Source organism: Photobacterium sp. SP02, from assembly GCF_038519165.1.
Taxonomy (GTDB): domain Bacteria; phylum Pseudomonadota; class Gammaproteobacteria; order Enterobacterales; family Vibrionaceae; genus Photobacterium; species Photobacterium halotolerans.
In genome coordinates this window covers 1-57,671 of record NZ_JASJOJ010000007.1, presented here as the reverse complement: position 1 = coordinate 57,671, position 57,671 = coordinate 1, and the positions used below count along the sequence as shown (strand labels likewise).

48 protein-coding genes, 1 tRNA gene and 2 pseudogenes (1 of these 51 running past the window's edge) are annotated in these 57,671 nt (G+C 52.7%); 26 read left to right on the top strand and 25 right to left on the bottom strand.

Annotated features, from left to right (window positions below):
• On the bottom strand, nt 1–796 hold the 5' end (the start) of the coding sequence (locus P0Y67_RS05020) for a BCCT family transporter (RefSeq protein ID WP_342390981.1). 1,274 nt of this gene lie to the left of the window's left edge; the window shows 796 of its 2,070 coding nt (coding positions 1–796); the start codon lies at nt 794–796; its stop codon lies beyond the left edge, outside the window.
• Between the two features lie 265 nt (nt 797–1,061).
• Between P0Y67_RS05020 and P0Y67_RS05015 the strand changes: the two genes are divergently transcribed.
• Complete coding sequence (locus P0Y67_RS05015; protein WP_342390980.1) at nt 1,062–1,316, top strand: hypothetical protein; 255 nt, start codon at nt 1,062–1,064, stop codon at nt 1,314–1,316.
• 472 nt (nt 1,317–1,788) lie between these two features.
• Nucleotides 1,789–2,814, top strand: coding sequence for a porin (locus tag P0Y67_RS05010; protein WP_342390979.1), 1,026 nt, complete (start codon nt 1,789–1,791; stop codon nt 2,812–2,814).
• Nucleotides 2,815–2,870: 56 nt separating this feature from the next.
• On the opposite strand, the gene P0Y67_RS05005 is transcribed toward P0Y67_RS05010, so the two are convergent.
• The 4 genes from P0Y67_RS05005 to P0Y67_RS04990 form a co-directional block, all read right to left on the bottom strand.
• Nucleotides 2,871–4,007 carry an AI-2E family transporter gene (locus tag P0Y67_RS05005; protein ID WP_342390978.1) on the bottom strand — a complete coding sequence of 379 codons (1,137 nt, stop codon included), beginning with the start codon at nt 4,005–4,007 and terminating at the stop codon, nt 2,871–2,873.
• Between the two features lie 251 nt (nt 4,008–4,258).
• The gene (locus P0Y67_RS05000) at nt 4,259–4,975 is read right to left on the bottom strand and encodes an ArsR/SmtB family transcription factor (RefSeq protein ID WP_446728796.1); all 717 of its coding nucleotides are present in this window, start codon (nt 4,973–4,975) and stop codon (nt 4,259–4,261) included.
• A gap of 2 nt (nt 4,976–4,977) precedes the next feature.
• Nucleotides 4,978–5,361 carry an amino acid-binding protein gene (locus tag P0Y67_RS04995; protein ID WP_342390977.1) on the bottom strand — a complete coding sequence of 128 codons (384 nt, stop codon included), beginning with the start codon at nt 5,359–5,361 and terminating at the stop codon, nt 4,978–4,980.
• A 17-nt stretch (nt 5,362–5,378) separates the two neighbouring features.
• Complete coding sequence (locus tag P0Y67_RS04990) at nt 5,379–5,684, bottom strand: antibiotic biosynthesis monooxygenase family protein (RefSeq protein WP_342390976.1); 306 nt, start codon at nt 5,682–5,684, stop codon at nt 5,379–5,381.
• A 164-nt stretch (nt 5,685–5,848) separates the two neighbouring features.
• Between P0Y67_RS04990 and P0Y67_RS04985 the strand changes: the two are divergent.
• From P0Y67_RS04985 to P0Y67_RS04975, 3 genes and pseudogenes are all read left to right on the top strand, one after another.
• Nucleotides 5,849–6,133 (top strand): annotated as a pseudogene (locus tag P0Y67_RS04985) (tyrosine-type recombinase/integrase); the annotation flags it as partial.
• Nucleotides 6,134–6,285: 152 nt separating this feature from the next.
• A complete protein-coding gene (locus tag P0Y67_RS04980; RefSeq protein ID WP_342390975.1) occupies nt 6,286–7,824 on the top strand; it encodes an anti-phage dCTP deaminase in 1,539 nt (512 codons plus the stop codon).
• A complete protein-coding gene (locus tag P0Y67_RS04975) occupies nt 7,824–7,991 on the top strand; it encodes a hypothetical protein (RefSeq protein WP_342390974.1) in 168 nt (55 codons plus the stop codon). Before P0Y67_RS04980 ends, P0Y67_RS04975 begins: the two co-directional genes overlap by 1 nt.
• Before the next feature lie 295 nt (nt 7,992–8,286).
• Here P0Y67_RS04975 and P0Y67_RS04970 read toward each other — a convergent pair.
• The 5 genes from P0Y67_RS04970 to rpsU form a co-directional block, all read right to left on the bottom strand.
• Nucleotides 8,287–8,362 (bottom strand) — tRNA-Ile (locus P0Y67_RS04970).
• A gap of 188 nt (nt 8,363–8,550) precedes the next feature.
• Nucleotides 8,551–10,392 (bottom strand): RNA polymerase sigma factor RpoD, encoded by a 1,842-nt coding sequence (rpoD, locus tag P0Y67_RS04965; RefSeq protein WP_342390973.1) that lies wholly within the window; start codon nt 10,390–10,392, stop codon nt 8,551–8,553.
• 92 nt (nt 10,393–10,484) lie between these two features.
• Entirely contained in the window at nt 10,485–12,242 is a 1,758-nt protein-coding gene (gene dnaG, locus P0Y67_RS04960) for a DNA primase (protein ID WP_342390972.1), read from the bottom strand.
• 95 nt (nt 12,243–12,337) lie between these two features.
• Nucleotides 12,338–12,781 carry a GatB/YqeY domain-containing protein gene (locus P0Y67_RS04955; RefSeq protein WP_120511756.1) on the bottom strand — a complete coding sequence of 148 codons (444 nt, stop codon included), beginning with the start codon at nt 12,779–12,781 and terminating at the stop codon, nt 12,338–12,340.
• A gap of 24 nt (nt 12,782–12,805) precedes the next feature.
• Complete coding sequence (rpsU, locus tag P0Y67_RS04950; protein ID WP_002537656.1) at nt 12,806–13,021, bottom strand: 30S ribosomal protein S21; 216 nt, start codon at nt 13,019–13,021, stop codon at nt 12,806–12,808.
• Between the two features lie 215 nt (nt 13,022–13,236).
• On the opposite strand from rpsU, the gene tsaD reads away from it, so the two are divergent.
• Complete coding sequence (gene tsaD / locus P0Y67_RS04945) at nt 13,237–14,253, top strand: tRNA (adenosine(37)-N6)-threonylcarbamoyltransferase complex transferase subunit TsaD (protein ID WP_027251932.1); 1,017 nt, start codon at nt 13,237–13,239, stop codon at nt 14,251–14,253.
• Nucleotides 14,254–14,307: 54 nt separating this feature from the next.
• On the opposite strand, the gene plsY is transcribed toward tsaD, so the two are convergent.
• Entirely contained in the window at nt 14,308–14,916 is a 609-nt protein-coding gene (gene plsY / locus P0Y67_RS04940) for a glycerol-3-phosphate 1-O-acyltransferase PlsY (RefSeq protein ID WP_027251931.1), read from the bottom strand.
• A gap of 294 nt (nt 14,917–15,210) precedes the next feature.
• On the opposite strand from plsY, the gene folB reads away from it, so the two are divergent.
• From folB to P0Y67_RS04925, 3 genes are all read left to right on the top strand, one after another.
• A complete protein-coding gene (gene folB / locus P0Y67_RS04935; RefSeq protein ID WP_046222375.1) occupies nt 15,211–15,567 on the top strand; it encodes a dihydroneopterin aldolase in 357 nt (118 codons plus the stop codon).
• Nucleotides 15,560–16,051 carry a 2-amino-4-hydroxy-6-hydroxymethyldihydropteridine diphosphokinase gene (gene folK, locus P0Y67_RS04930; protein ID WP_342390971.1) on the top strand — a complete coding sequence of 164 codons (492 nt, stop codon included), beginning with the start codon at nt 15,560–15,562 and terminating at the stop codon, nt 16,049–16,051. The genes folB and folK overlap by 8 nt, the downstream gene beginning before the upstream one ends.
• Before the next feature lie 92 nt (nt 16,052–16,143).
• Nucleotides 16,144–16,950, top strand: coding sequence for an undecaprenyl-diphosphate phosphatase (locus tag P0Y67_RS04925; RefSeq protein WP_337114384.1), 807 nt, complete (start codon nt 16,144–16,146; stop codon nt 16,948–16,950).
• A gap of 96 nt (nt 16,951–17,046) precedes the next feature.
• Here P0Y67_RS04925 and P0Y67_RS04920 read toward each other — a convergent pair whose 3' ends face one another.
• Nucleotides 17,047–18,267, bottom strand: coding sequence for a multifunctional CCA addition/repair protein (locus P0Y67_RS04920; RefSeq protein ID WP_342390970.1), 1,221 nt, complete (start codon nt 18,265–18,267; stop codon nt 17,047–17,049).
• Nucleotides 18,268–18,369: 102 nt separating this feature from the next.
• Here P0Y67_RS04920 and P0Y67_RS04915 point away from each other — a divergent pair, with 102 nt between their 5' ends.
• Nucleotides 18,370–20,658: an AAA family ATPase gene (locus tag P0Y67_RS04915; RefSeq protein ID WP_342390969.1), complete on the top strand. Its 2,289-nt coding sequence runs from the start codon at nt 18,370–18,372 to the stop codon at nt 20,656–20,658.
• Between the two features lie 98 nt (nt 20,659–20,756).
• On the opposite strand, the gene P0Y67_RS04910 is transcribed toward P0Y67_RS04915, so the two are convergent.
• The 3 genes from P0Y67_RS04910 to P0Y67_RS04900 all read right to left on the bottom strand — a co-directional run bounded on the left by P0Y67_RS04910 (nt 20,757) and on the right by P0Y67_RS04900 (nt 23,504).
• Entirely contained in the window at nt 20,757–21,332 is a 576-nt protein-coding gene (locus P0Y67_RS04910; protein WP_442958704.1) for a TIGR04211 family SH3 domain-containing protein, read from the bottom strand.
• Between the two features lie 192 nt (nt 21,333–21,524).
• On the bottom strand, nt 21,525–22,793 hold the full coding sequence (locus P0Y67_RS04905; protein WP_342390968.1) for an inorganic phosphate transporter: 1,269 nt from the start codon (nt 22,791–22,793) through the stop codon (nt 21,525–21,527).
• A 30-nt stretch (nt 22,794–22,823) separates the two neighbouring features.
• Nucleotides 22,824–23,504, bottom strand: coding sequence for a TIGR00153 family protein (locus P0Y67_RS04900; protein ID WP_027251923.1), 681 nt, complete (start codon nt 23,502–23,504; stop codon nt 22,824–22,826).
• 452 nt (nt 23,505–23,956) lie between these two features.
• On the opposite strand from P0Y67_RS04900, the gene P0Y67_RS04895 reads away from it, so the two are divergent.
• Nucleotides 23,957–25,474, top strand: a complete 1,518-nt coding sequence (locus P0Y67_RS04895) for a CYTH and CHAD domain-containing protein (RefSeq protein ID WP_342390967.1) — start codon at nt 23,957–23,959, stop codon at nt 25,472–25,474.
• A 97-nt stretch (nt 25,475–25,571) separates the two neighbouring features.
• Here the strand turns inward: P0Y67_RS04895 and P0Y67_RS04890 are convergent, their stop codons facing one another.
• Nucleotides 25,572–26,366, bottom strand: a complete 795-nt coding sequence (locus P0Y67_RS04890) for a potassium channel family protein (protein WP_342390966.1) — start codon at nt 26,364–26,366, stop codon at nt 25,572–25,574.
• A gap of 238 nt (nt 26,367–26,604) precedes the next feature.
• Here P0Y67_RS04890 and P0Y67_RS04885 point away from each other — a divergent pair, with 238 nt between their 5' ends.
• The 3 genes from P0Y67_RS04885 (at nt 26,605) to hldE (ending at nt 32,761) form a co-directional block, all read left to right on the top strand.
• Nucleotides 26,605–28,203 carry a methyl-accepting chemotaxis protein gene (locus P0Y67_RS04885; RefSeq protein WP_342390965.1) on the top strand — a complete coding sequence of 533 codons (1,599 nt, stop codon included), beginning with the start codon at nt 26,605–26,607 and terminating at the stop codon, nt 28,201–28,203.
• Nucleotides 28,204–28,374: 171 nt separating this feature from the next.
• Nucleotides 28,375–31,245, top strand: coding sequence for a bifunctional [glutamate--ammonia ligase]-adenylyl-L-tyrosine phosphorylase/[glutamate--ammonia-ligase] adenylyltransferase (gene glnE, locus P0Y67_RS04880; RefSeq protein WP_342390964.1), 2,871 nt, complete (start codon nt 28,375–28,377; stop codon nt 31,243–31,245).
• A gap of 85 nt (nt 31,246–31,330) precedes the next feature.
• Nucleotides 31,331–32,761 carry a bifunctional D-glycero-beta-D-manno-heptose-7-phosphate kinase/D-glycero-beta-D-manno-heptose 1-phosphate adenylyltransferase HldE gene (gene hldE / locus P0Y67_RS04875; RefSeq protein WP_342390963.1) on the top strand — a complete coding sequence of 477 codons (1,431 nt, stop codon included), beginning with the start codon at nt 31,331–31,333 and terminating at the stop codon, nt 32,759–32,761.
• Between the two features lie 77 nt (nt 32,762–32,838).
• On the opposite strand, the gene tolC is transcribed toward hldE, so the two are convergent.
• Complete coding sequence (gene tolC, locus P0Y67_RS04870; RefSeq protein ID WP_342390962.1) at nt 32,839–34,131, bottom strand: outer membrane channel protein TolC; 1,293 nt, start codon at nt 34,129–34,131, stop codon at nt 32,839–32,841.
• Between the two features lie 419 nt (nt 34,132–34,550).
• On the opposite strand from tolC, the gene nudF reads away from it, so the two are divergent.
• From nudF to idi, 8 genes are all read left to right on the top strand, one after another.
• Complete coding sequence (nudF, locus tag P0Y67_RS04865) at nt 34,551–35,195, top strand: ADP-ribose diphosphatase (protein WP_342390961.1); 645 nt, start codon at nt 34,551–34,553, stop codon at nt 35,193–35,195.
• The gene (locus tag P0Y67_RS04860) at nt 35,192–35,620 is read left to right on the top strand and encodes a DUF1249 family protein (RefSeq protein ID WP_337114373.1); all 429 of its coding nucleotides are present in this window, start codon (nt 35,192–35,194) and stop codon (nt 35,618–35,620) included. Before nudF ends, P0Y67_RS04860 begins: the two co-directional genes overlap by 4 nt.
• A 28-nt stretch (nt 35,621–35,648) precedes the next feature.
• Nucleotides 35,649–36,473 (top strand): 3',5'-cyclic-AMP phosphodiesterase, encoded by an 825-nt coding sequence (cpdA, locus tag P0Y67_RS04855; protein WP_342390960.1) that lies wholly within the window; start codon nt 35,649–35,651, stop codon nt 36,471–36,473.
• Complete coding sequence (gene yqiA / locus P0Y67_RS04850; RefSeq protein WP_342390959.1) at nt 36,473–37,051, top strand: esterase YqiA; 579 nt, start codon at nt 36,473–36,475, stop codon at nt 37,049–37,051. The genes cpdA and yqiA overlap by 1 nt, the downstream gene beginning before the upstream one ends.
• Nucleotides 37,052–37,171: 120 nt before the next feature.
• Nucleotides 37,172–39,061 (top strand): DNA topoisomerase IV subunit B, encoded by a 1,890-nt coding sequence (gene parE / locus P0Y67_RS04845; RefSeq protein ID WP_342390958.1) that lies wholly within the window; start codon nt 37,172–37,174, stop codon nt 39,059–39,061.
• A 71-nt stretch (nt 39,062–39,132) separates the two neighbouring features.
• A complete protein-coding gene (gene parC / locus P0Y67_RS04840; protein ID WP_027251912.1) occupies nt 39,133–41,397 on the top strand; it encodes a DNA topoisomerase IV subunit A in 2,265 nt (754 codons plus the stop codon).
• A 172-nt stretch (nt 41,398–41,569) separates the two neighbouring features.
• Nucleotides 41,570–42,295 carry a 1-acylglycerol-3-phosphate O-acyltransferase gene (locus tag P0Y67_RS04835; protein WP_342390957.1) on the top strand — a complete coding sequence of 242 codons (726 nt, stop codon included), beginning with the start codon at nt 41,570–41,572 and terminating at the stop codon, nt 42,293–42,295.
• Between the two features lie 100 nt (nt 42,296–42,395).
• Nucleotides 42,396–42,929, top strand: a complete 534-nt coding sequence (idi, locus tag P0Y67_RS04830; RefSeq protein ID WP_342390956.1) for an isopentenyl-diphosphate Delta-isomerase — start codon at nt 42,396–42,398, stop codon at nt 42,927–42,929.
• 54 nt (nt 42,930–42,983) lie between these two features.
• Here the strand turns inward: idi and P0Y67_RS04825 are convergent, their stop codons facing one another.
• From P0Y67_RS04825 to argF, 5 genes are all read right to left on the bottom strand, one after another.
• Nucleotides 42,984–43,373 carry a Rid family detoxifying hydrolase gene (locus P0Y67_RS04825; RefSeq protein ID WP_027251909.1) on the bottom strand — a complete coding sequence of 130 codons (390 nt, stop codon included), beginning with the start codon at nt 43,371–43,373 and terminating at the stop codon, nt 42,984–42,986.
• 79 nt (nt 43,374–43,452) lie between these two features.
• Entirely contained in the window at nt 43,453–44,436 is a 984-nt protein-coding gene (locus P0Y67_RS04820; protein ID WP_342390955.1) for a trypsin-like peptidase domain-containing protein, read from the bottom strand.
• A gap of 274 nt (nt 44,437–44,710) precedes the next feature.
• Nucleotides 44,711–45,175: an aspartate carbamoyltransferase regulatory subunit gene (gene pyrI / locus P0Y67_RS04815; protein ID WP_337114365.1), complete on the bottom strand. Its 465-nt coding sequence runs from the start codon at nt 45,173–45,175 to the stop codon at nt 44,711–44,713.
• Between the two features lie 15 nt (nt 45,176–45,190).
• Nucleotides 45,191–46,120 carry an aspartate carbamoyltransferase gene (pyrB, locus tag P0Y67_RS04810; RefSeq protein ID WP_342390954.1) on the bottom strand — a complete coding sequence of 310 codons (930 nt, stop codon included), beginning with the start codon at nt 46,118–46,120 and terminating at the stop codon, nt 45,191–45,193.
• Between the two features lie 289 nt (nt 46,121–46,409).
• The gene (argF, locus tag P0Y67_RS04805; RefSeq protein WP_342390953.1) at nt 46,410–47,414 is read right to left on the bottom strand and encodes an ornithine carbamoyltransferase; all 1,005 of its coding nucleotides are present in this window, start codon (nt 47,412–47,414) and stop codon (nt 46,410–46,412) included.
• 303 nt (nt 47,415–47,717) lie between these two features.
• Between argF and rraB the strand changes: the two genes are divergently transcribed.
• Nucleotides 47,718–48,098 carry a ribonuclease E inhibitor RraB gene (rraB, locus tag P0Y67_RS04800; RefSeq protein ID WP_027251905.1) on the top strand — a complete coding sequence of 127 codons (381 nt, stop codon included), beginning with the start codon at nt 47,718–47,720 and terminating at the stop codon, nt 48,096–48,098.
• A gap of 73 nt (nt 48,099–48,171) precedes the next feature.
• Here rraB and P0Y67_RS04795 read toward each other — a convergent pair whose 3' ends face one another.
• A complete protein-coding gene (locus P0Y67_RS04795) occupies nt 48,172–49,077 on the bottom strand; it encodes a bifunctional helix-turn-helix transcriptional regulator/GNAT family N-acetyltransferase (protein WP_342390952.1) in 906 nt (301 codons plus the stop codon).
• Nucleotides 49,078–49,151: 74 nt separating this feature from the next.
• Nucleotides 49,152–49,565: a DUF2061 domain-containing protein gene (locus P0Y67_RS04790; protein WP_342390951.1), complete on the bottom strand. Its 414-nt coding sequence runs from the start codon at nt 49,563–49,565 to the stop codon at nt 49,152–49,154.
• Nucleotides 49,566–49,844: 279 nt separating this feature from the next.
• Between P0Y67_RS04790 and P0Y67_RS04785 the strand changes: the two genes are divergently transcribed.
• From P0Y67_RS04785 to P0Y67_RS04775, 3 genes are all read left to right on the top strand, one after another.
• Nucleotides 49,845–50,996, top strand: a complete 1,152-nt coding sequence (locus P0Y67_RS04785) for a YjgN family protein (RefSeq protein WP_342390950.1) — start codon at nt 49,845–49,847, stop codon at nt 50,994–50,996.
• The gene (locus P0Y67_RS04780; protein WP_342390949.1) at nt 50,993–51,994 is read left to right on the top strand and encodes a M48 family metallopeptidase; all 1,002 of its coding nucleotides are present in this window, start codon (nt 50,993–50,995) and stop codon (nt 51,992–51,994) included. The genes P0Y67_RS04785 and P0Y67_RS04780 overlap by 4 nt, the downstream gene beginning before the upstream one ends.
• 347 nt (nt 51,995–52,341) lie before the next feature.
• Nucleotides 52,342–55,353, top strand: a complete 3,012-nt coding sequence (locus tag P0Y67_RS04775) for a leucine-rich repeat domain-containing protein (RefSeq protein WP_342390948.1) — start codon at nt 52,342–52,344, stop codon at nt 55,351–55,353.
• An 80-nt stretch (nt 55,354–55,433) separates the two neighbouring features.
• On the opposite strand, the pseudogene P0Y67_RS04770 reads toward P0Y67_RS04775, so the two are convergent.
• Nucleotides 55,434–57,626 (bottom strand): annotated as a pseudogene (locus P0Y67_RS04770) (valine--tRNA ligase); the annotation flags it as partial.
• Between the last annotated feature and the right edge of the window lie 45 nt (nt 57,627–57,671).

Genomic DNA, 57,671 nt, shown 5'->3' with positions numbered 1-57,671 from the left:
ACAGGCGTTTGACCCCTTTATCCATCCCGGCGACCACAGAAAAAATGGCCAGTGCGGTGATCACCACAATCGCAATAATTTGCACTGTGGTATTTACCGGTATCGATGGCCAGAGATAATTGAGCCCGGCATTGATCTGTGCCACCGACAAACCCAGCGTGGTCGCAATCCCGAACAGGGTGCCGAGAATGGCAAAGATATCCACGGTATGGCCAATCGGGCCGTGGATTTTTTCGCCGATGAGCGGATACAGTGTCGAGCGCATTGATAACGGCAGGCCGTGCCGAAAGGCGAAATAGGCCAGTGTCAGCCCGACCAGGCCATAAATGGCCCAGATGTGAAATCCCCAGTGAAAAAAGGCAATTTGCATCGCCTGTCTGGCGGCATCGACCGTCATGGCCGGGCCATCAGGTGGCGAGGCATAGTGAAGCACAGGTTCGGCGACGCCAAAGAACAGCAGGGCAATCCCGTAACCGGCTGAAAACAGCATGGCAAACCAGGACGGAAAGCTGTATTCCGGCTCGGCGTGATCCGGGCCGAGCTTGATCTCTCCCCATTTGGTCAGTGCCACTGTGACGATAAAAAACAGAAAGATCGCCACCGACAGCATATAAAACCAGCCAAAACTCTGGGTAACGTAACTGAGGGTTTCTGAAAAGACTTTTCCGGCCAGGGTCGGATTACTGATGGTGCCTATCACCATGAGTAAAATGACCGCCACGGCGGGAATAAAAACCGGGATCAGGATAGTCGAACTGCGCTGCGTTTTTTCTTCTGACGGCTTTTCTGCTGACATAGTTTCGCTCCACGATTCAAACCTTGCTCCCAAGTATGGCATACGCAACGGCATGCTTCAGAGTGAATTGTCCTGTTCAGACAAGACATTACCCGGCGAGTCCGATAATGAGACGCCGGTTGCTGATTTAATCTGGCAGGAAAACATCCGCATTATGAGAGAAGCGCCTGACATTCGGGTGACCTCAAGGTATCAGCACCGGCACGGGCGAGTTTGAGATCATCCGGGTGACCGATTTGGCTTTGGATCTTGAAGAGAGTACCGGATGCAAGAAAACAATATCGCGAATAATGAATTTTTATGGTCTAAGATCAAAAGCTTACTGGGTATGACTATTGCCACCATAGGCTGCTTTTTCTTTTGCCTGCAGGCATACCAGAACTTTTTAGCTTCCTTCCAATATACGTCAACCAGCACCAGTTACACCTATATTGCGATCTCCATCGGCTCGGGCCTGCTGGCGATTCCCTTTTTTCTGGGCGCAGTGAAATCTCTGCTCAATTTTCTGGGTAAGCGATAACAAAGGTTTGTGAAGCGCCGCTAAACGCTGTTCCCAGTCCGTTCAGATCATGGCGGACTGGGATTTTTGCACTCTCGTCTTTTATCCGTCATCCAAGGTGTGACGACAGAGGCTTTTTTTGTCTAACCCTCACATAAGCCACACACTTCTCACTCACCAAGCACAAAAACGTCATCATGATGTGTAATACATCTGCTCACCCTGCCGGTCAGGTTTAAAGCCGGAATTGCCCCCAAATCGCGTTCAACCTCTTGCTGTGGCACCTGTTCAATAATGTGTTCAAAGTATGCTCACCGCGTATACCTTTCACGAATGGGACATAACACAAGTTTTGAACAAATTTGTTGTCGTTATTTTATGTGTTTATGTCATTCCTTAACTACGCTTTCAATGCTCGTTTCAAATGTTCACATTTTTGTCATAACGCTGTGTATCGGCGCATAAGAACACAACAAAAGATGGAAAGATGATTATGGATAAAAAGCACTTGGCAATTGCAGTGGCAGCTGCATTTTATGGATCTCAGGCAGTCGCGGTTGAGTTATACAACGAAGGTGATACTACGTTCTCCGTCGGTGGTCATGTTTCTGTGGGTCTTGGCGGCTCTGAACAGGGCGAAACGGAAGTGAAGCAAGTGTCGCCGCGTATCAATATCAATGCGACACAGGATATAGGTAACGGCTACACCGCCGATGCAAAAGGCGAATGGGCGCTGAATTACCTCGAAGGCGGTGAAGAAACCTTCTCCACCCGTCTGGGTTACATTGGTGTCTCACACAATGCTTATGGCCGCGGCGTGGTGGGCACGCAGTGGTCGCCTTACTATGATGGTGCAGGGATCGCCGATTTACCCATCGCGTTTGCGAACGACTTCCTGTACGACGATCAAGGCCCGCTGGGTACAGCCCGTGCCGAGCGCATGATCTCCTACCGTAACAGTCTCAACTTGAATGATGCCGGCGCAGTGTCTTTCGGCCTGGGCTGGCAGGGCACGACGACGGGTGAAGTTCTGACGTTAGATCCTGATACTTCGGTAGATGCTGAATATGATGACCGCTTTCAGATTGCACTGAACTACTCGATCATGGGCGTTGGTCTGAACTATGCCTTCAATACAGGTGATGTTCAGGCAGGAGCTTTCGATGAAACTGCGCGCTCACACATGTTCAGTGCCAATTACGGTACTTACGGCAGTGGCCTGTACGTGGCTGTGGTGTATGCAATGAACGAATACATGAACCGTGGTCTGGAAGAGTCGGTGGCGATTGAAGGCCTGCTGGCTTACGCACTTCCGAATAGTCTGAACCTGAGTGTGAACTACGAATCTGTCGAAGATGACAAAAACAGCGACACCATCTTCAGCCAGATGGCGCTGCAGGCGGAATATAACTTCACGCCAACTTTCGTCGGCTTCGGTGGTTACCAGTTTGATCTGGGCAACGATATCAACGTTGAAGAAGATGACATGTGGATTATCGGTATGCGTTACTACCTGTAACCGCAATACTGTAATACCCATCAACACAGCGCTGCGGGGCAACCTGCAGCGCTTTTTTATGTGTCAGATTTTTCTGAACTAACGGCATCTTGCGAAGGGGACATATTGGCTTCTGTTTCTTCATGCTTCTCTAACTTTATCCAAAAGACAAACAGTTCATACCAGATTGCCAGAATGACCGCGCCGAGGAACAGGCCGGTAATGCCGTAATACAGCATGCCGCCAATTGCACCGATCAGGATGATGGGCATAGGCACAGCTACCCCGCGGCCCATCAACATAGGTTTAAGCAGGTTGTCAGACAGCGCACCGATAACGACCCAGACGGTAAACAGTGTTGCTGTGGTGGCGTCCCGGGTCAGGTACATGTAAATGATCACTGGCAGAACAACCACCAGAGCAGGCAACTGAGCGATACATAAAATCAGCAGGAACAAGGTCAGCAGACCTGCCGCCGGGATGCCGAAAACAAAGAAGCCGGCACCAATCAATAGCGCCTGAATGGCCGCCACACCGACGACTCCAATTAAGACGCTTTTGATCGTTGCAGCAATCAGTGAGGTCCAATGCGCGGCGTTGGTACCGGCTGCGCGCACTGCAATGGTCTTTAACGAGGCGGTAATTTTTTCTGAGTGGGTCATAAAACCGGCGGCAATCGCCAGCGATAGGATGAATATCAGCATGTCACCCAACGCACCGCCCAGCACACCAATTAAAGAGGACAGTGCAGACTTGATTTCCGGCAGGAAGGTTTGAATGGCTTTTTCCAGATTACTGGCGAACAAACTCCACATGTCGAACAGCTTATCGCCGATAACCGGAATATCCGCAATCCTGCTGTCTGGCCCCGGAAGACTCACCTGACCCTGTTGCAGCGTCTCCAGTACCTGGATTGACGCGTGGTAGACGGAAACCGAGATCATCACTAACGGCGTCACTAATAGCACAATACCCAACAGGGCAACGGTTGTGGCCGCCAATCCGCGGCGATTGCCATACCAGCGCTGGATTCTCAACGTCAGTGGCATCAACGCGACAGCGATAATGGCCCCCCAGATCACAGGAATGATAAATGGCCTGATGATGTCGTACGTGAACATCAGCAGTACCAGCAGCAAGCCAATACGGATCGCGGATTCCACCATATTGCCGATGAAAACTTTGTTTTGATGCTGTTCCGGTTGTTTATCCATTTTGCTTCCTGATTTGCAATGTGAGCGCTGATAGGGCTGGAAACTATGTTGCCTACAGTGGCCGTAATGTTTCATGCTCACGGCTGTGTTATCAGAAACCGATATCAGCACATATCAAATGCAGGCTCAGGCAGATGATAAACGTCAGTACTGTAAACTGTATTAGTTCAGACTAGATCTGATACTTTCATTTGAAAAGAAGAGAGAATTTAAAATGAAGAAAGCTGGAGACTGCACGGCAATCTGGGTGTTTAATTTAGCGCTTTAGCCAAGTCAAAATACTGGCTGAAAGCCGCCTGGCCTTTTGCTGTCACTGTGACTTCCCTGTACCCCGGCACTTTTTCAATCCATCCGCGCTGCTCAAAGCACAGGAAAAGTGCCGCCCCGGCATGGCCGCCAAGGTGAAATTTTCGCTCACTCCAGTCTAAACACGCACAGCACTGTTTACGTTTGGTCTTTGCATCCAGCATGACACCTAATTGACTGAACTGCGCCTTACCTAAAGGAGTTAACGCATTGCCGTCGCTGGTAATCCATGCATTCGCGAGAAGGTAATCGTAAATACCGACGGCGATTTCGCCTGCCAGATGGTCGTAGCAGGTTCGTGCCCGTTGCAACTCGGCCGGCACCCGTGTTTTGGGTGGTTGCATCGCGCCAAACGAAACCCCCATCATATTTTCAAGCAGGGCGGCAATACTGGCACTGTAGAGACGAAAATACCGGTGACGCCCTTGCGATAAACAAGTGACGAGATTGGCTTTCAGCAATCGGGACAGATGCGCGCTGGTGGTTGACGGTGCGATATCAGACACAGCGCTTAATTCAGTGGCTGTCCAGGCGCGGCCATCCATGAGCGCACAAAGAATTTTCATCCGTGACGCATCAGACATAGCAGCCGCAAGGGCTGCCATAGATAACTCCAGCTGAAATTCTTCCTGTTCCTGCTGAACTTGCGGGAGAGGCTTCACAATCAGACCATCCAGTGTCGGGTTACTGTTTCTGCAACCTTATAGTCATCAGTGATGAGGATCAAACGGTTTGCGTGGTCGCTGTATTGGGTGATGATGTTGACGCCACTATCCGCCAGCACTCTGGCAATGGCACCTAATTCGCCCGGCTGTTCCTGCCTGAGTTTCCGAATCAGTGGCCTGCAGATATCGATGACCTCAAAACCCTGTTCGATGAGTACCGCTCTGGCTTTTTCGCCATCTTCCACCAAAAAGTGGGCGTGGCTTTGCTGGTTGACGGAAAAGACGCCACCACCTTCTAAGCCAATGTGATTTGATCCGAGTGTTTCGCCTAACCGCGCAAGCTCTCCCGGCATATTCTTCAAAACGACATGAATGTCATACATAGCGATGGCTTCCTTGCTTACTGGGATGATGAATATTCTCTGCTCAGGCTGAGCACCTGAATGCGATAAAAAGAGAAAATGGACTCCTTTCCTTCCTGCTGAGCCGATCGGTGCAGCATGTTGTGCTTCCATTGCAAAATGGCCTCCTCGTTCTCCCACCATGACAGCGAGAGAAATTTTTCTGGATGGGCCTGGCTTTGAAAGCGCTCAACAGAAATAAACCCCTCAGCATGGCTCAGCAACGGCTTTAACTGTTCAGCCAGCTCGAAGTAGCGTGCCTGCTTTTCAGGCACGGCTGTCGCTTCAAAAAGAACCGCGATCATTGTCTTATCCTTCTGAATGTCAGTGTGTCGGACTCAATATAGCGAGTTGAAAAAAAGATACTTCGGTGCTGGGCGAAATGTGGTGTTCATAGAGAGGTTGGCTGGGGGCTCAACAACTGGAAACCTCTAGTTTTGAATTGTCTCGCTAAAGGGGAAGTGGACACTATATCTTTGCCGGAGATGCACCCGGCAGGCCTATCGCTCATCCGAAGAAGGCATTTGCTCGGTTCAAGAAAGTTGCAGGGATTACTGACAACTTCCGAATTCATGATTTGAGGCGTAGCTTCGCATCGGTCCTGATCAACTCAGGCAATGCGACCCTATACGATGTTCAGCATTTGTTGGGCCACCAATCACCGCAGACCAGCACCAGATATGCTCATTTGGCGTCGTGTAGACTACGTGAGGTAAATGCTAATATGGCTGAGTTAGTTGAAAGGTGTGAATAAAGAACTTTCTTAAGTAGTTTAATATCGACTGCTTAAGTTCATATTTCAACTGAAATAAGATATAGATAACACTTTGAGAAGTTGATATTTGCACAAGTTGTGGTTTTTTTATCATTATGAGATTTGATGATTTTTTTGATTAAATGTCTTTTATGAGTAATAACAACAAAAAACTTGCCAGTGATGGATTGGATACAGAAGAAGGTTTTTCTGAAATAGTTATAGCTTTAGTTTCAGCAGTTGGAACAGATTTAAGTCGATTCATTAATTTAATGTCAGATGAACTAGAGTTATATGACTTTAAACCTGAAGTTATTCGAGTTTCCTCCGGTTTCTTGCATGCACTGCAGCCTGTACCCGAAGGTTTATCAAAACTAAAAACTATCAATTACTTCATGGATCTTGGCAATGAATATCGTCATTTGACTGAAGATAATGCAGCTTTAGCATATGCTGCTATCTCCGAGATATCTCAACGACGAACTGAAATTTTAGGGGGGGTAGATCCTCAGCCATTAAACAAGAAAGCATGGATAATTCGTTCACTCAAACACCCTGATGAGGTTGCAGCTTTGAGGGAAACTTATGGCAATAGTTTATTTGTCATAGGCATACATGCTAGTTACGAAAGCCGCTTTCAAACACTTGATAATAAACGTAGAAGTACTGAAGGTAAGGACATTGTAAAAAATCTTATTTTAAGAGATGCGGATGAAGGGCCAAATAACGGCCATGGACAACATACTAGAGATACTTTCCATTTGGCTGATTTTTTTATCGATGAAGATCAAAACCTTAATAAGAATAGGGCAGATGTAGAACGAGTTTTTAAACTGATATTCGGATACCCATTTCTTACTCCTACTTTTGATGAATACGCCATGTACATGGCTTTTTCTGCATCTAGTCGATCTGCCGACCTATCAAGACAAGTTGGCGCAGTATTAACCAAAGATAATAATATAATTTCTACAGGGGCGAATGATGTCCCTAGAGCTAAAGGTGGTTTGTATTGGCCCTCCTTAGATAGTTCCCAAACACGGATAGTAGATAGCCATGACGGCAGAGATTACATGCGTGGTTATGATGCTAACAAAAAAGCGATTCAAGAGGTCATTGACGATATTATTGATAAACTGGGTCTTGAGGACACTACCGAATTGAATCAGAAGCTAAAAAATACAAAATTAAAAGATATTACAGAATATGGAAGAGTTGTTCATGCGGAAATGGAGGCGATTTTATCTTGTGGTAGGACCAACAATAGTACTTTAGATACAACTCTGTATTGCACAACCTTTCCTTGCCATAACTGTGCTAAACACATAATTGCAGCGGGAGTATTGAGAGTTGTCTATGTTGAACCATATGCAAAAAGTAAGGCGTTTGAGTTTCACGGTGATGCAATTGCAGAAGGTTACAGCGATGTAAAAGTGTCCTTTGAGCCATTTGTTGGAGTTGGGCCGAGAAGTTTCTTGAACTTCTTTTCTATGACGCTAGGTAATGGTCGAGAGATCAAGCGCAAAAAATCATCAGGTGAGACTGTAGACTGGAGCCGAGAATCAGCTAAACTAAGGCTAAATCCCAACGCAATCCAATATATTGCAAGTGAGGAATTCTCCTCAGCTTTAACAAGTAAGCATTTCAAAATTTATAATGATAAAAAATCCTTACTGAATAGGAACTTATGATGAAGAAAGTTGATAACAGAGCTCTGGTGGAACATTTGGAGAAAGCTGAGCAGAAAATTTCAGCTTGGCCTCAATGGCAACAACAAATTTTCAGATCAAAAGTTACCTCTCAATCCTCTCATCTTTCGAAGCCACAAGCTGTTAAAGAACCATCTACCTCTAACTAAAATTCTAGATTGCTGGGTCGGTCACCAGACTGGTCCAGCCCTTACACTGCCTGACTCTCAACCCATACTTTTTCCACTGATTTGCTGTCGTTATCGTCGTTCCTGTCTAGGTCCGGTCTTTTGCTGCGATTCTAGGCGGTTTGCCGTCGTCGTCGACGACACAATCACATCAGAATTTTCGGTAAGTTCATCACTATTAACTCAGCATAATGGAAGTGGACAGCATGACGACCCGGATATAGACCGGCCAAAACGAAAAAAAGCTTATGGATTTCTCCATAAGCTTTCTGAATTCTGGTGGCCCCTCCCAGACTTGAACTGGGGACCAAGCGATTATGAGTCGCCTGCTCTAACCACTGAGCTAAGGGGCCAAATGTGCCACCGATTATATGGGATGGGTGGGGCATTGTCTAGGTGCGAAGGGGCAAGTTTTGTTTGTTTCTTAGGCAGTTAAATGCAGGGCAAGCCCTTGAATGGCAAGGGGTGTGAGCGAGGTCGCATGTGCGGCGGGCAAAGAAAAAGCGGGCTGTTGAGCCCGCTTTGTGGTGTGGTGAGTGGCTTACTCGTCCAGGAAGCTGCGCAGCACGTCGGAACGGCTTGGGTGGCGCAGTTTACGCAGGGCTTTGGCTTCGATCTGACGGATACGCTCACGGGTAACGTCAAACTGTTTGCCCACTTCTTCCAGTGTATGGTCTGTGTTCATGTCGATACCAAAGCGCATACGCAGTACTTTGGCTTCACGTGGCGTCAGGCCAGCCAGTACTTCGTTGGTGGCCGCACGCAGGTTGGTTGCCGTGGCAGAATCCATTGGCAGCTGCAGCGTGGTATCTTCAATGAAATCACCCAGATGTGAATCTTCATCATCACCGATTGGGGTTTCCATCGAGATTGGCTCTTTGGCAATCTTCAGCACTTTGCGGATCTTGTCTTCCGGCATTTGCATGCGTTCAGCCAGTTCTTCCGGCAGTGGTTCACGGCCCATCTCCTGAAGCATCTGGCGAGAGATACGGTTCAGTTTGTTGATGGTTTCGATCATGTGCACAGGGATACGAATCGTACGTGCCTGGTCCGCGATTGAACGTGTGATTGCCTGACGGATCCACCAGGTGGCGTAAGTCGAGAACTTGTAACCACGACGGTATTCAAACTTATCGACCGCTTTCATCAGACCGATGTTACCTTCCTGGATCAGATCCAGGAATTGCAGGCCACGGTTGGTGTATTTCTTGGCGATAGAAATAACCAGACGCAGGTTGGCCTCAACCATTTCTTTCTTGGCGCGGCGTGCTTTGGCTTCACCGATAGACATACGGCGGCTGATGTCTTTGATACGCTCAATCGACAGGCCGGTTTCATCTTCCAGTATGCGCAGCTTCAGCGAAGCACGACGCAGGTCTTCTTCGTAGTTTTTCAGGCGCTCGGCATACGGTTTGCCTGAGTTCAGTGCTTGATCGATCCACGCAGAAGAAGATTCATTACCGCTGAACAGCTGTACGAAGGTCTTCTTCGGCATTTTGCTGTTGTCGACACACATACGCATGATCAGGCGCTCATTGGTACGCACCTTATCCATGGAATCACGCAGTGAACTGACCAGACGGTCAAACTGTTTCGGGATCAGACGGAACTGTTTGAAAATTTCAGACAGCTCGGCAATAGCGACTTCAGTATCCGGGTGATGACGGCCATTGGTATCGATGGCTTTGGCCATATTTTCGTAAGAGACACGCAGTTCTTTGAACTTCTCGCGTGCCACTTCCGGATCGATGCTGCCGTCGTCTTCTTCTTCTGAATCGTCGTCATCGTCTTCAAGATCTTTGTCTTCATCTTCAAGATCAGTTTCGCTTAACTCGGAACCGATGTGCGTGGCTGTCGGAGCGGCTGTCTCTTCTTCGTTAGGATCCACGAAGCCTGAAATGATATCAGTCAGACGCAGCTCTTCTGCTTCAACCTTGTCAAACTGCTCAAGCAGATGCGAGATTGCTGACGGGTACTCAGCAACAGAACACTGAACCTGATTGATACCATCTTCGATGCGTTTAGCGATGTCGATTTCGCCTTCGCGGGTCAACAGCTCAACTGTACCCATTTCGCGCATGTACATACGAACCGGGTCAGTGGTACGGCCGATTTCGCTTTCTACGCTCGATAATGCCTGAGCCGCCGCTTCAATGGCGTCTTCATCGGCGTTATCTTCAGTCATCATGAGTTCATCGGCATCAGGGGCGGTTTCTACCACCTTAATACCCATGTCGTTGATCATCTGAATAATGTCTTCAACCTGATCAGAGTCAACAATGTCTTCTGGCAGGTGGTCATTAACTTCGGCATAGGTCAGATAACCTTGCTCTTTGCCTTTGGCAACAAGCAACTTTAGCTGTGACTGCGGATTTTGCTCCATAGACGATATCCAACTTAGGGTCTGAGTGAGAAAAAAGGATGCAGAAATGCAAACCAGTAATTATAACAAATGTCAGAATTGTTGACTACTTTTTAGACGGGGCGATTTAACAGCAATAGCTGAAGCTCCCGCTTCTCTTCGACTGATAAGCCGACGGTGTTCGATTTAGCCTGCAACTTCTCAATTTGTTGTGTGACGCATTGATCGATAACTTTATCCATCGCGTCAAAAAATACAGTGTGTAAACTGTCTTCATCGCTGCCGAGCGGTATGTCCCAACTGGCCAGACGGGCCATCATTGAGGCTTGCTCGGTCTCACGCCAATCTTCAAGCAACTGTCCAGTTGTGATATTGGGATGAAGTCGACATTTATCAACTATTGTCAGTAATAATTTTAAGCCAGCCAGCTCTGTGCCGGCAAAATCCTGGGTATTCAACCCCAGTTCATTGGCAAAGCCCGGGTTTTGCAACAGCAGCGCAATCGCGATGCGCATCGGCGTACGCTTGATGGCGGGCTGAGCCATTCTTACCGGCTTGTTGTCTCCGTGTTCGCTGATCAGCTGTTTTAACTGCTCTTCATCAGGAAGACCGAGTTTTTGTCCTAAAACTTTCCGTAAGTATAGTCTCAGGGTGCCGCCCGGCACTTTGTCAATCAGTGGCACAGCCAGGGTACTGAGCTTGGCTTTGCCTTCCCGGCTGCTGGTATCCACCTGTTGCAGCAGGGTGGTGAATAGGAAATCGGACAGGGTCATCGCCTGAGTGATAGCCTGTTCGAACGCTTCTTTGCCATACTGACGCACGAAACTGTCCGGGTCTTCGCCGTCGGGCAGGAACATGAATTTCAGCTGGCGGCCGTCATTGAGATACGGCAGTGCTTGTTCCATCGCCCGCCAGGCCGCATCGCGACCGGCGCGGTCACCGTCATAACAGCACACCACAGTACCGGTTTGCCGGAACAGGGTCTGAATGTGCTCCCCTGTGGTCGAGGTGCCCAGCGAGGCGACGGCATAATCGACGCCGTATTGCGCCAGTGCCACTACATCCATATAGCCTTCGACGACCAGAACGCGTTCAGGTTCCCGGTAAGCTTGCATCACCTGATACAAACCGTAGAGCTCGCGGCCTTTGTGGAAAATCGGTGTCTCCGGTGAGTTGAGATACTTGGGCGTCCCTTCGCCCAGTACCCGGCCACCAAACCCGATCACCCGGCCGCGGCGGTCGTGGATCGGAAACATAATCCGGCCACGGAAACGGTCATAGCGACGGCCTTGTTCGTTTTCGATCAGCATGCCGGCGCTGACTAAATCTTGCTGTGCCTGCTCGTTGCGGCCAAAACGGCTGCGCACCAGATCCCATTGATCAGGCACATAACCGATGCCGAACTGTTTGACGATCTCGCCCGACAGGCCACGTCCTTTCAGGTAGTTTATGGCTACCTGCGCATCGCTCTGACGCAACAGCGACTGATAATATTGGGCGACCTGACCCATGAGGTCATAAAGGCTTTGCTTCTCTTGTCGCTTGATGCTGCTCTGGCCGCTGGTGCCTTGTTCGCGCGGAATTTCAAGGCCAAGCTGAGACGCCAGTTCTTCAACGGCATCGACAAAGTCCAGCCGGTCGAACTCCATCACAAAATCGAGCACGTTGCCTTTTGCACCGCACCCAAAGCAATAGTAGAACTGTTTGTCGGGACTGACAGAAAAAGACGGGGTTTTCTCATTGTGGAAAGGGCAGCAGGCGCCGTAGTTCTTGCCTTGCTTTTTGAGTTTCACCCGCGCATCAATTACATCGACTATGTCATGCCGTGAGATGAGGTCATCGATGAATGAACGAGGGATCTTTCCTGCCATACAATGAGTGTTACCTGAAATTAACTGGGAAGAGATACAAACAAGCCGCGCATTCCCGAGAGGATAGCACGGCTTGCTGTAGAGTTGGGGCAGTTTTAGCCGAGTTTGGCTTTGACCAATTGGCTAACTTTCCCCATATCGGCGCGGCCCTGCAGCTGTGGTTTGAGCACAGCCATCAGTTTACCCATGTCCTGCATTGAGCTGGCACCTGTACTGGCGATAGCGTCTTCCAGCAGAGCGGCAACTTCGTCGTCGCTCAGCGGCTGAGGCATAAATTCTTCCAGTACGGCAATTTCAGCATGCTCAACATCGGCCAGATCCTGACGGCCTGCGGCTTCATACTGAGCCACAGAGTCACGACGCTGTTTTACCATTTTCGTCAGTACTGCCACTATGTCGTCGTCGGTCAGAGTGATCTTCTCGTCGACTTCACGTTGTTTGATGGCAGCAAGAACAAGACGGATAGCACCCAGGCGAGCTTTGTCCTTCGCCTTCATGGCTGCTTTTTGTTCGTTCTTTATACTTTCGATTAGGGCCATTACGCTGTCCTTGTTATCTGTAAATTAGTACAGACGAACGCGACGTGCGTTTTCGCGAGCCAATTTTTTCAGGTGACGCTTAACAGCCGCTGCTTTAGCGCGCTTACGTACAGTTGTTGGCTTTTCGAAGTGCTCACGACGGCGAACTTCAGAAAGGATACCTGCTTTTTCGCAAGAGCGCTTAAAACGACGTAGAGCTACGTCGAACGGTTCGTTTTCACGTACTTTGACTACTGGCATGTAATACTCACCTCAGAGTGATTCGATTAACGCTGATGATCAAAATTATCAGCTGATTAAAAATGGTGCGAAATTCTAATCTGATCCGGGGTCATTTGTAAAGCATTCTGCAAGTCAGAACTGGTGAAATTCTGTCAACAGCGGTAACATGCCCCTCCGACGTTCCGCACCGGCTTCGGCTTTCAGTGTGTAAGTATATAAGTATAGAGGTTGATATGCGTATCCTGGGCATCGAAACGTCCTGTGACGAAACAGGCGTGGCGATTTACGATGATGAGAAAGGCCTGCTGGCTCATGAGTTGTACAGCCAAGTGAAGCTGCACGCCGATTATGGTGGCGTCGTACCTGAACTGGCCTCACGGGACCATGTCAAAAAAACCATCCCGCTGATCAAGCAGGCGCTGGCCGATGCCGGTTTAACCCCGGCGGATCTGGATGGCGTTGCTTATACCGCCGGACCCGGCCTGGTCGGTGCTCTGTTAGTAGGCGCGACCATAGGCCGCAGCCTGGCGTATGCCTGGAATCTGCCTGCGGTGGCAGTACACCATATGGAAGGCCATTTGCTGGCGCCCATGCTGGAAGACAATCCCCCTGAGTTTCCGTTTGTGGCGCTGCTGGTCTCTGGCGGTCATACCATGATGGTGGAAGTCAAAGGGATCGGCGAATACCGCATTCTGGGTGAGTCGATTGACGATGCCGCCGGTGAAGCCTTTGATAAAACGGCCAAGCTGATGGGGCTGGATTATCCCGGCGGACCGTTGCTGTCGAAACTGGCCGATAAAGGCACCGCAGGCCGCTTTACCTTCCCGCGTCCGATGACGGACCGTCCGGGCATGGATTTCAGTTTTTCCGGCCTGAAAACCTTTGCCGCCAACACCATTCGTGGTAACGATGATGATGAGCAGACCCGGGCAGACATTGCTTATGCGTTTCAGGAAGCTGTGGTAGACACCCTGGCAATCAAATGTAAGCGTGCCCTGAAAGAAACCGGCTTTAAGCGTCTGGTGATTGCCGGCGGCGTGAGTGCCAACAAGCACCTGCGTGCCGAGCTGGCTGCACTGATGGAAAAACTGGGCGGCGAAGTTTTTTATCCGCGTACTGAGTTCTGTACCGATAACGGCGCCATGATTGCCTATGCGGGAATGCAGCGCCTGAAAAATCAGGAAATCATGGATTTGAGTGTCAAAGCCCATCCGCGCTGGCCGATTGATACGCTCAAGCCATTGCGCTGAGGCGGCTGAAGCCGGGTCAGTGATCCCCAAATAACACTGAACCGCCAGGACGAATCAGGGTTTCGACTGGCGGTTAAATTTATGCCATATCTTGTATTCTTTGCCGTCCAGCAAGCGGCGGACATTCTCGTGATGGCGCAGAATGATCAGGCACGACAGCATAGCCACCGGCATGGTGTACTGAGGTTTGACCCACCAGGTAAACATGGGCGCGATTAGCGCGGTGATCATGGATGCCAGCGAAGAATAGCCGCACAACACGGCCACCACCAACCAGCTTGCAATCAGCATCCCGCTTAAATCCCAGCCAATCGGGGCCAGCGCGCCCAGTGCCGTCGCCACGCCTTTGCCGCCACGGAAGTGGAAAAACAGCGGGTAAATATGCCCCAGACAGGCGGCAATCCCTATAATCCCTAGCAGAAAGGGGTTAATCCCCAGAAAATAGCTGATCCAGACCGGCAGCATGCCTTTAAGGATATCGCATACCAGCACCAGTGCCGCGGCACCCCGGCCGCCGATACGCAGGACATTGGTTGCCCCCGGATTCCCCGAACCGCTGTCTCTTGGATCTGGCAGGCGGAACAGGCGACAAATCAGCACCGCACTGGACACAGAGCCCAGCAGGTAAGCAGCGATAATGATCAGCAGCACCAATGGTGTCATAGCATCTCCAGTAAGCCCCTGACGTTGTTGTCATCCGGGGAGCGGGTGTTGATGAGCCAGTACGCCGTGGCCTTTTGGGTACCCATAAAAGTGGCAAAAATGTGATTACTCAGCGTCCACGTCTGATGACATTAGGTATAACAGCTGTGGTATAGTGCATCCACTTTCAGGAGGCTGGCGTGTTTGAAACGCTGGAAGCCTGTTTTCTGTCATCAATATGATGAACTCGTCCCGATAATACGCACTTTTGCTCACATTGGGTATCCGACCTCTACACAAAATTAGCGATGGAACATGGATTCAGTATTTATCGAACATCTTGATGTTATCGCCTCTATCGGGGTGTATGACTGGGAGCAGGAAATTAAGCAGAAACTGGTGCTGGACCTGGAAATGGCCCATGACAATCAGCCCGCCGCGCTGGCCGATGATGTGTCGCTGGCGCTCGATTACGCCGCCGTCAGCCAGACAGTCACCGAGTTTGTGGAACAGGGCCGCTTTCTGCTGGTCGAGCGGGTGGCAGAGGAAGTTGCCAGCCTGATCATGACACGTTTCAACGTACCCTGGATCAAAGTGACAGTGACCAAGCCGGGCGCAGTGCCGAATGCGCGCGGTGTTGGCGTGGTGATTCAGCGGGGACGCCGTGACTGAGGTTTACATCAGCATCGGCAGTAATATCGACCGTGAGCACTATGTGCGTGCGGCGGTGGCTGAGCTGAAGCAGTTAGGATCCCAGTGTCGCGTTTCCCGTATTTTTGAAGCGGAACCTGTCGGTTTTGACGGTCCCGTTTTTTTCAATGGTGTGGTGGCTTTGGAAACAGATTTGTCGCTGAATGCCCTGCAACACAGACTGAAAGCCCTGGAAGTGCAGTATGGCCGCCAGCCGGATGCGGTGAAGAATCAGAACAGAACGCTGGATTTGGATCTGTTGCTGTTCGGTGATCGGATCAGCCCTGAAGCGCCTGCGCTGCCGCGAGCGGATATCTACAAGTTTGCTTTTGTGTTACTGCCGCTGTATGAGCTGAACCCGCTGCTGGTGATACCGGGAGATGGACGCACTGTGGCGCAAATCTGGCAGGCTTTCGACAAGCAGCAGGTATTAAGGCCGGTGGCGCTGGAATTTGACACAGTTTGACAGCAATGCACTGAACTGTCAGGGAAACCAGGGGTCAACCCACTGGCGATACACTTTCTCGTATTATGTTTTCGAAGAGTTAAAGGTAAACAATGAGTCATTTTGAAGCGTTCATGTTGGCATTGATCCAGGGGCTGACTGAATTTTTGCCGATCTCCAGTTCGGCGCATCTGATCCTGCCATCGCAGGTATTTGGCTGGGCAGATCAGGGTCTGGCTTTTGATGTGGCCGTGCATGTGGGAACGCTGGCGGCGGTTGTGATGTATTTTCGCAAAGAAGTGGTGTCTTTGCTGGCGGCCTGGTTGGCGTCTATCTTCAAAGGCCACCGCTGCCGTGAAGCCAGTCTGGCCTGGATGATAGTGCTGGCGACCATTCCGGCCTGTGTGTTCGGTTTCTTTATGGCCGATATCATAGAAGTGTATCTGCGCTCTGCCTGGGTGATTGCGGTTACCACCATAGTGTTTGGTCTGCTGTTGTGGTGGGTGGATCGCCGTGCGAGCCAAACCCGCGATGAGTATGATGCAAACGCCAAGCGCTCACTGTTTATTGGTCTGGCGCAGGCGGCGGCCATGATTCCCGGTACGTCGCGTTCAGGCGCGACCATGACAGCGGCGCTCTATCTGGGTTTTACCCGCGAAGCCGCTGCCCGTTTTTCGTTTCTGATGTCGATCCCTATTATCCTGCTGGCCGGCACGTATCTGGGGACCAAGCTGGTTGAGAGCAGTGCCCCGATTGATTTTGGCGGTTTAGGAATAGGTCTGGCGGTGTCTTTCATCAGTGCTTATGCCTGTATCCATGTGTTCCTCAAACTGGTCACGCGCGTGGGTATGCTGCCATTTGTGATTTACCGGCTGTTGCTGGGCTTTGGCCTGATCGCGTTACTGCTGAGCCAGCAGTAATTCAGCCAGAGCGAAATGAAAGGAAGCCGGACTTTGCTCCGGCTTTTTTGTGCGCTGAGATTATGCGCAAAGGTTGTGCTGAGATTAAGCGCTTTTTTAACGCCCCAGCACCTGCGCCGCCGCCTCGGCGCGGCGGATAGCCAGTTGTTCCTTGATGGCTGCGCCCTGGTAGCCCGCCTCAATGATGGGTTTTACTTCGACGGTCTGTACGGCCGCGAAGACATCCTGAAGGATATCGGCCTGCGGGTAGGGGTCGTCTTCAAACCCGGTCCGGCCGCGTATATCCGCCCGGCAGCAAATGGCTAGCTGTTCAACACGCTCCGGCTTTCGCCAGGCGTCTATCTGATCAAAGAGTCTGATAAAGGTGGCGGGGCGCATCTCTTGTGCGCGGTGTACTTTGGTGTGCTGCGCGCAGACCATGAGCGCGGTATCGCGATAATGGTTCGGCACTCTCAGGCGCTGGCACAGCTGGCGGATCACATCCATTCCCAGCTGGCAGTGCAGCTTATGGCTCGGCAGCTCGGCTTTGGGCGACAAGGCTTTACCCAGATCATGCACCTGGGCACTAAAGCGGATCACAGGATCGTCACTCAGCAGTGCCGCCTGATAGGACACCATCAGGGTGTGGATACCGGTATCGATTTCCGGGTGCCACTTCTCGGGCTGCGGAACACCAAACAGCGCGTCGATCTCAGGCATCACGATGCCCAGTGCGCCGCACTGGCGCAGCACGGTCAGGAAGATATCCGGGCGCTCGGTATGCAGGGCGCGTTCCCATTCCTGCCACACACGCTCGGGCGTCAGGGCTTCCAGCTCACCGTCTGCCACCATCTCCTGCATCAGGGCCAGGGTTTCCGGTGCAACAGTGAAGCCCTGCGGGGCAAAACGGGCAGCGAAGCGGGCGACCCGCAAGACACGCAGCGGATCTTCAACAAACGCCTGCGACACATGGCGCAGCTGACGTTTCTCGATATCCTGCTGGCCCTGATAAGGGTCGAACAAGGTACCATCCTGCGACTCGGCAATGGCGTTGATGGTCAGATCCCGCCGCATCAGATCCTGCTCCAGCGTTACATCCGGCGCGGCATAGCATTCAAAGCCGGTATAGCCTTTGCCCGCTTTTCGTTCGGTACGGGCCAGGGCATATTCTTCTTTGGTTTTGGGGTGCAGAAAGACAGGAAAATCGCTACCTACCTGGCTGAACCCTTGGTCCAGCATATGCTGAGGCGTGGTGCCGACGACCACCCAGTCTTTGTCTTTGACGGGTAATCCCAGCAGCCGATCCCGTACCGCGCCGCCAACCAGATAAATATCCACGTTTCTCTCCTCGTCTTTGTCAGTCTTGCCCACGAAGGGTATACAATCGGTGTCACGAACGCTAATGTATCTCAGTTATTTTACTTCATCCCGGACGAAGACATGTACAAGGCATTTTTTGGCCTGACCGAAGCCCCGTTTTCAATTGTGCCCAGCGCACGATTTCTTTATCTCAGCGATCGCCACCGTGAAGCGCTTAATCACATGCTTGCCGGACTGGCTGATGGCGGGGGTTTTGGGCTGCTCACCGGCGAAGTCGGTACCGGAAAAACCACAGTGCTGCGCGCCTTGTTAGCCAAGCTGGGCGAGGAGACTCAGGTTGCTGTGGTACTGAATCCGGCGTTATCGGCCCATGAGTTGCTGGAAAGCATCTGCGATGAGTTAGGACTGCCGGCGTCACCGCAAGACAGCTATAAGATCCTGACCGACAGATTGTACGCCCACCTCAAAGCCAATGATCAGGCCGGTCGCCATACGCTGTTGCTGGTCGACGAAGCGCAGCATTTGCTGCCGGATGTGCTGGAGCAGCTGCGTCTGCTGACCAACCTGGAAAATGATCAGCGCAAGCTGCTGAAAGTGGTGCTGGCCGGTCAGCCTGAACTGCAGCAGTTACTGCAGCAGCCGGGATTGCGCCAATTGGCCCAGCGTATTACCTCACGCTATCACCTGCTGCCGTTAACCGAAGTGGAAGTGGCGGCTTATGTTCGTTTTCGTTTGGACCAGGTCGGTTGCGCTCACCAGATCTTCTCGCCTCAGGCGCTGAAAACACTGGCCCGGGTATGCGGCGGCATTCCGCGCCAGATCAACCTGGTGTGTGATAAAGCCCTGCAGCTTGCCTGCCGGGACAGCCGGTATCAGATTAATCCGGAGCACATCAGGCAGGCCAGTGAACTGGCGCTGGGATGGGCGGTCGCACAGCCGACACAGGTCGCTGGCCCCTCGCGCAACCGGCTGGGCTGGGCGATTGCCGCTGTGCTGGCGCCGGCATTAATTGCGGCGGGCTACTGGGGCGGCGGCTGGGTAGCAGAAAATAAGCTGGGCGCGGTCGTGCAGGAAACGGCTGTGGTGTCTGCGCCTGCCGCTGCGGGCTCTTCGCCGGAAACGGATCAAGCCCAGGCGCTGACGGCACTGGAAAAACGCTGGCAAGCCGTGCTGGCCCTGCAGCCGACGGAAAGGCAAGCCATGCAGACTCTGTACCAGCTGTGGGGCTATGAAGTCTCGCCCAGTCAGGCAAACTGCCTCAGCAGTACGCGTATCGGTCTGACCTGCCAGCAAAGCAAAGGCGATCTTGCGCAGCTCAGCCTGATCAATCGTCCCGCCATCCTGCCTCTGACCAATGACGATGGCGAGCGCTTTTATGCGGTACTGTACGCGCTCTGGCCGGGCGAAGCCGAACTGATGCTGGGCGGAGAGCGGCTCAGAGTGAGCCGGGAGTGGCTGCAGTCGCACTGGCAGCAAGACTATACCCTGATGTGGCGTCCGCCGATGGGGGAGAGCACCAGCATCCGTTATGGTCAGCAAGGTGGCCGGGTGGCCTGGCTGGATCAGCAGCTTAACCGTTTGCTGGGCGAGCCGGGTATGGCCAGCAGAGACTTTGATCAAACTGTGCTTGAGAAGCTGCGTCGTTTTCAGCAGGCTCAGGGCTTGTATGCCGACGGGATTGCCGGCCCGATGACGCTGATGGTGCTGGACACCGCCTTGTCGCTACCCGGGCCGACCCTGCATCAGGAGTACCGTACCGATGGCGATACCGTTAACGGCCGCCATCCGATGTCCTTTCTGCCGTTCCCCAAGTTAACTACCGAGGCCTTGCCGGCGCCTGGTTTGCCCTTATACGGCAATGCAGAGCGCAGTGCTTCTGAGGCCAGGCGGCCGTTCTATCAACCTGCCGGTGAACAGCCTTCTGGTACAGCTGCCAGTGAGACAGCAGCCATGGACACAGCAGCAATGGATACCGCAGCCAGTGACAGCCAGATGAATTTCCTGGATTTGGATAAACTGGATTTGTCGGGCCTGTCGCCTGAGCTGGCCAATCGACTGCATCAGGCGATTGCTGCCACCGATCAGGCCGATACACCGGCTTTGGTTGATCCCAGAACGGTCACCGCGGCGGTGGTGAAACAAAAGCCGTATGTCGCAGAAAATGTCATGACGCTGGCAGACTTGCCTCAGGCCGTTCAGGCCCGTTTACCGGCCATCAACCTGCAGACTCATATCTACTCATCCAGTGCGGACAGTCGCTGGGTGAAGGTGAACAACCGTGAAGCTTACGAAGGGGATGAGGTCGCTCCTGGCGTGACGCTGGAGAAGATTGAGCCGCGTAAGGTGATTTTAGATTTTGAGCATATCCGCTTTGAGATGGCGGCATTGTCGCAGTGGCCGTCAGGGTAAGGTTTATCAGCGAAGGAAAGCGTCACTGACGGAAACAAAAAAGGCAGCTCAGCTGCCTTTTTTGTCTTTGGAACGGCTATTGGCGCATGGCCTGGCAATCAGGCCCAGCCATTGTTGCGTTTCTTGCGGCGTGGGATCAGGTGCGGCAGTACCAGACCAAACAGCAGTCCTCCGCCTGCGACCATACCGCCGTAGGTAAACCATCTCATCAGCAGATCGTCTGCCTGGGTATCCAGTTTAGCGCGCAGTTCGCGGATTTCAGACTGGGAAGTCGACAGCTGGTCATTCAGCTTGGTGTTGCGATCTTCCAGGTCGGTGATCTGCTCAGTACGGTTCTCCAGTGATGACTGAAGCGTTGCATTGCGTTCATCGCTGGACTGCTTGGCATTGGCCAGGGCTTTTTTCACTTCGGTCAGTTCTTTTTCTAATTTTGGCAGGCGTTCTTTCAGGCCAACCTGGTTAGAAATGAAATCACTCTTGACCCAGCCTGTGCGGCCGCGGTCGTCAACCACTTTACTGAAACCCGATTCTTTGTTGACTTCCAACAGGGTTACTTTCGTGCCAGCGTCTACGCTGCCCATAATTTTGAATTGCGTACTTGGCCCGCGATGCATGTAAGTAAACAGGTCATCGGAGATGTAACGCACCTGCTGAGCGTGTACCTGAGCTGTCATCAGAACGGTGATAGCGGCAAAAACTAAGCGGATAAGTTGCTTCACTCTGGGATCCTTGAAGGAGCTTGATTAATCGATGGAGCACAGATACTAAGAATTTTGCGGCGATGGCGCAAGAGGAGAGGGAGGCATAGCCTCCCTCTTTTGACCTTGTGCTACTTTTTTGTAAAGTTTACGGAAGACTGACAAAAATCAGCCAAAAGCCGCTTGCATTACATAGAAGAAAATGACTGCTAGCAGGGCGCCTGCTGGCAGGGTAACGATCCAAGACGCCACGATGTTACGAACAACACCCATGTTCAGGGCGGCAATACCGCGGGCAAAGCCTACACCCAGTACCGCACCTACCAGTGTTTGCGTGGTAGAGATAGGTAAACCTGTGCCCGACGCCAGTACCACGGTCGACGCGGTGGCCAGCTGTGCTGCAAAGCCGCGGCTCGGTGTCAGCTCGGTAATACCTGTGCCCACAGTCGCCATGACTTTGTGACCCATGGTCGCCAGACCCACGACTATACCCAAACCACCCAGCGGCAGAATCCACCAGGCAATGGCGGTTTTCTCGGACAGCTCACCCATGTGCTCAACTGTCGATACCACAGCAGACAGAGGACCAATGGCGTTAGCCACATCGTTGGAGCCGTGTGCAAATGCCATCGCGCAGGCGGTAACCACCATCAGCAGGCTGAATACGCGCTCAACGCCCGCATAGCCGTTATGGCCAACAGTCTGCTCGGCATCGGCATAGTTGCGACGGATGTAGAGATAGCCGAATCCCATCACGATCAGTGAAACCGCGATCGAAGCCAGCCAGGCTTCACCGGTCGACAAGTGCAGGCCAACATGTTTCAGACCTTTTTTGATCGTCACCAGTGCGATGACCATAGTGGTCAGGAACATATAGACAGGCACAAAACGCTTGGCGTTGATGAGCGGGGTATCGGTATCAAATATCAGCCTCTGTGCACTGATAAAGATGACATAGGCAAAGATCCCTGAGATCAGCGGGGTGATAATCCAGCTGCCCACTATGCCCTGTACCGAGCCCCAGTCAACCGCTTCCGTACCGACAGATACACAGGCAAAACCTATGATGGCACCGATGATAGAGTGCGTCGTGGAGACCGGCCAGCCCATGTAGGACGCCAGCAATAGCCATGAACCTGCCGCCAGCAACGACGCCATCATGCCGTAAACCAGTACTTCAGGCTGATTGACGTAGTAAGAGGTGTCAATGACCCCTTTACGTATGGTATCTGTGACTTCGCCGCCTGCCAGATAGGCGCCGGCAAATTCAAAGATCATGGCGATAATAATAGCCTGTTTGACGGTCAGCGCCTTGGAACCGACAGAGGTACCCATTGCGTTAGCCACATCATTGGCACCAATACCAATAGCCATTAGAAAGCCAAAGAGGGCCGCCACCACGATGATCATGGTGCCATAATTAGCCAGGATTTCCATTGTAAAACCTTGTTGTATTTACCTTGCTCGTTATGAGCGGGATAGCATGATTTCGAGTCGTGAACCGACACGCTGAGCCTGGTCGGCGATACCGCCAATCCATTCGAAGATCTTATACATAAACATCACATCGATTGGATTGTACTGGTCTTCGACCTTACGGAGTTGCTGACGCAGGATAATCTGCATGCTGTCGGTATCATCTTCGATAACGTCAAGCTGATTGATCATTTCTGCCACCAGAGTCACTTCACGGCCCTTAAAGCCGGTTTCCAGCAGTTCATCCAGTTCATGGATGACACGACTGGCCTGATTGGCAGCATCAAGGCAGCGTTGAACGTAGGCAAGAAAGTCTGGATAAAAGTGCTCAGGGATGTCTAACTGACGTCCGTAGACACGACCTGCAATATCTTTGGCCAGATTTGCGAGTTTGTCCTGCTGAGTGAGGAGATCCAGCATGTCAGTCCGGTCGACTGGCATGAAAAGACCACGAGGAAGCTTGAGACGGATTTCACGTTTGAGCACATCCGCATCTTTTTCAAGCTGCGAAATCTGTTCACGATACTGTCCGGCTTTTTCCCAATCTTTGGCGTGACACGCCTCGAAAAACGGAACAAGCAATTCACAACATTCATTCACACGAGTGACATGGCGTTGCAATGGTTTGATTGGGGATTTAGCAAAGAGCCCCATAATTGTATTTACTGGCATAGCCGATCAACCTAAAGATACCTGTAATAAAGGCGAAATCTTGAGCGATGGATCAGAGCCTGTTGCCTTTGGAGTATCGACCCGAAAAGAGGCGAGTTCTATGCTTTAAACAAGGCAGACATGGTATGGCGGAAAGAGAGCTAGAGAAAGAGGGTAACGTCACGAGCCAGAATTGTCCCCACCGCCCCATCAGGTTGAGGAAAACAAGCGCTTCTCTGCGTTACTCATCATTTATTTAGCGCACTAAACTCCATGATTCGTGCCTTGATTAGCGCTTTTTCAGCACTGGTTAGAGCAAATAGTCCAAAGGTCAACAGGCCCTATGGCGCGCATGTTAACGTATAACTTAGTACAGGGAAACACATTTTGTACGCCTATTTCTGGAGATTTCTTGCTTGCTACAGGCCGGATTAGCCAATATCCTTGGCTGGCTACCGTTTATAGGGACAATTATGGAAACCGAGATAGAACTGAAGTTTTTCGTCTCAGCGGATTTTTCGGGTCAGTTATTGCGGAAGATTGCTCAAGCCAAAATCTTGCAGCAAAGCAGTAAACGACTGGGTAACATTTACTTTGATACCCCTGAGCAAATTCTTCGTCAGCACGACATCGGCTTGCGGGTTCGCCGCATTGATGATGTTTATATTCAGACCCTTAAGACAGCCGGACGTGTTGTTGCAGGACTGCATCAGCGCCCCGAATACAATGCTGAACTCAACGGCCCGCAACCGGATTTAGCCTTACATCCGAGCGATGCCTGGCCTGAGCACTTTGATATTGCGGCTATTTCCAGCCAAATCTCGCCTTTATTCTCTACCGACTTTGAACGCCAGCAGTGGTTGATTGCCATGCCGGATGGCAGCCAGATTGAATTGGCATTCGATCAGGGTGAGGTGCGTGCCAATGACAGCAGTGAGCCGATTTGCGAAGTGGAACTGGAGCTGAAATCCGGCCAGACCGATGCCTTGTTCACCCTGGCTCGCGAACTGTGTGAAGACGGCGGCATGCGTCTGGGGAACCTGAGTAAAGCGGCAAGAGGCTATCGTCTTGCTGCCGGGCATCAGGGCGATGACGTGCTGCCTCTGTCTTATGTGCCCCTTGCCGCGGATGTTTCATCAGAAAATGCGCTAGTGATTGCCATGGAGCATGCGCTGGCGCACTGGCATTACCACGAGCAGATCTATGTTGAGCGTCAGGCATTGCCGGCACTGACAGAGATCAGCCATTCGATTTCCCTGATCCGCCAGACCCTGGTGGTGTATGGCAGCATGATCCCTCGCCGGGCCAGCGCGCAGCTGCGTCAGGAACTGACCTGGCTCGAAGGTGAGCTGAGCTGGCTGCAGGAAGCGGACGCGATACAACGCTGGCTGGCCGAAAAAGGCCATGCGCTGAAAAAACTCAATGCCAGAAAATCCCTGGTCAAACAGCTCAAAGAGCGTCAGGAAGAACTGCCGGAGCCGGAGGATATTCTGCGTCTGTTCAAATCGGCGCGTTACTGTAATTTGCTGCTCAACCTGAGCAGCTGGCTGCTGAGCCGCGGATGGCAACCTTTCCTGGACGAAAAAGCCAGAGAGCGGCTGGCGGCATCGGCGAAATCGTTTGCCGATTCGGCCTTGTCGAAAGCCTGGGAAGAGCTGGCAGAGGCCTTCAGTGAGAAGCGTGCGCTCAGCCGGGCAGATTATCTCGATCAGCAGGCAAGACTGCTGCGTAATCTGGTGGGCGGCCTGTGTTTTGCTTCTTTATATGAAGAAGAGCGCCGCGAAGTGTTCCGCAGCCCGTGGCTGGATATTCTGCAGGGCATGGAAGACTTGCGTCAGCTTGAGCCGATTCGCTCTCTGCAGTCTGACTACGAAGATGAAGAAGATCGCAAGCAGATCGATAAATGGCTGCACCGCAAGGAAGACTCCCTGCTGCATGCGATGGATCAGAGCCGTCAGATAGGTCTGGCACAGCCGCCTTACTGGCCATAATCTTTATCCCATCCGCCATAGCAGCCGTTAACGCCTTCTGATTCAGAAGGCGTTTTTTGTTGTTTCCCCCTCACCACCGCCTTTGGTGGTGGCTGGGCTATTTTTCTTTTTCGTTTTCTTTTCCGCTGTGCTGAGTCGATTCAGCCAGTCGTTGTTCAAGATCATCAAGACGCTTGAGCAACAGATCCTGGTTATCAAGGATTTTGTCCCAGTGCGTTTGATCATGGTGATGGTGGGAAGGCTTGTGTCTGTCGGGATCTGATACAAACGAGCTGATCAAACCGGCCACCATACCGAACAGGCCAACGCCGCAGGTAATAATCACAGTCGCCAGTATTTTACCCAGTGTCGTCACCGGATAGTGATCCCCGTAACCTACTGTGGAGATAGTGACAAAGACCCACCAGATAGCATCATCGGCCGACTGAATATTGGCATTGGGATCGTGACTTTCAATGATAAGGATCAAGGAGGAGCCGACGGTAACCAGTACAGTGAGAAGCAAAACAATAGTGGCTATGGTGGCTTCACGCCGGAAATCCAGAATATGCTGCAAAAGCTGCTGGCCGGATCGGATCAGACGTATTACCCGGAAGATCTGCACCAGGCGCATAAAGCGTAACGGCTCGATGATAGGTATGCTGGCAAGGTAATCGGGCCAGTGTGTTTTCAGGAAGGCTTTCTTGTTTTGGCTTCGCAGCAGATCACCTGTGAGCTGGAGCCAGAATACCAGACAGATCAGCGTATCTATGGTGATAAACAGTGAATAAACCCTGTCGTCACGCGGAATAAAGAACAGGCTGGTGACCAGGGCCAGTGACACGAATGACAATACGAGTGCCACCAGGCTCATGGGATTCAGCTCATGTTTGACACCATCGATCTTTTTCATCATTCAATTTCAGATATTTAATACAGGCATATATGATACTCGGTACCGCTGGCAAGTTGAATTTACTGGTGTTGTTGAGTCAATTGCAAGCCTGTTCTGAGCGCAGACGGCGTTTTTGTCGGTTTGCAGACAACTTATTCAATACTGGCTCCTTGCAGCCAGGCCGATGATTCGAAGCGTTCGAGGACTGAACCGCTTTAGGATCAACAGATCCTAGGACAAAGGAGAGATAATAATTATGGCTGACATGGCTTTCAAACCCTGGGAAAAAGGGCTGAGTAATATCAGGTTAGTGCCCAAACTCATCGTACTGATGGTATTCAGTACCTTCTTACTGGTAGGGAAACAATTATGGGACGCCAGTATTTTCTACCAGTCAGTAATTGATATTCAGAAAGAGCAAGTTCGAGAGCAGGCGCAAAAACAAGCGGCTATGTTCAGCAGCCTCTTGTCTCAGGGCGAGCAGGGACAGGCGATGGCCCTGGCTGCGGTGCAGGCGCAAAAAAGTGCGGACGGTGCCTATTACTATCTGGTCAACACAGAAAACGGCCGGGTGCTGGGTCACCCCGGCGCTGAGCAGGTCAAGGCGCTGAGCCGCTCCGCCGAAGATGGCCAGCCGCTCGGCTCTGTGTTATCGCAGCTCAACAGTGAGCGTGCCCTGACTCTGGACGGCGGCAAACGGTTTGAATATGCGGTGCCACTGGCCGGCAGCGGTCACTGGTTAGTGATCGCTTCACAGTCTGCCGATGATGCGGACAGCTACTACAGTGCCTATATGGTGCAGATAGCCTGGCAGACGGCCTTGATGATCCTGGCTTTCATGATGTTGTTGTTAGGGGCTGCCAGCCTGATGCTGCGTCAGACCGGTTACCTGGCCGATGCCATTAAGCGCCTGGCCAACCGCGATCTTTCTCAGCCGATAGTGATGAACTGTCAGGATGAATACGGGGATTTGGCGCGCGAACTGGAACGTACCCGCATCCAGCTCAAAGCGGTGATTCAGAATCAACGCAGCGTTTCGGGTGAACTGCATGAGCTGGCGGATGTGATGTCAATGAGCATGCAGGAAACCAAAGAGTCGGCGCAGGAAGAGTTTCATGAGATTGACCAGCTGGCTTCTGCCATGAGCGAAATGACCTCTACGGTGCAAACCGTGGCCGAGCATGCGCGTGAAGCCTCCGGCGCGACAGAAGGAACAGCGAAGCAGGCCCATCAGGGGCAGGAATTTGTGGTGAAAACGATCGCCACCATAGATCAGCTGTCCACCGATATCCGCGCCTCTGCCGAAGCCGTGACCCAGGTCGAAAACCGGGTGGAAAAAATTGGCAGCGTGATTGTCACTATTCAGGGCATTTCTGAACAAACTAACCTGCTGGCGCTCAATGCCGCCATTGAAGCGGCGCGGGCCGGTGATGCCGGGCGAGGATTTGCCGTGGTGGCCGATGAAGTGCGTAACCTGGCGCAGCGCACCCAGGTGGCCACCGTCGAAATTCAGGACATGATTGGTCAGTTGCAAGACAGTGCCAAACAGGCTGTCGGCCTGATGGAGCAAAGTGTGGTTGAGGCGGCAGAAGGGGTGGATCTGGTGACCAGCGCAGGCGGCGAGCTGGATAAGATTGTCCAGCAGGTTCAGCGCATCAATGATATGAACTTCCAGATTGCAACGGCCTCTGAACAGCAAAGCGCGGTGGCGGAAGAGATGAACCAAAACCTCAATAATGTAAGGGAGTTAGTGGAAGCTTCTGTGGTGGTCGTCACTGAGCTGACAGAAACGGCGGATACGATGAAAGGTCAGTCAGCCGATTTGGAACAGAAAATTCAGGCCTTCCGCATCTGACCGATCCCGGACTGTTCTTCGCTTCATTATTAGACTCAGACGCCCACCGACAGGTGGGCGTTGTCGTCGTAATCCGTTATCTTATTGCTTATACCTGAGAAACCTGACCAGGCTCGGGTGATTGACTGCGATGCTGGGCGGACAGCCCTGACTGATTGCCAAGGAATTGATATGACACACGCACTCTTGCAACACGCTGCTGAACGGGCTCTGGAAAAGCTGCAGCAGGCTCACCCTGATGCATTGGCCCAGTGGCCATCGGATTTGAACGACGAACTGAGTGCCGTGCTCGGTCTCAGTGAGTTCATACAGACCTCTCTGGTGCAGGATGGTGATTTACTGTCCTGGCTGCCCCAAACCCTGGCTGTCGGGGAGCGCGCCGAGCAATACCGTTCTGAGCTCAGGGAGGCCCTGTCAGCAGTGGTCGGCGAAACCGTGTTGTTAAGGGAGCTGCGCGCCTTTCGTCGTCGTGAAATGGTGTGGATTGCCTGGCGCGATTTTACCGGCCGCGCCACCCTGAGCCAAAGCCTGTCGCACCTGTCCTGCCTGGCCGAGGCGCTGATCATGGAAGCTTATCACTGGCTCTACGCGCAGTGTTGCCAAGAATATGGCACCCCAGTCAATGCGGACGGTGAGCCCCAGCCGATGCTGATCCTGGGCATGGGCAAACTGGGTGGCGGTGAGCTGAATTTCTCTTCAGATATCGATTTGATTTTTACCTATCCGGAAAACGGCGAAACTCAGGGCGGACGGCGCAGCATTGCCAACGCCCAGTTTTTTACCCGTCTGGGACAAAGACTGATCAAGGCACTGGATCAACAGACAGTTGACGGCTTTTGCTATCGGGTCGACATGCGTCTGCGCCCGTTTGGTGACAGCGGCCCGCTGGTGATGAGCTACGCCGCACTGGAAGATTACTATCAGGAACAGGGCCGGGAGTGGGAACGCTACGCCATGATCAAAGCCAAAGTCATGGGCAACGAAAGCGCCGGCCATTATCAGGCTCTGCGGCAGATGCTGCGTCCTTTTGTCTTCCGCCGCTATATTGATTTCAGCGCGATACAGTCACTGCGCCGGATGAAATCGATGATCAGCTCAGAGGTTCGCCGCCGCGGTCTGAGCAATAACATCAAACTCGGCGCGGGCGGGATCCGCGAAGTCGAATTTATCGCGCAATCCTTCCAGTTGATCCGTGGCGGGCGGGAGCCCAGCCTGCGCCACCGCGGCCTGCGGGAAACGCTGGATGCGGTCAACGCGCTGGGATTATTGCCGGCAGCGCAGGTGCAGCATCTGGAGCAGGGGTATGCTTTTCTGCGCCGTCTGGAAAACCTGTTGCAGGCCATCAATGACAAACAGACGCAGACACTGCCGGATACCGAGCTGGACAGAATCCGGCTTGCTACCGCGATGGGGTGCCCAGACTGGCACGGCCTGCAACAGCAGATTCAGCAGCACATGGCTGAGATCCATCAAGTGTTCGACGAGATTATCGGCGTCGATGAGGAAGACAGTCAGGACGCCGCGGCGCAGCCTTATCATGAAATGTGGACCATGATTGAGGATGAAGAGCTGGTAACAGCGATTCTGAATGATGTTGCCGCCCCGGATAGCGCCCGCCAGGCCGAAGTGCTGAGCCATATGAAAGCGGAGCTGGCCAAGCGCACTATAGGGCCGAGAGGCCGTGAAGTGCTGGCCCGCCTGATGCCGGAAGTGCTGGTGCGTATTGTCACCCGTGCAGATGCACCTGTGGTGCTGGATCGTGTCGCCCGGCTGATTGTCCGCATTGCCACCCGGACCACTTATCTGGAATTGCTGAGCGAACATCCCGGCGCGCTGGATCACCTGGTCCGGCTCTGTGCGGCCAGCTCTATGGTGGCAGAGCAGCTGGCTCAGTACCCTATTCTGCTCGATGAATTGCTTGACCCTCAGCACTTGTACAATCCAGTGCCTCTGGATCAGTATCAGCCTGAGCTGCAAGAGTACCTGGCGCGAATTCCGGAAGAGGACATGGAGCAGCAGATGGAAGCCATCCGCCAGTTTAAGCAGGCGCAGTTATTGCGCATTGCGGCGGCGGACATTGCTGATGTGCTGCCCCTGATGAAAGTCAGCGATCACCTGACCTATCTGGCGGAAGCGATTATCAGTGCTGTGGTCAAGCAGGCCTGGTTACAGATGGTGGCTAAGTATGGTGAGCCGTCACACCTGGCTGAGCGTAACAGTACAGGTTTCGGTGTGATCGGCTACGGTAAGCTGGGGGGGCTGGAGCTGGGCTACGGTTCCGATCTGGATCTGGTCTTCCTGCATGACTGCCCGACAGAGGTGTACACCAATGGCGATAAAGCCATTGACGGTCGCCAGTTTTACCTGCGGCTGACGCAGAGAATCGTCCATCTGTTCTCTACCCGTACCTCATCCGGCGTACTGTATGAGGTTGATGTCCGTTTGCGTCCGTCTGGCGCATCCGGTTTGCTGGTCAGTCCGCTGGACGCCTTTGCGGCCTATCAGGCACAGGAAGCCTGGACCTGGGAGCATCAGGCACTGGTGCGTGCGCGTATAGTGTATGGCGATCCGGTGCTCAGGGCCGGTTTTGACAAGGTCAGAGCGGACATACTGTCGCGCCCGCGTGACGCCGAGGCGCTGCGCCAGGAGGTGATGGAGATGCGCGAGAAAATGCGCCAGCACCTCGGCACCAAAAAACCGGGGCAGTTTGGCCTGAAACAGGATCCCGGCGGCATTACGGACATTGAATTTATCACTCAGTATCTGGTGCTACGCCATTGCGCCGGCCAGCCGGCACTCACCCGCTGGTCGGACAATATTCGTTTGTTTGAAACCATGGCAGCCAAAGGGGTGCTGGAAGAGGAGCAGGCGATGGCGCTGATTCAGGCCTACTGCACGCTGCGTGATGACATTCACCGCCTGAATTTGCTCGGCCACGATGCCTATGTCGATGACAGCCAGTTTACGGCAGAGCGACACCTGGTGACGCAACTGTGGCAAACCATTTTTCGGCCTGAACCCAACACGGCACCCGAGTGTTAACCCGATGCCAGTGACATGCCCTGCCTGTATGCAGTACAGGCTTTTATGCTAATATTCCGCTGTTTTTACCGTTCCGGAGAGAAGAATGAAACTGACACTGCCTGATTATGACCAAGCCAGTGTGCTGGTTGTGGGTGATGTAATGCTGGATCGCTACTGGACTGGCCCGACTGGACGGATTTCACCGGAAGCGCCGGTACCCGTTGTGAAAGTGGACCAGATTGAAGAACGTCCCGGTGGTGCAGCCAACGTAGCCATGAACATTGCCGCCCTGGGCGGCCACGCTCGCCTGGTTGGCCTGACAGGTATTGATGATGCTGCGCGGGCGCTCAATGAAAAGTTGGCATCGCTCAAAGTGCGTTGTGATTTTGTCTCCCTGCCGGATTATCCCACCATCACTAAGCTGCGCGTGATGAGCCGCGGGCAGCAACTGATCCGCCTGGATTTTGAAGAAGGTTTCCACGATGTGGATGCCGACCTGATTCTGCCACGGCTGGAACAGGCGTTGCCGAACGTAAAGGCAATGATCCTGTCTGACTATGCCAAAGGGGCGCTGGAACATGTCCGCGCGATGATCGAACTGGGACGCCGCTTCGGTGTGGCAGTGCTGATCGACCCGAAAGGGACTGATTTCGAGCGTTATCGCGGCGCGACTATGCTGACTCCCAACCTGACTGAATTCGAAGCGGTTGCCGGTAAAGCGAAAACCGATGAAGAGTTGGTGGAAAAAGGGCTGGCGTTGATCGAGCAGTTTGATCTGGAGGCCTTGCTGGTCACGCGTAGCGAGCACGGCATGACCTTGCTGCAGAAAGGCCAGGAGCCGCTGCACATGCCTACACAGGCCAAAGAGGTGTACGATGTCACCGGTGCCGGCGATACAGTGATTTCGGTACTGGCGGCTTCGCTGTCGGCCGGTAAATCCCTGTCTGATGCCTGCAAGCTGGCCAATGCCGCCGCCGGCGTAGTGGTCGGTAAGCTGGGTACTTCAACCCTCTCGACCATTGAGCTGACCAATGCGGTGCACGGCAGCCAGGACAGTGGGTTTGGTGTCATGGCCGAAAGCCAGCTCAAACAAGCAGTACTGGCGGCCAAGGCCCGTGGCGAAAAAGTAGTGATGACCAATGGCTGCTTTGACATCCTGCATGCCGGGCACGTTGCTTATCTGAACGAGGCCGCCAAGCTGGGTGATCGCCTGATTGTGGCGGTGAACGCTGACAGTTCAGTGCGGGCTCTGAAAGGGGCAGGACGTCCGGTGAACCCTGAAGATCGTCGTATGGCCGTACTGGCCGGACTGTCTGCGGTAGACTGGGTCGTGCCGTTTAAAGAAGATACGCCTCAGCGCCTGATCAGTGAGATCCTGCCGGATCTGCTGGTGAAGGGCGGTGATTATAAACCTGAGCAAATTGCCGGCGGCCAGGAAGTGATTGCCAACGGCGGTGAAGTACGTGTACTGAACTTTGAAGACGGCTGTTCAACCACAGAAATTATCGAAGCGATTCGCGGCGGTAAAGGCTGATAGCCTGATCATCAAAACAAAAAAAGCGCCATTGCAGGCGCTTTTTTTGTTTCAGTATTGCAGTCTTTTTTGCGGTCTTATTTTTTGACCGGGATAAGACCTGTGTTGACATCCAGAATGTCCTGCTCATTGAGCGAGCCGACAGCCTGCTTGAGCTGCAGCTGGCTGATGATGTAATCGTAGCGGGCTGTGGCCAGCTGACGGTTGGCATCATACAAACGGCGGGTTGCGTCCAGAACGTCAACAATAGTACGGGTACCGACATCAAAACCGGCTTCGGTGGCTTCCAGTGCTGAACGGGCCGAGATCACCGACTGCTGGTAAGCTTTCAGAGCGCCGATCGAGGCGTTGATGTTGTTATAGAAAGCCCGCACATTTTTGACTACGCCGCGGTAGGTTTCTTCCAGGGTTTCACTAGAGGAGACGTAAGCGTATTGGGCTTGTTTCACTTCAGAGGTCACCCGGCCACCCGTGTAAACCGGCAGATTCAGGTTAATGCCTGCAGAAATGGTGCCTTCATCGCTGCTTTGGCCTTGCTGCATGTCGTTGTAGCTGTAGCCGGCATCAAAGCTCAGGGTTGGCAAATGTCCCGATTCAGCCAGTGCAATACGGTCGCGCGAGACGTCCTGGGCAATACGGGCACTCAGCAGTGTCAGGTTTTCGCTTTCTGCGTTTTCAAGCAAGGTACGAACTGTATTGTTCGGGCTGCTGGCGGAGAAGCGCTGGGTATCCAGGACAGACAGATTCTGATGTGCCTGACCTGTGATTTCACGCAGTTCTTCATAGCTGTTGGTCAGGGCGTTTTCTTTCAGAATTTCATCAGCCAGAACGCTGTCATACTGAGCCTGTGCATCGTGCACGTCAGTAATGGCAGACAAGCCGACTTCAAAGCGCTGTTTGGTCTGTTCCAGCTGACGGCCAACGGCCGCTTTTTCGGCACGAACGAACTCTAAATCGTCCATTGCACGCAATACTGAGAAGTAGGCGGTGGATACACGCAAAATCAGGTTTTGCTGCGCGACGGCATAGCTGGCATCGCTTTGACGGGCTTGTTTCTCGCTGATATCAAGGTTGACCCAGCTGGCGCGATTATACAGCGACTGGCTCAGGCTCAGGCCACCGGTAAATCCTTCATCATCATAGTCCAGGCGGGAGGCCTGCAATCCGGCAGTCAGATTGATTTGAGGCAATAGCGTACTGCGGGATGAATTAATCGCTTCGAAAGCGGTATCTTTATCAGCCGCGGCCCGTAGCAGCTGAGGGTCGTTCTGTTTGGCTTGTTCATAGATATCGGCAAGATCGTCAGCCATGGCAAATGGGCTGAGGCTACCCAGTGCTAAGCCTAGATAAAGCGGAAGCAATTTTTTCATGAATGCTTTTTCCTGGTCCTGACAAAATAATGTGCAATGTTCAGTTTACCTGATGATACCTTGCTTGAAACTGATCAATTGTGATTTTTTTGTGCAAATTTAACAAAAGAACATGCTGTTTATTGAAGGAAATTGCAATCTTTTTGTACAAGTGTCGCAACGGTAGTGGTTGATTTCCATCATTAGCCAGCAAAAATTTACTTGTAAGAAAGTAATATTGTACCAGTTTAACATTAGTCGCCAGATCACGGGTGTTCATTTTCGAGTCTGGTTAAATATTACTGCAACATTTATCAAAAAAGTTGAGCTCAGCCATTGCGTCATAATAGCGATGAATGGAAAAATGCCGTTTTGGTTTACTGTGACCCCGAGTGAGCCTGAGCGATAATCGTGAAAGGTCCATGACATGGAGATGACTGATGTCTGACTCGTCCAGAAATAATCCGGGAGCGCTCGGCGCGATGGATGTCGAAGTGGAGCATGAAGAAACGCGTTATCAGGGTTTCTTTAGCCTGAAGGCATTCCGTTTTCGCCATCGCTTGTTTGCCGGCGGCTGGAGCCAGACTCTGAGCCGGGAACTGCTGGACCGCGGCCATGCGGCGGCCCTGCTGCCGTACGATCCTGTGCGTGATCAGGTGGTACTGGTGGAACAGTTCCGAATTGGCGCCCTGGTGGGCGATTGCCAGCCCTGGCAACTGGAAATTGTGGCCGGGATCATTGAGCCGGGCGAAAACCCGGAAGAGGTGGTCAGCCGGGAAGCGGTGGAAGAAGCGGGCATCCAGGTAGATCAACTTGCCCATATCACTCGCTATTTGTCCAGCTCAGGCGGGTGCTCGGAAACCCTGAGCGTCTATGCCGGTTGTGTCGACAGCCGTCTGGCAGCCGGTATTCACGGGCTTGAAGACGAAGGTGAGGATATCAAGGTGCATGTGGTCAGCCGTGAAGAAGCGTATGATTGGGTGGTGTCTGGTAAAATAGAAAATGCAGCCAGCATCATTGCGCTACAATGGTTGCAATTACACTATCACCAACTGCAGGCCGATTGGGTTAAGGACGAGTTGTGAACAGAAGGTACACGGTCGATCTCGCGGGTATCATGCGTTTATATGAAACCAACTATGCGAAGTTGCTTCCATTACTGCCAAAAAGTGAAGCGGTAGGGGAGGAGTGTGCCTATCAGGTCGGCGGCCATGATTATAAGCTCAGGATATTGGAATCAACCCGCTACACCACGCTGATTCAGCTGCAAATGGAAACCGATGCAGGCTTGCCTGAATACCTGGTACCTACCTTTAAAGTGCGGCTTTATCATGACGCCAGGGTGGCAGAAGTGTGTTCTATTCAGCAGATTTCACGTTTGAAGCCAAGGTATGATTACCCCAATATGCGGATGCACCAAAAAGATGAAAAACATCAGGTTAATCGCTTTTTGGGAGATTGGCTGGCTTACTGCCTGAAGAACGGTCTCAGTAAGCAATCGGTTTATTAACGATTTCATTCAACAAGGTTTTGACGTTTTGCAGACCTATTCTCTGCCGCAGGATAATTCAGATAGTGTACTTTTGCTGCAACTGACCGACACCCATTTGTTTGCGGATGCCACAGGCAGCCTGCTGGGCGTAGCAACAAAAGACAGCTTTCATGCCGTACTCGACGAAGTGGCGGCCCAGTTACGCCCGTTTGATGCCATTATTGCAACGGGTGATATCTCGCAGGATCACACACCGGCCTCCTACCAGCGCTTTGCCGATGGGATCGGGCGCTGGGTGCAGCCCTGCTTCTGGCTGCCCGGCAATCACGACTATCAACCCAGCATGAAAAGCGTGCTGCCTTCACCGCAGATCAAAGCCTGTGATCAGGTGCTGGCCGGTGAGCGCTGGCAGGTGATCCTGCTCGACAGTCAGGTGGTGGGCGTACCGCACGGTGAATTAAGTCAGGCGCAGCTTCAGATGCTGGATCAGGCTCTGGCCGCTCACCCGGACCGCCATGCGCTGGTGCTGCTGCATCATCATCCACTGGCAGCCGGCAGCCGCTGGCTGGATCAGCATCAGCTGAAAAATCATCAGGCTTTTTGGCAGGTGGTCTCTGAGTATCCTCAGGTGAAAGCCGTGTTATGCGGACATATTCACCAGGAACTGGATGTGCTGCATCAGGGGGTTCGGGTGCTGGCCACGCCATCGACCTGTATCCAGTTTAAACCTGACTCCAACGATTTTGCTCTGGATCAGTCTAACCCCGGATGGCGCTGGCTGAGCCTGCAAGCGAACGGCGAGATTGATACCAAAGTCGAGCGGGTGCGCCAGCGCAGTTTCTCGCCGCAGTTTGACGCCGCAGGTTACTGATGGAATCTTTACTGCTTTATCTGCACGGTTTCAACAGCTCGCCGCAATCGATGAAAGCCCGGCTGATGGCACAATACTGCCGGGCGAGCCGGCCTGATATCCGGCTCGAGATCCCACAATTACCCTCTTACCCGAGCCAGGCGGCGCACGCTATTGATACATTAGTGACTGAGTTAAAGCCGACATATCGCATTGGCCTGGTGGGCAGTTCGCTGGGCGGCTATCTGGCCACCTGGCTGAGCCAGCGGCATCACTTGCCTGCTGTGCTGGTTAACCCGGCCGTGAAGCCTTTTGAGCTGCTGGCAGATTATCTGGGTGAGCAGGTAAACCCGTATACGCAAGAAAAGTACGCCTTGTCGCCGGTTCACATGGATGAGCTGAAGCTGCTGGAGATGCCTGAGCTGAATCAGCCGGATTTACTGTGGTTGTTGCAGCAGGAAGGTGATGAGGTGCTGGACTACCGTCAGGCGGTGGAAAAGTATGCAGCCTGTCGTCAGACGGTAGAACCGAACGGCGATCACAGTTTCATTGGATTTAATCGTTATCCCGCCGATATTGTCCGCTTTTTAGGTTTATAACTGTTTCGCAGCGTGCTTTTTGGCACGGCATTGTTTATTGACTCGTATTAGCCTCAGCTTGACATCAAGGCTGAGGTTACTGACTATTGTGGCAACATTTTCTCGTAACTTTCCGAATCTATGACAGACCAAAGCTATAACGCTGGAGCCATTGAGGTTCTGAACGGCCTAGAGCCGGTTCGACGTCGCCCTGGCATGTATACCGACACGGCGCGGCCAAACCACCTGGGTCAGGAAGTCATCGACAACAGTGTCGATGAAGCCCTGGCTGGCCATGCCAGGAAAGTCGAAGTGATCCTGCACGATGATCAATCGCTTGAGGTGATTGATGACGGTCGGGGTATGCCTGTGGATATTCACCCGGAAGAAGGGGTATCCGGGGTCGAGCTGATCCTGTGTAAACTCCACGCAGGCGGCAAATTCTCTAACAAAAACTACCAGTTCTCAGGCGGCTTGCACGGGGTCGGTATCTCTGTGGTGAACGCCCTGTCTAAGCGCGTCGAAGTCACGGTCAAACGTGACGGACAGGTGTATCAGATTGCGTTTGAAAACGGCGATAAAGTCAGTGAACTCGAAGTCATTGATACCTGCGGCCGTCGCGCCAAGGGGACGCGTGTTCATTTCTGGCCGGATGGTAAGTATTTCGACAGCCCGAAGTTTTCAGTCAGCCGCCTGAAAAGCGTGCTGAAAGCCAAGGCGGTACTGTGCCCTGGCCTGGAAATTGTCTTCACCGACAAATTAGCCAACGAAACCCTGCGCTGGTGCTACGAAGATGGCCTGAAAGATTACCTGTTTGAAGGGGTCAAGGGCTATACCCTGCTGCCGGAACCCCCCTTTACCGGGGTCTTTAGCGGACAGACCGAAGCGGCCGACTGGGCCGTGGTCTGGTTGCCGGAAGGCGGTGAGTTAATCACTGAAAGCTATGTGAACCTGATCCCAACGGCGCAGGGCGGCACGCATGTTAACGGCCTGCGTCAGGGCTTGCTGGATGCGATGCGGGAATTTTGTGAATTCCGTAACCTGCTGCCGCGCGGGGTGAAACTGACGGCTGAGGATATCTGGGAGCGCTGTGCCTATGTGCTGTCGGTGAAAATGCAGGATCCGCAGTTTGCCGGTCAGACCAAAGAACGCCTGTCATCCCGTCAGTGTGCGGCCTTTGTCTCGGGCGTGGTCAAAGATGCGTTCAGCCTGTGGCTCAATGAGCGCCCGCAAATTGCCGAACAGCTGGCGGAATTGTGTATTGCCAATGCCCATCGCCGGATGCGTGCCAGCAAGAAAGTGGTGCGTAAGAAAATCACCAGCGGACCGGCATTACCGGGCAAACTGGCCGACTGTTCGATGCAGGATCTGAATAAAACCGAACTTTTCCTGGTGGAAGGTGACTCAGCAGGCGGTTCCGCCAAACAGGCTCGTGATCGTGTGTTTCAGGCGATCATGCCGTTGCGCGGTAAGATTTTGAACACCTGGGAAGTGTCGGCGGATCAGGTACTGGCCTCACAGGAAGTCCATGATATTTCAGTGGCGCTGGGGATTGACCCGGACAGTGATGATCTGAGCGGCCTGCGCTACGGTAAGATTTGTGTGCTGGCCGATGCCGACTCGGATGGTCTGCATATCGCCACCTTGTTATGTGCGCTGTTCATGAAGCATTTTGAAGCCTTGGTACGAGCCGGTCATGTGTACATCGCCATGCCGCCTTTGTACCGTATCGATCTGGGGAAAGAAGTGTATTACGCCCTGGACGAGGCGGAGAAAGAAGGCATTCTCGATCGCCTCAGCGGCAAACGCGGCAAAGTGAATGTGCAGCGCTTTAAAGGTCTGGGTGAGATGAACCCCTTACAGCTGCGTGAAACCACTATGGATCCCAATACGCGCCGTTTGGTGCAACTGACAGTGGATGATGACGAGCAGACTATCCTGATGATGGATATGTTGCTGGGTAAAAAACGCGCTGAAGACCGCCGTAGCTGGCTGCAGAGTAAGGGTGATCTGGCCGACGTGGAAGTCTGAGCCTCGCCAATTGATGATTTCCGCCTGCCGGTCAGACCGGCAGGTATCAGGACAACACGGATTTAGCCACCATGACTGATGTCTCAATGGAAGGTATCGAGCAGCTGCCGCTGCGCAAGTTTACTGAAGATGCCTATCTGAATTACTCCATGTACGTAATCATGGACCGGGCCCTGCCGTTTATCGGCGATGGCCTGAAACCGGTACAACGCCGGATTATTTACGCTATGTCAGAGCTGGGCCTGAGCGCCACAGCCAAATACAAGAAATCGGCCCGTACTGTCGGTGACGTTCTGGGTAAATACCACCCGCACGGCGACTCGGCCTGCTACGAAGCCATGGTACTGATGGCGCAGCCCTTCTCATACCGTTACCCGCTGGTGGACGGTCAGGGGAACTGGGGTGCCCCGGATGATCCGAAATCGTTCGCCGCGATGCGTTATACCGAATCGCGTCTGTCCCGTTTCTCTGAAATCCTGCTGAGCGAGCTGGGTCAGGGCACGGTGGAGTGGGGACTGAACTTCGACGGCACCATGAAAGAGCCGACTATGCTGCCAGCCCGGCTGCCGCATATTTTACTCAATGGGGTGACAGGTATTGCCGTGGGTATGGCGACCGATATTCCGCCGCATAACGCTCGTGAAGTGGCCAATGCCGTGGTGCATCTGATTGAGCATCCGCAGGCGGATCTGGATGCCCTGATGGAATTCGTCAAAGGCCCGGATTACCCGACGGAAGCGGAAATCACCTCTTCGAGCGAGGATCTGAAAAGAATTTACCGTACCGGTAAAGGCAGCGTGAAGATGCGGGCTGTGTGGTCGAAGGACAACGGCGAAATCATTATCACTGCACTGCCGCATCAGGTATCCGGCTCTAAGTTGCTGGAGCAGATTGCCGGCATGATGCGCGCCAAGAAGCTGCCGCTGGTGGAAGACTTGCGTGACGAGTCGGATCACGAGAACCCGACCCGCATTGTCATCGTTCCGCGTTCAAACCGGGTCGACGCCGAGCAGCTGATGGAGCACCTCTTTGCCTCGACCGATCTGGAAAAGAGCTTCCGGGTGAACCTCAACATGCTGGGGCTGGATGGCCGTCCTCAGGTGAAAGGCCTGGTGACCATCTTGTCAGAATGGCTGGTCTTCCGCCGCGAAACCGTGCGCCGCCGTTTGCAGCACCGTCTGGATAAAGTGCTGGCGCGCCTGCACATTCTTGAAGGTTTACTGGCGGCTTATCTCAATATCGACGAAGTGATTGAGATTATCCGCACGGAAGACGATCCGAAAGCTGAGCTGATCAGCCGCTTCGGGCTGAGTGCGACGCAGGCTGAAGCCATTCTTGAGATCAAATTACGCCAGTTAGCCAAGCTGGAAGAGATCAAGATCCGCGGCGAGCAGGATGAGCTGAGCAAAGAGCGTGAGAAGCTGGAACAGCTGCTGGGCTCTGAGCGACGCATGAACACTTTGCTGAAGAAAGAAATTCTGGCCGATGCCGAGACATACGGTGATGATCGCCGTTCGCCGCTGGTTGAGCGTGCGGAAGCCAAGGCGATGACTGAACGTGATTTGCTGCCAAGCGAAGCTATCACTGTGGTGCTGTCCGACAAAGGCTGGATCCGCCACGCCAAAGGGCACGAGGTGGATCCGAGCAGCCTGAACTTTAAGTCTGGCGACAGTTACCTGAGCCATGCCCGCGGTAAGAGTAACCAGCCTGCGATCTTTATTGGCAGCGATGGCCGCAGCTATGCGCTGGAATCCCATACACTGCCCTCGGCGCGGAGTCAGGGCGAACCTGTGACCGGTCGTCTCAATATTACGGCCGGCAGCAGCGTGCGTCAGGTGCTGATGTCCGAAGAAGAGCAATACTGGCTGATGGCCTCTGATGCCGGTTATGGCTTTGTCTGCAAGGCCAGCGATATGATCTCCAAGAACCGCAATGGTAAGGCCTTGCTGTCCGTTCCGGCGGAATGTGAGGTGATGCCGCCCCAGCCGATCTCGGATCTGAGCAAAGATCAGGTGCTGGCGATTACCAATGAAGGCCGCATGCTGATCTTCCCGATCCAGGATCTGCCGCAACTGGGTAAAGGCAAGGGCAACAAGATTATCAACATTCCGTCGGCCAGAGCCAAAGCCAGGGAAGAGTTTCTGTCTCACTTACTGGTCTTACCGGCAGGCAGCGAGCTGACCCTGTATGCAGGTAAACGTAAGCTGGGCCTGAAAGTGTCGGATCTTGAGAATTTCTATGGTGAGCGTGGCAGAAGAGGCGCTATGCTGCCTCGCGGTCTGCAGCGGGTCACCAGTTATGAAATTGCGTATCCGGATCAGAATGAAGACAGCTGATTGCCATTCGCCGTCAGCGCATCAGACTCAATAAGCCTCGTTCAGAGGCTTATTTTATTTGCGCTTTAGCGAACGGAAATGGCGTCAGGATCAAACAAAAAAGCCGTGATAAGGGTGTAATTTCCCTTTGACTGAGTATACTAGCGCACGCTTGTACGCTGAGGAGAATCTGATGATTGCTGTATTACGACTGTTGGCACTTACGCTGTTTGCCATCGTCATGTTTGTGTTTGGCTGTGGTTACTGCCTGTTAAGCCCGCGTAACCCGAAACACGTCCACACTATTGCGCTGTATTTCGCGAAAATGGCCCGCTTTCTGGGCATTAAACTGGAATTACGGGTTGCGGACGCCGCGCGGGAAGTCGGTCCGAGCGTACATATAGGCAACCATCAGAATAACTATGATTTGTTTACGATTTCAGGCGCCGTGCTGCCACGCACTGTGACTGTCGGTAAAAAAAGCCTGCTGTGGATGCCGTTATTTGGTCAGTTATACTGGCTGACAGGCAACATTCTGATAGATCGCGCCAATCGCAGTAAAGCGATGGGGACTATCGGTCAGGTGGTGGCTAAAATTAAAGAGCGCAAGGTCTCGGTATGGATGTTCCCGGAAGGTACCCGCTCTCGTGGCCGGGGTCTGTTGCCTTTTAAAACCGGTGCTTTTCATGCCGCCATCGGGGCCGGTGTGCCTGTGGTGCCTATTGTGTGCAGCTCTACCGACAAGGTGAAGTTTAACCGCTGGAATAACGGCGTGGTGATTGTGGAAGTGATGCCGCCTGTCTCAACGGAAGGCATGACCAAAGAAGATGTCCGCGAGCTGTCAGAACACTGTCGCAATCTGATGGCAGCTAAGCTGGATGATCTGAACGCCGAAGCGCAGGCCCGTTCAGCAAAATAACCGTTTTGGGTTGCGTCGAATTTTCAGGAAGGCAGGCCGTTAGGGCCTGTCTTTGTTTTCAGGGCAGTATGACCTTTTAGCCGTCAGAGAGAGGTGAGTGATGAGCCGGGAATACGTGATATTGGTGAATCAGGCCGGTGAGCACCTCGGCCTGGCGGAAAAAATGCAGGCTCACCGTGACGGCAGGCTGCATCTGGCGTTTTCCGTCCTGCTGTACCGCCAGACGGCGTCAGGCAGGGAATATCTGCTGCAACAGCGGGCGTTAGGTAAGTATCACAGCGGTGGTTTATGGACCAATACCTGCTGCTCGCATCCGCGCGACGGTGAGAGTCTGCAGCAGGCGGCAATACGCCGGCTGGGCGAGGAAATGGGGATAGCCGAGGTGGCGCAGTTTGAACAGGTCGCCCGCTTCATTTACCGGGCTGAACTGGATAATGATCTGACAGAGCATGAACTGGATTATGTTCTGGTGGCGGAAACTTCAGATCTGCACATAGTACCTAACCCCGAGGAGGTGATGGCCTATCGCTGGTGGCCGCAAGCGGAGTTAACGGCTTGTCTGAACCGCCAACCGCAGCAGTTCACGGCCTGGTTCAGTCAGGTGTATCACAAGGTGCTGGCAGCACTTAAATAACAAAAAGACGGGCTAACCCGTCTTTATTGGTACTGTGCACTATGCCGGTAAGCCTCAGGCTTTGCGGACCGCAATGGCTTCAATTTCGATTTTGACATCTTTTGGCAGGCGAGCGACTTCCACACAAGAGCGTGCCGGGTAGGAGGCGTGGTTTTCATCAAAGAAATTGCCGTACACTTCATTGACTGTGCCAAAATCGTTCAGATCTTTCACAAATACCGTCATTTTCACGATATCCGCCACTTTCAGCCCTGAAGATTCGACGACCGCTTTGACATTCTCCAGCGACTGGCGAGCCTGAGCGGCGATATCTTCCGGCACTTCTCCCGTGACCGGGTTGACCGGGATCTGGCCCGAGGTCAGAACCATGTTACCGAGATCAACACCCTGAACGTATGGGCCGATAGCGGCAGGTGCTTTGTCTGTGTGCAGTACTTGAGTCATGTTTGATCCTTTTTGGCTTCAACAGAAATGCTTATGGCCTCTAGTGTGCAATGCCTTGACGAACAGGTCAAAAGGTTTGCTAGCGGAACGTGGGATCATTGCTCAGGTTTTGGATGACCTCGGCCGGCGAACGGCTGGTTTCGGGTTTTTCTTCCTGATAGATAGTGGTTGCACTGTGCTGCAGGGCAACATTATTACTGTTTTCATCCGGCGGCGGGAACGAGCCGGACACTGGCGTTGCATAGCTGGTGAGCGGGGAGGCTGCCGCCGCATTGTGAGGGGCGACAAGCGGTGTCAGGCCGTTGCTGCTGTGACTCTGGTTATCGGGCAGACCCAGAGAGTCGGGCACGTCTGTGCTGCGGTTGAGGCGATTGACATAAGGCGAGACCTGAGCGCTGGCCAGCGCCGGGCTGGCTGACACAGGGCGTATGCCCAGCTCCTGCAGCCAGTCAAAAATCAGCGTGGCAGGGACAAACTGGCTGTATCGCGCGGCCGGGCGCAGGTTGGCGAGATCTTCCGGGTTATCGACAATGGCGACCGTAATCCCGACAATTTCCCCGGCGTCATTGAACACAGGGCCGCCGCTCATCCCTGACATGACCGGCGCATCACTCAGTGAATACAGGCAATTGTTATTGGTGTCTATAACATCCTGCAGGTACTTGCCTTTCCCTTCAATGCTGGTTCCGAGCAGAGAGTGGCCCTGATGAACCACGGGCTGATCCGGAAAAATTAACCCCCAGGTCGGTACCTGAGCAGAATCGGTGCGGATCAATGCCAGATCGCACAGCGGGTGATAAATCACATCCCGGTTCCAGGAATAACGTGCCACATGCTTGGCCGTCACCTGCAAATGTGGGGTGACAGGCACGGCTGAGCCAAATCCGCCCAGCAAAATGGGCACGCCGATCACAACCTGCTGGTTGGCCAGATGTTTCGGTGCATCAAAGACGTCCCCGTTTGTCGTCACGCAACCGGACAGGATCAAGCCGGCCAGGATGGCAGGCCGGACGGGGACAAAAGGCCAGAGATAACGATGACAAAACTGCGCACAGATATTCATGCTATGTTCTCGTTGTTGGTCACACTTTCTTTTACAGAACGGGTCGATATCCGTTCGGTACGGATTTTGACATTAAGCGGCACTCTGGCTGTCAAAGAGGCCAAAAGTGGCACTTTTCCTGAGTCTAGAGACGGGGTGCGTGAAAGTATGTTGTCGAACTGAGAATGGCGGAACGGAGGCCGTAAAAGGGGAAAAAACGTGAAAGCCGGCTCAGGGCTGAGTCGGCTTTCTTATTTTTGTCACAAGCGGTTTTTCAGGCATGAATGCCGGAAAATCAGTGGTAATCGGTCACGATGTCGCGCGCGAATACTTTTTCACAGTACTTGCACTTCAGGCGGACTTCATCATGTTTGGTCACCACTTTAAAGCTGCTGTCCACCGGCTCATTGTGAGTAATGCAGTTTGAATTCGGGCACTTAAAGACGGCGTTGATCTGTGACGGCAGCGACAGGGTCAGCTTCTTCACTACTTTATAGTCTTCTATCTGGTTCACTGTCGCCTTGGGGGCGTAGAGCGCCAGCTGGTTAGCCAGCTCCTCATTGAGGAACACATTTTCGATTTTGATCAAATCTTTGGTGCCCTGTACCGAGGAAGGCAGATTGAGGCCAATCGTGACTTTTTCTTCGGCCTGATGCAGTTGGAATAAACGCAGCACTTTAATCCCGACATTGGCAGGGATGTGGTCAATGACAGTACCGTTCTTAATGGCTTCAACCTGAAGTTGGGACTCTTTTGTCATGTGATATTCTCCTGCTTAAATGTCTTGATTGAGGACCAGTGCCAGCAGTGCCTGCCGGGCATAGACGCCATTTTCCGCCTGCTGGAAATAATAGGCATGCGGGGTTTTATCGACATCCGTGGTGATTTCATCCACCCGTGGCAGCGGGTGCAGTACTTTGAGGTTCTCCCGGGCATGGGCCAGCATGTCAGCACTCAGGATATAAGCCGCTTTCATGTGCGCATATTCGGATTCATCAAAGCGCTCTTTTTGCACCCGGGTCATATACAGGACGTCCAGCTCGGGGATCACTTCTTCCATCTGGGTGTGCAGGCTGTACGCAATACCGGCCTCATCCAGCTCTTCGCAGATGTAATCGGGCATCGCCAGCGCTTCCGGGGCGATGAAATAAAAACGGATGTTGTTGAACTTCGACAGCGCCTGCGTCAGTGAGTGCACCGTCCGGCCGTATTTCAGATCGCCGACAAAGGCAACATTGAGATTGTCCAGGCGGCCCTGGGTTTCGGCGATACTGAACAAATCCAGCAGGGTTTGGGTCGGGTGCTGATTGGCACCGTCACCGGCATTGATCACCGGCACTTTGCCAGAGAATTCTGACGCCAGACGGGCGGCCCCTTCTTGCGGGTGGCGCATCACGAACGCATCCACGTAAGAGGTAATGACCTGAACCGAGTCGATCAGGGTTTCGCCTTTTTTCGCCAGTGAGGTATTACCGCCATTATCGAAACCAATCACGCTGCCGCCTAAACGCTGAATCGCCGTTTCAAACGAAAGGCGGGTGCGGGTAGATGGCTCGAAGAAACAGCTGGCAATCACTTTGTGCTTGAGCAGTTCAGGATTCGGCTGTTTCTTCAGCTGGGCCGCGGTGTCAACGATCAGCTCGAGTTCGCTGCGGCTAAGCTCGGGGATGGAAATAATGTGCTTATGATATAGCGAATTCGCCATGGCGCTTTTCCCTCTTTTAGTCTGGAACGGGTGGCTTTGGGTCTGTCTTGGCTATCGTACAGGCAAAAAAAAGCCCCCTGAGATCAGGAGGCTTTCGGATGACGATCCGGAGTAACAAAAACGGCACGGCACACCGTTAACCGGCGGCGTCGCTGCACAACTGTGATCGCAGATTGGGCCATTTTTGGTACTCGCTAGACAAATTGCGGAGGATTATACCGCCATTTCTCTATGGCGCAAGCGTTTGCCTGCACCGAATCTGACCCTGACGGCTACGCATATGTCAGTGCTATTGACCTAAAGTCGCGACCATCACGGCTTTAATGGTGTGCATTCGGTTTTCGGCCTGATCGAAGACGATAGAGTGGGCTGACTCGAAGACTTCTTCGGTCACTTCCAGGCCAGACAGACCATACTTTTCGGCCACCTCTTTACCTACAGTGGTTTCATCGTTGTGAAACGCTGGCAGGCAGTGCATAAATTTCACATTGGGATTGCCGGTTGCCTTGAGTGTCGACGCGTTAACCTGGTACGGCAGCATGGTTTTGACCCGCTCGTCCCAGGCCGACTGTGCTTCACCCATTGAAACCCAGACGTCGGTATACAGATAATCACAGCCTTGCACGCCTTCCTGCACCGACTCGGTCAGGGTAATGCGGGCGCCTGTCTCCGCAGCAATCGCCAGACACTGGGTGACCAGACCCTCTTCTGGCCAGTAGTCTTTTGGGGCAACCAGCCGGATGTCCATTCCCATCTTGGCCGCACCGACCATCAGGGAATTACCCATGTTGTTACGGGCATCACCCAGATAGGCAAATGTTATGTCCTGTAACTGCTTGCCCGGGCTGTGTTCCTGCATGGTCAGAAAATCGGCCAGAATCTGAGTGGGATGGAATTCATCGGTCAGACCGTTCCAGACCGGCACACCGGCATATTGTCCCAGCTCTTCAACCACAGACTGACCGAAACCCCGGTACTGGATACCGTCGTACATACGGCCAAGCACACGCGCCGTGTCTTTCATGGATTCTTTGTGGCCGATCTGGCTGCCGGACGGGCCGAGATAAGACACACGGGCACCCTGATCAAAGGCTGCGACTTCAAAAGCGCAGCGGGTACGGGTTGAGGACTTTTCGAAAATCAGGGCAATGTTCTTACCGCTCAGGCGCGGCTGTTCATAACCGCCGTATTTGGCTTTTTTCAGTTCTGCGGAAAGCGACAACAGGTGCCCGATTTCGCGTGGGGTGAAATCCAGCAGCTTGAGAAAATTCCGGTTGCGCAGATTAAATGCCATATCTCGTCCTCGTGTTCATGACTTCAGCGAACACTGATCGCTGCGTTATGTATGAAAATTGATGTTTTATGAATAATTACCCATAAAATATGAAATTATATATACCTGTGTCAATCGCAAAGCCGTAAGTAAATGCGGGAAAAATCGCCTGTTGCATCAGAAAGGCGATAGTGCAACTTTCGCTGAACAGAGAATGGGGCGGGAAATCACGACAGAGGATGGAAATTCGCGGGGATCCGTGCCATATTGGCGGCCAATTTCATACATACTAGTGTGGCTGGTGCCCCTATTTGGAGAGACCTTATGTCTTACGCAGAATTGATTGAAGAGCAGAAGGAAGAGACTCGCGAGATCATTGAGTCCCTGCTGGAAGATGGCAGTGATCCGGATGCGCTGTATTCGATTGAACACCATTTTTCTGCTGATACATTTGCTCAGCTGGAAGGCGCCGCTGCTGAAGCCTTCAAGATGGGCTTTGAAGTGATGGATGCCGAAGAGCTGGAGCTGGATGAAGAAGACGGTGGCGGTACAGTCGTTTGCTTCGATGCAGTGATGGAGTCGGCCCTGGACGCCGAGCTGATCGATGAGCAGGTACTCAGGCTGGTAGAGCTGGCGCAGAAGTACAATATCGATTACGACGGCTGGGGAACGTACTTTGAGTCTGGTGAAGACGACGAAGAGTAATTCCATTCAGTGCTGAGGAAAAAGCTGGCTTGCCAGCTTTTTTCTTATCTGTCAGTTGCTAAACCGCGGATGCTCAGAACCACTTCACCATCCGGATCTCACAGGCGTCGTGGCCTGTGTTGCCCATAGGTTCTTTGGTGTGTTCAAAACCTAACGATGCATACAGCGCAATGGCTTCTGTCAGATTGGCGGTGGTTTCCAGATAGCAGGCCCGGTAGCCCTGTTCACGGGCAAATTGCAGCGCCTTGACCGCGAGCTTACGCGCCAGACCCAAACCGCGTAACTCAGGCAGGAAATACATTTTCTGCAGCTCGCAGATATTTTCTTCGCCTGCCAGCCTGGCGATACCGCCGCCTCCGAGCACCCGGTGACGGTGTTCAATAACCCAGTAAGCGTGCCCTTCAGGCTGGTAAACCTCACTCATGCTGTCTAAGGTGGGATCGGCCACGCCATAGCCCTTGTCTGCTGTCAGTCCGTATTCCGCAGAGACTTTTCGGATCACGGCCGCAATCGACGCATTGTCCAATGGCGTCAGCGGACGAATCTCGTAGTTTTGCTGTCTGCCCGCCATCACCATGGCTTTGCGGTACCGCTCCAGACTCTTGCCCAGCTGTTCGATTTCATCTGCGTCCATTTGCGCCAGAAAACCGTCGACCTGCTGATTCAGTCTCTGGTGCAGTTCAGCCAGTCTGGACTGGCCTGCCGCGGTAAGGCTGGCAATCTGGCTGCGTTTATCATCAGGATGCGGATGGCTGACGATCAGCCCGCTGTTGCTCAGCACCGCCAGTGTGCGGCTGGCGTTGGATTTATCCACATTGAGCAGGGCGGCCATCTCGTTGACTGTGCAGGGATTCGCGTCCAGTTCAATCAGGGCATGGGCCTGAACCGGGGTGAGATCCATGTTGCCGCACTGGCTGTCGAGCATGCCGAGCTGGCGCACAAGCTGACGGGATAACTGACGAAGTGTCTGGGCATCCATGTTGATGTGTCCATATTGTTGTGGTTTGCAACTAAATGTAATTGCGAATCACAACTATGTCAACAGGGAACAAGTTAATGGATGAGCGAGTGATGCGGGCAGGATGAGAAAGCGGCTTTTTGCCGGCTTTGTTCTTTTCGTTGCCAGACCGTTTCATGCGCCAGATAAGCCAGCGTATTGATTGACGGTTCGATCAGTGCCATCACGCCACCGACCATCCAGCTGCCACTCAGCAAGTACGCCACACTGAAGGCCACACTGAAGTGGATCACCGCAAAACTCAGGGTTTTATTGGCAGGTTTGCCAAAGCGGGACTGTTTCAGCACCGGCCATTGCCAGGCTTTCTCGTGAAAATAAAAAGCCACTGTATTGACCATAGGCTCAATCATGGCGATCAGGCTGCCCAGGATCACATCACCCGTCAGCAAATAGGCAATGCTGAAGGCAACAGTAAAGTGAATGGCAGCAAAGCTGAGTGTCTTTTTCATAGTCAAACCCTCTGTAGATGTTCTCAGTATGGGGGCTACCATTCAATCAGTAAAAGCGTTTGATTCTATCCAATCAATAGTTAGATTCTATGGCTTGATATAAATAAACATGAATAATGACTTATCGTCGCTTTATGATTGAGAGTGCTGTTTCTGAACTCAACGGCGAGCAACAACTTTATGCTGTCAGTTGCATTTGTTTGATTTATATTGAAGCACCACTTTTTCCAGCGATGGGCTGGTTTTTTCACATTTTTTGCGAAGACTTAGGATAAAACAATGGAAAACAAGGTTAGGTTTCACGGTCAGGGAGGCGAATTTTTCGGTATCTGGATCGTGAATATTCTGCTCTCTGTCATCACTCTTGGGATTTATTCTGCCTGGGCGAAAGTCCGCACCAAGAAATATTTTTACGGGAACACTGAGCTGGCCGGGGATCGGTTTGATTATCATGCGACCCCGAAGCAGATCCTGATTGGCCGTGTTATTGCCTCTGCCTGTGTACTGGTGTGGTTTACGGCCAGCAATTTTATGCCGCTTTTTGCCCTTGTGCTGATGCTGGCTTTTTTTGGCGTTTATCCATTGCTAGCCCGCAATAATGCCCGTTTTGATGCCCGCATGAGCAGCTACCGCAATGTACGTTTCAACTTTAACGGCTCGGTGAAAGGGGCATATTGGGCCATGATGGGATGTGGTTTGGTTTCCATGATCCCGCTGGTGATCCTGTTTGCGATCACTGCCATGGTGTTTGATAAATCTATGTTAGTCGGCGGGCTGTTTGCGTTGCTTTCGGTCGCGGTATACCTGTATGTCTTTGCCAATGTTACGGCCACGATCACCCGCTATTTTGCCAATGGCTACCAGTATGGTGATCGTCAGTTCAGCGCCGAGATAGGCACAGGTTTTTTTGTGAAAACCACTGTGCTGGCGGCTTTGCTCGGGTTGGGGCTGTTTGTGGCACTGATTGGCTTGTTTGTGCTGGTGGCAGGTGCGGGGGCGGTGTCATCCATTGCCAGCGGGCAGTTTGCAAATCTGCAGGGCGGGGCACTCTGGCCTTTCCTGGCAATATTTATCGTTTACACAGGTATGCTGCTGGTGATGGTTGCCGTATCGGCATTTGTCAAAGCCCGCACCCGCAATTACACCTTTGCTCAGCTGAAAGCAGCCGGTGAGCCAGAGTATGGCTTTTCCTCTTCGCTGCGAACCCCGGCGTTTGTCTGGCTGATTGTGTCGAATATCCTGATGCAACTGCTGACACTGGGACTGGCACGCCCCTGGGCCATGGTGCGTACCCAGCGTTATCTGGCCGATAATACGGCTGTGATCGGTGATTTGTCTCTGCTTAACGTGACGGGTGAAGCCTTCGATGACGGTGCGGCCATTGCCGACGAAGTGGCTCAGGCCTTTGATGTCGGAGTAGGCATTGGATGATCATCAAAGGCTTCTGCCACCCGCCGCTCAGTTCTGAGCGGCGGGAAGCTGAGCTGGACTGCACTCAGACAGGTCAGGTGACATTGCGCTGCGGCGAGCATGTTGTCATGACTTCCGTGGCAGAGTTGCAGATCTCGCCGCCTTTGGGCGCCTTGCCCGCCAGCATTGATTTTGCTGATGGCTGGCAGTTTAAAGCGGCTCAGGATCATGAGCTGGCTGAGTGGGTTCGCCTCAACACGGTTCAGCCGCAGCGCTGGGTACATCGGCTGGAGCGAAACTGGCTGGCAATCGTGGCCAGCGCTGCACTGGTCGCCGTATTGTGTCTGGGCGCTTATCGTTACGGTATTCCGGCCGCCGGTCATATGCTCACCCGTTTACTGCCGCAAGCTGTGCCTGTTTATCTGGGTGAGCATGTTCTGGAAACGCTGGATGATCACATGCTGTCACCTTCCCAGCTCAATGCTCAGGAGCAGTGGCAGATCCAGGACAGATTTGCTTTATTGCAGGACAACCTGCCGCCGTTGCCTTTTGAGCTGAACATCGTGTTTCGGACCTGGCCCCATGGCCCGAATGCCTTTGCCCTGAGCGATGGTACTGTGGTCGTGCTGGACTCACTGGTGGAAATGGCCACCACACCCGCCGAGTTGGACAGTATTTTGTTGCATGAGGTCGGGCATGTGTATCATCAGCATGTGATGGAATCTGTAGTGCAATCGGCGCTGATTTCTGTGGCCACCGCACTGATAGTCGGCGACAGCTCTGGGATGGCGGATATGCTGACCAGCACGGGGGTATTCGTTGCCTCCAGCGGCTACTCGCGGGATGCCGAGCGCGAAGCGGATCAGTTTGCGGCCGAGCAGATGTTGAAAAACTATGGCACCACAGAACCGATGGCCGCCATGTTTAACCGTTTTATGGAACACTATGGCGACAGCGAGTTACCAGAATGGCTGCAAAGTCACCCCGAACTGGAGCAACGGATTCAGGCCTTGAAATAGTATCCATCCGATTCAGGCCGGAGATTCGGCTTAAAATTGTGGCATAAAAAAGCGACCGAACTCGGTCGCTTTTTTTGTCTGAGTAAACCGAAACTGCTTACAGCGCTGCGATGGTCGCTTTGTGTCCAGATAAGAACGCAAAACTCAATCAGGTGCATCAATCAGATATTGCAATGCATTGTATATGCAAGGTATCTTTCGCCTCCGGAATATTAATAAATCAGTAGCATATTTAAATACCAAGCCTTTCTCCTGATAACGCAGGGGAAGTGCTGACTATCCTGTTGCTGAATAAGGGTTTATCACTGTGCTTTCTTATCGGATTGCGTCATAAAACGGAAATGGCGATGCTGACATATTCAAACATCAAACAAATAGTGTTACTTGCAAGTGTGATATTTCTCACTGCCTGTAACGGCGGAGGCAGTGACAGTGGTGATAAAAAATCGGATAAACCGCCGGTTGAAGATACATCAACCAGGGTAAGCGGGCAGGTATTTAAAGGGCCGGTTGCGTACGCGACCGTCACCGCGTTTGATGCCGATGGCAAAGAATTGGCAAGTACGGTGACCGATAATCAAGGTTTTTACACCCTGTCGCTGGACGCGTCTTATCGTGGGGTTGTGCAGATTGATGCGACCGGCGGGGACTACATTAACGAAGCAACGGGCATGCGAACGCCTCTGACCGACTCACTCCGTTCAGTGAAAGTACTGACAGAAAAAGATTCTGTCATGAATGTGACGTTACTGACGGAAATGGCCGTGCGCGAGCTGCCTTTTTTAGTGCCTGAGCTTGTCGCAGCAGCAAACCGCAAGGTGGCGAAAGCCATGCAGTTAGATCTGGATATTGTCAGCGAAGCGCCAGTTGATCTGCTGGATGAAGCGAACGTGGGCGAAACGGGCGCAAGAGTCGACTATGCGCTGGTCATCGCCGGGATGACGAAAGCCGCCGAAGCGGAGGAAATGAAACTCAGTCACATGATGTTCGAACTCAATCAGGATATTGCGGACAACAGCACGCTTGATGATGAGCTGCAACTCACCCGGTTAAATAAAGGGATCAATGCTTTTCTCGATTCAGCGCAGAACAAAGTGGTGGTGAACAAGACGCAACATTATCGCAATACTTATCCTGTTGTGGCCCCGTTAGACATGCTGTCTGTCTATGCAAATCATCAACTGCGCATAGCACCTGACATCACCGATGATAAAGGGCAACTGTTTTATCACTGGCGTCAGGTGATGGGGCCGACAGTGTTGATGGAAGGTGCTCATACCGAGGCAATGTTTTTCAAGGCAGCGGACACGGTAAAAAAACAGACTCTGGCATTCGAGTTAACCGTGACTGACATAGATGGCTTAAGTGTCAGTCAAACTTACTATGTCAGGGTGTTGCCGATTCCTGTGATTTCCGGTGTGGCGTTCAAAGGGCCCATTAAGGGGGCAAGGGTCAAAATCACCCAAGTTGACGGTACCCTCATCGGGGAAGCCACTACTACATCGGATGGCTGGTATCAGATCAGGAATAACAATGTTTATCAGGGATTGGTCATCGCTGAGGTGACGGGTGGTACGTACGTCAGCGAAGCGACGGGAAAGACAGTGCCGCTAGAGTCAACTTTACATGCTGTCACCCACCTGAAAGCCACTGATCAATCGATTCATATCACTCCCTTCACTGAGCTGGCGTTTCGCCGGGCCAAAAACTTGGGGGAGCACTTTACTCAAACCACGGTAGAACAAGCAAACCAAGAGGTGACAAACGCATTGAGTGGGTCAAGTGTGGTCGGCACTGAACCTGTAAACCTGATGGATCCCTGGAACAAGATCGAGCGCTTCAGTGCTGAGTCTGATTATGCACTCTCTCTGGCTGCGGCTATGGTTGCCATGCACACACATTCACAGAGTTTAACCGACTGGCTGGATCGGGTGTCTGAAGACTTATCCGATAACGGACAAATAGATGATATTGAGACACTGAATGCTTTGTATCGAGGGGTAAACAGTTTTATCCGCTCGCCTCACAATCATGTCAGAATTACAGAGCTGGACAGTAATCTAACGCGGAGATTTTATCGCAGTACGTCACCTGAAATACTGTTAATTTCTTCCAGTGATGGTTATGAAAGGGCGCAAATCAATGTGCTGGTGCAGGCTCAAGACACAGGGATAGGTGGGATCCATTTTTATTCTTTACGGCAGCTCAGTGGGCCGGCAGCGAAATTCACAGAGAAGCAATCCAGAAACTCTTTCAGAATTAGCTTGCCTGAACTCAATGGAGAGCTCGCTGAAACTCTGACCTTCGAAGTCACGGTCAGCGATTGGGATGAACTGACCGCTTCAGAGATCTTTTCGATTGAGGTACAGCCTTACCCCAATGTTGTACTGGATAAAATTATCGATCCGCAACTTCGCCAATGTATTGAGTCACACTCTTCGAAAGTCCTCGATATAGAGGATATCAGGCGTCTTGAATGCGGTCCGGATTACGCGGGGATCAGCCAGTTGGATGGGATGGAACAATTGACCTATCTGACTTATTTGGGCGTGTTGGCGCAAAACCAGATCACGGATGTCACCTCCTTAGCGAGCTTACCCAAACTGCGTAGTCTCGCTATTGAACAGACAGTGATGACGGATCTCACGGCATTCACTGTCCTGAAACTGGGGCAGTTAAGCCTCAAGAACAGTCCGTTGTTGACCGACTTTAGTGCTCTGCCTCAACTGACTGAGCTGTATACCGCGAATTTTTATGGCACAGGACTGACTGATGGCTATCTTCTGGATAAGTTCCCCGGCCTGAGATATCTCAATGTCGGTCATATACAGAGCACAGATCTGGGTTTTATTTCTGACTTATATGATTTGTACGGATTGGTGATTGCGGACTCAGGGCTCACCCGGCTTGATCCTCATTGGTTTGACAATAAACCGGACCTCTTAATTTTGGATATTTCCGGTAACCCAATCACGGACATTTCAGAACTGTTTGGGTTAACGAGGTTACGTAAGCTGAATCTATCGAAGACTGACATTTCAGATTTATCGCCTTTGCGAAAATCAATGAATTTAAGAGAAATCGATATTTCATATACTGAGGTAACGGATTTGTCTGTTTTTCTCCGTTTTACACTCGCGGAGCAGATTCTCTTGCAAGGTTTTCAGGGGAGGGATATCAGCCCGCTGATTGAACTGAAGAAAGGGGATATCGACAAGGTTTTAAGAAGGGTAGATCTCACCGGGGCGGTTGTTGTGCCTTGTTCACAAATGACTGAACTGAGAGGTTTGGGCGTCAATATTGCTGTTGATGTCCAGCCCGGGGTGACGTGCCCAGCAGACTTTCCTGCGGATTTATAGCGTCGTCAGCATGCCGAAAACGGTATAAAAAAGAGGCCATTCGGCCTCTTTTTGATGTCTTGATGTCAACCGAAAACCGCTTACAGCGCCGCGATGGTCGCTTTCTGCTCTTCCAGTTTAATCAGGGTTTCTTTGTAACCTTCCAGCTTCTCGCGCTCTTTGGCTACGACGGCTTCCGGGGCTTTGGCCACGAAACCTTCATTGCCCAGTTTGCCCGCGATGCGCTTGATTTCACCCTGTGTTTTGGCCATTTCTTTGTCCAGACGCGCCAGCTCGGCGTCTTTGTCGATCAGGCCGGCCATTGGGATCATCAGGGTCGACTTGCCGACCAGCGCCGTAGCGCAGGCTGGGGTTGCTTCGCCGTCTGCCAGTACACGCAGGCTGTCCAGTTTCGCCAGCGCCACCAGAACGGCCTGGTTTTGCTGCAGGCGGGCCGCGTCTTTATCATCAGCGGCTTTGAGCATCACATCCAGGCCTTTGCTTGGTGCGATGTCGTACTCGGCGCGCAGGTTACGGATACTGGTGATGAATTGCTTCACCCACTCAATGTCTGCCAGGGCGTCCGCATTGAAGTTGGCATCATCATATTGAGGCAGTGCCTGCGTCATGATGGTGTCGCCTTCAACACCTTTCACCAGTGGCTTGACGCTCTGCCAGATGGTTTCCGTGATGTACGGGATCACCGGATGGGCCAGACGCAGGGTCTTCTCCAGCACCGTAATCAGAGTACGACGGGTTGCGCGTTGCTGGGCTTCGCTGCCTTTCCACAGTACCGGCTTGGTCAGCTCCAGATACCAGTCACAGAACTGGTTCCAGATGAACTCATAGATCGTGTTGGCAGCCATATCCAGACGGAAGTTGTCAATGTGGGCATTGAACTCTTTCGCCGCCAGCTCGAACTGCGACTCGATCCACTTGTCAGCCAGTGAGTATTCCAGCTCGGCACCGTCGGCAAAACCGCAATCCTGATCTTCGGTGTTCATCAGCACGTAGCGGCTGGCGTTCCACAGCTTGTTACAGAAGTTACGGTAACCTTCCAGGCGTTTCATGTCCCAGTTGATGTCACGGCCGGTAGACGCCATGGCTGCCAGGGTGAAACGCAGGGCATCGGTGCCGTAAGGTTCAATGCCGTTTTCGAACGTCTTGCGGGTATTTTTTTCGATCTTCGCCGCCAGTTGCGGCTGCATCATGTTGCCGGTACGTTTCTGTACCAGGGACTCCAGATCAATCCCGTCGATCATGTCGATCGGGTCCAGCACGTTGCCTTTCGATTTCGACATCTTGTCGCCGTTCTCATCACGGATCAGACCGGTGACATAAACGGTTTTGAACGGAACCTGGGCTTTGCCGTCTTCGTCTTTGCAGAAGTGCATGGTCATCATGATCATGCGGGCAACCCAGAAGAAGATGATGTCGAAACCGGTTACCAGCACATCTGACGGGTGGAAGACTTTCAGATCGTCCGTCTGCTCAGGCCAGCCCTGGGTGCCGAAGGTCCACAGAGCCGAGGAGAACCAGGTGTCCAGCACGTCATTGTCTTGTTTCAGCACCACGACAGGCGCCAGGCTGTACTTCTCACGCACTTCTTCTTCGGTACGGCCCACATAGACCTTGCCGTCGTTGTCGTACCAGGCCGGGATGCGGTGACCCCACCACAGCTGACGGGAAATACACCAGTCCTGCACGTCACGCATCCAGGAGAAGTACATGTTCTCGTACTGCTTCGGCACAAATTTGATATCGCCGTCTTCAACCGCTTTCACGGCGGGGGCTGCCAGCGGGGCAGTGCGCACGTACCACTGGTCAGTCAGCATCGGTTCGATCACCACGCCGCCACGGTCGCCATAAGGGACGGTCAGGTCGTGATCTTTGACTTCATCCAGCAGACCCAGCTGATCGAACTCGGCCACGATGGCTTTACGCGCTTCGAAACGTTCCATGCCCTGATAGGCCGCCGGAATGTCGGTGCTGTAGGCATCTGTGGGTTCGCCATTGGTGTTAAAGACTTCAGCTTCGTTGCGGATGTTGGCATCGAAGGTCAGGATGTTAATCATCGGCAGGCTGTGACGTTTACCGACTTCGTAGTCGTTGAAATCGTGCGCCGGGGTGATTTTTACACAACCCGTGCCTTTTTCCATGTCGGCGTGCTCGTCACCGACAATAGGGATGCAACGATTGATGATTGGCAGCAGGACGTGCTGGCCAATCAGATCTTTGTAGCGAGGATCTTCAGGGTTCACCGCCACACCGGTATCACCCAGCACAGTTTCCGGGCAGATTGCCGGCACACCCTTCACCGAAGCTCACCAGCCCCAGCA

Bases quoted from the DNA above. Each gene is read 5' to 3' on its own strand.
- yqiA (WP_342390959.1), top strand. From the start codon at position 36,473: ATGGAATCTTTACTGCTTTATCTGCACGGTTTCAACAGCTCGCCGCAA.
- parC (WP_027251912.1), top strand. From the start codon at position 39,133: ATGACTGATGTCTCAATGGAAGGTATCGAGCAGCTGCCGCTGCGCAAG.
- P0Y67_RS04890 (WP_342390966.1), bottom strand. From the start codon at position 26,366: ATGAAAAAGATCGATGGTGTCAAACATGAGCTGAATCCCATGAGCCTG.
- P0Y67_RS04790 (WP_342390951.1), bottom strand. From the start codon at position 49,565: ATGAAAAAGACACTCAGCTTTGCTGCCATTCACTTTACTGTTGCCTTC.
- dnaG (WP_342390972.1), bottom strand. From the start codon at position 12,242: ATGGCAGGAAAGATCCCTCGTTCATTCATCGATGACCTCATCTCACGG.
- rpoD (WP_342390973.1), bottom strand. From the start codon at position 10,392: ATGGAGCAAAATCCGCAGTCACAGCTAAAGTTGCTTGTTGCCAAAGGC.
- P0Y67_RS04990 (WP_342390976.1), bottom strand. From the start codon at position 5,684: ATGATCGCGGTTCTTTTTGAAGCGACAGCCGTGCCTGAAAAGCAGGCA.
- P0Y67_RS04820 (WP_342390955.1), bottom strand. From the start codon at position 44,436: ATGAATATCTGTGCGCAGTTTTGTCATCGTTATCTCTGGCCTTTTGTC.
- pyrB (WP_342390954.1), bottom strand. From the start codon at position 46,120: ATGGCGAATTCGCTATATCATAAGCACATTATTTCCATCCCCGAGCTT.
- P0Y67_RS04795 (WP_342390952.1), bottom strand. From the start codon at position 49,077: ATGGATGCCCAGACACTTCGTCAGTTATCCCGTCAGCTTGTGCGCCAG.
- parE (WP_342390958.1), top strand. From the start codon at position 37,172: ATGACAGACCAAAGCTATAACGCTGGAGCCATTGAGGTTCTGAACGGC.
- tolC (WP_342390962.1), bottom strand. From the start codon at position 34,131: ATGAAAAAATTGCTTCCGCTTTATCTAGGCTTAGCACTGGGTAGCCTC.
- P0Y67_RS04825 (WP_027251909.1), bottom strand. From the start codon at position 43,373: ATGACTCAAGTACTGCACACAGACAAAGCACCTGCCGCTATCGGCCCA.
- P0Y67_RS04785 (WP_342390950.1), top strand. From the start codon at position 49,845: ATGGAAAACAAGGTTAGGTTTCACGGTCAGGGAGGCGAATTTTTCGGT.
- P0Y67_RS04915 (WP_342390969.1), top strand. From the start codon at position 18,370: ATGTACAAGGCATTTTTTGGCCTGACCGAAGCCCCGTTTTCAATTGTG.
- P0Y67_RS04975 (WP_342390974.1), top strand. From the start codon at position 7,824: ATGAAGAAAGTTGATAACAGAGCTCTGGTGGAACATTTGGAGAAAGCT.
- pyrI (WP_337114365.1), bottom strand. From the start codon at position 45,175: ATGACAAAAGAGTCCCAACTTCAGGTTGAAGCCATTAAGAACGGTACT.
- P0Y67_RS04980 (WP_342390975.1), top strand. From the start codon at position 6,286: ATGAGTAATAACAACAAAAAACTTGCCAGTGATGGATTGGATACAGAA.
- rraB (WP_027251905.1), top strand. From the start codon at position 47,718: ATGTCTTACGCAGAATTGATTGAAGAGCAGAAGGAAGAGACTCGCGAG.
- P0Y67_RS04885 (WP_342390965.1), top strand. From the start codon at position 26,605: ATGGCTGACATGGCTTTCAAACCCTGGGAAAAAGGGCTGAGTAATATC.
- P0Y67_RS05005 (WP_342390978.1), bottom strand. From the start codon at position 4,007: ATGGATAAACAACCGGAACAGCATCAAAACAAAGTTTTCATCGGCAAT.
- P0Y67_RS04775 (WP_342390948.1), top strand. From the start codon at position 52,342: ATGCTGACATATTCAAACATCAAACAAATAGTGTTACTTGCAAGTGTG.
- P0Y67_RS04995 (WP_342390977.1), bottom strand. From the start codon at position 5,361: ATGTATGACATTCATGTCGTTTTGAAGAATATGCCGGGAGAGCTTGCG.
- P0Y67_RS04780 (WP_342390949.1), top strand. From the start codon at position 50,993: ATGATCATCAAAGGCTTCTGCCACCCGCCGCTCAGTTCTGAGCGGCGG.
- folB (WP_046222375.1), top strand. From the start codon at position 15,211: ATGGATTCAGTATTTATCGAACATCTTGATGTTATCGCCTCTATCGGG.
- idi (WP_342390956.1), top strand. From the start codon at position 42,396: ATGAGCCGGGAATACGTGATATTGGTGAATCAGGCCGGTGAGCACCTC.
- rpsU (WP_002537656.1), bottom strand. From the start codon at position 13,021: ATGCCAGTAGTCAAAGTACGTGAAAACGAACCGTTCGACGTAGCTCTA.
- P0Y67_RS04925 (WP_337114384.1), top strand. From the start codon at position 16,144: ATGAGTCATTTTGAAGCGTTCATGTTGGCATTGATCCAGGGGCTGACT.
- hldE (WP_342390963.1), top strand. From the start codon at position 31,331: ATGAAACTGACACTGCCTGATTATGACCAAGCCAGTGTGCTGGTTGTG.
- tsaD (WP_027251932.1), top strand. From the start codon at position 13,237: ATGCGTATCCTGGGCATCGAAACGTCCTGTGACGAAACAGGCGTGGCG.
- glnE (WP_342390964.1), top strand. From the start codon at position 28,375: ATGACACACGCACTCTTGCAACACGCTGCTGAACGGGCTCTGGAAAAG.
- P0Y67_RS05015 (WP_342390980.1), top strand. From the start codon at position 1,062: ATGCAAGAAAACAATATCGCGAATAATGAATTTTTATGGTCTAAGATC.
- P0Y67_RS04835 (WP_342390957.1), top strand. From the start codon at position 41,570: ATGATTGCTGTATTACGACTGTTGGCACTTACGCTGTTTGCCATCGTC.
- P0Y67_RS04955 (WP_120511756.1), bottom strand. From the start codon at position 12,781: ATGGCCCTAATCGAAAGTATAAAGAACGAACAAAAAGCAGCCATGAAG.
- P0Y67_RS04910 (WP_442958704.1), bottom strand. From the start codon at position 21,332: ATGACAGCTCAGGTACACGCTCAGCAGGTGCGTTACATCTCCGATGAC.
- P0Y67_RS05010 (WP_342390979.1), top strand. From the start codon at position 1,789: ATGGATAAAAAGCACTTGGCAATTGCAGTGGCAGCTGCATTTTATGGA.
- P0Y67_RS04895 (WP_342390967.1), top strand. From the start codon at position 23,957: ATGGAAACCGAGATAGAACTGAAGTTTTTCGTCTCAGCGGATTTTTCG.
- P0Y67_RS04905 (WP_342390968.1), bottom strand. From the start codon at position 22,793: ATGGAAATCCTGGCTAATTATGGCACCATGATCATCGTGGTGGCGGCC.
- argF (WP_342390953.1), bottom strand. From the start codon at position 47,414: ATGGCATTTAATCTGCGCAACCGGAATTTTCTCAAGCTGCTGGATTTC.
- nudF (WP_342390961.1), top strand. From the start codon at position 34,551: ATGTCTGACTCGTCCAGAAATAATCCGGGAGCGCTCGGCGCGATGGAT.
- P0Y67_RS04900 (WP_027251923.1), bottom strand. From the start codon at position 23,504: ATGCCAGTAAATACAATTATGGGGCTCTTTGCTAAATCCCCAATCAAA.
- plsY (WP_027251931.1), bottom strand. From the start codon at position 14,916: ATGACACCATTGGTGCTGCTGATCATTATCGCTGCTTACCTGCTGGGC.